The sequence below is a fragment of the Luteimonas sp. J29 genome, from assembly GCF_000472505.1.
Taxonomy (GTDB): Bacteria; Pseudomonadota; Gammaproteobacteria; order Xanthomonadales; family Xanthomonadaceae; genus Luteimonas.
This window is the reverse complement of sequence record NZ_AWZR01000002.1, coordinates 340,253-396,052: the sequence shown is the minus strand read 5'-3', so window position 1 is coordinate 396,052 and position 55,800 is coordinate 340,253. Positions and strand designations below refer to the sequence as shown.

The following is a 55,800-nucleotide window of genomic DNA, read 5'->3' as shown; positions in this document are numbered from 1 at the left end:
AGGCGCAGCGGGTGGAAGGTCTTCCGGATGCCTTGCGCGTCGATGCCCCCGTGGCGCCGACGACGCTGCCCGGATTCGCCGAAGGCGACGTCTCGGTGCAGGACGGAGCCGCGCAGTGCGTGGCCGACGCGCTCGCGCCGCCGCCCGGCGCGCGCGTGCTCGACGCCTGCGCCGCGCCCGGCGGCAAGTCGGCGCACCTGCTCGAGCGCGATCCCGCGCTGCGGCTGACCGCGATCGACGTCGATGCGCGTCGGCTGCGGCGCGTGGCCGAGACCCATGCCCGCCTCGGGGTCGGCGAGGGCGCGCGGCTGCTCGCGGCCGACGCCGCGGAGCCGAAGGCGTGGTGGGACGGCGAACCGTTCGACGCGGTCCTGGTCGATGCGCCCTGCTCGGCGACCGGCATCGTGCGCCGCCAGCCCGACGTGCTGCTGCACCGCCGCCCGTCCGACGTCGACGCGCTGGTCGCGCTGCAGTCGCGCCTGCTCGAGGCGTTGTGGCCGCTGCTCGCGCCGGGCGGGCGCCTGGTGTACGCCACCTGTTCGATCCTGCGCGTGGAGAACGAGGCCCAGGTCGCGGCGTTCCTGGCGCGCACCCCGGACGCGTCGGCGCAGGCGCTCGACACGACGTTCGGCCACGCCTCGGGCGCGGGCCGCCAGCGCCTGCCGGGCGAGGACGGCATGGACGGGTTCTTCTATGCCGCCCTGGTGAAGGCCGGCTGACCCCGCGCGGCGCGCGCGTCGGCGTGCAGGATAGACTCGCGCCCGTTCCCGTTCCCGTTCCCGTTCCCTGTCCCGGATTCCCGATGCCGCAGCCCGCCGACGCGCCCTGGTTGAGCGTCCTGGTGCCCGTCTACAACGTCGAGCGCTACGTCCGCGCCTGCCTGGACTCGGTGCTGGGGCAGGCCGACGCGGGCGTGGAACTGCTGGTCCTCGACGACGCCTCGCCCGATGCGGCGATGGCGGTGGTGGCGGACCTGCAGCGTGCGCAACCCGGCCGCATCCGCACCCTGGCGCATGCGCGCAACCGTGGCCTGTCCGCGGCCCGCAACAGCCTGGCGGAGGCCGCGCGCGGGCGCTACCTGTGGTTCCTCGATTCCGACGACGTGCTGCTGCCGGGCGCGATCGCGGGCCTGCGCGAGGTGGTCGAACGCGAGGCGCCCGACCTGGTGCTGTGCGACTTCCGCCTGCTGCGCGAGCACGGCACGCCCTACGGGCCGCTGCGCGGACGCGCGCGCCGGCCGGGCTTCGGCGGGCGCGCGGGCGACGGCGGCAGCGATCACGACGCGCTGCTCACCGGACTGCTGGAAGGCCGCCAGCTGCACGCCTGGTCGAAGATCGCCGTGCGCGAGGCCTGGCAGGCGGCAAGGTTTCCCGAAGGGCGCTACTTCGAGGACATGGCGGTGGTCGCGCCGCTGTGCGCGCGGGTCGCGCGCTGGCGGCACGTGCCGCGGCCGTGGGTGGGATACCGCCAGCGCGGCGACAGCATCATGGCGCGGATGACGCCGGACAAGTCGCGCGACCTGCTCGCATCGCTGCGCGAGCTGCATGCGGGGGTGCTGGCGAGCCCCGGCGGCGTGTCGGCGGACACGCGGCGCGCGCTGGAGTACTTCTGCATGCGGACCTTCGCCGCCCTGGCGCGCAAGGTGCCGCGCGACGACGACGCGCTGGCGCGCGAATGCGTGGCGGAGATCGCCCGGGTGTTCCCGGGCGGGCTGCGCGCGGTGCTGGCCGAATACCGCGCGCGCGGCTGGTGGCTGCGCGCCTGGCGCGCGGGCCGCACCCTCGGCCGGCGGGGCTGGCTGCGCTGAGCGGCGGCGGTCAGGCCAGGTAGCGCCCGGCGATGCTGTCGCGCCGCATCAGGCCGCGGGCGACGTAGGCTTCCAGCTTGTTGCGCTCGCCGCCACGCAGCTTGACCAGGCGCGGCGCGCGAAGCGGCGCCGGGCGCGCGAGCAGGCGGAGGAACAGGCCCGGGCGCCGCCAGTGCGAGGCATGGTGGAGGAAGTACGCGGAGTCTTCCGCGCGCCACAGCTGCAGGCGGTAGGGTCGCCCGGTGTCGAGCACGGCCTGGGCGCAGACGTGGATGATCAGGTAGGCCGGGCGCGAGATCTTCTGCAGCAGGCGTTCGTAGCGGCCCTCGCGGCGCAACGCCTCGAGGTAGGCGTCGTCGCCGGTGGCGAGCGCGCGATCGAGCTCCTCCGCCCAGGCGCGCACGAACGGCATCCCCGGCGGCGCGGCCATCGCCCAGCTGTCGATCACCGGCGTGCGTCCGGGCACGCAGAAGCCCTCGAGGTAGAAGCCCAGGTACTCGGCGCGGCTTTCGGCCTGCGCCTCGACGAGCCAGTCGAGCGATCCGGTCAGGATGGTGCTGGCGTCGAGCCACACGCCGCCGTGGCGGGCGATCAGGTGCAGCCGCAGCCAGTCCGAGCGCCGCGCCGGGGTCAGCTGGTCGAAGCCGGCCGGGAGCGATGCCGGGTCGACGTGGCGGGACAGCTCGCTGCCCAGGACCAGGTGGATCTCCCAGTCCGGGCACATCCGGCGCCAGTTGTCGAGGCACCGCCGGACCACCACCGGCACGTCGTCCGAGTGCCAGTACGACCAGAGCCGGCGCGGAATGCGCGCATCGTCGGCGACCGGCCCGCCCCCGGGGAGCAGGATCGTGCGCGGCGCCTCGGGCGCCGGCTCCACCGGCCGCGACAGCCAGGCCCACGGCACGACGATGGCCACGCACAGGGCAAGGACTGACAGGACCATCATCACGCGGCCGGCCGGGGGAGCAGGGAAACGATATTGTAGGCGGCCCCGTGTCACGGCCGTCTTGATGTCCCAGCCCCGCCCGCGCGTCCTCCATTTCGTCACCGGCGGCTTTTCCGGCGGCGCGACCCAGGTCGCGATCCAGCTGGTGAACGCCGGCGTGGCGGGCGGACGGGTCGAGCCGCTGCTGGTCCTGCGCCGCAAGCGTCGCGGGGATCCGGCGCGGATCGAGGAACTGCGCGCGGCCGGCACCCCGCTGGAGGTGGTGCCGGGCTGGTCGCACCCGGCCACGATCCACGCGCTGGCGCGGCTGTGCCGACAATTCCGGCCCGACGTGCTGGTCGCGCACGGGTTCAGCGAGCACCTGTGGGGCCGCTACGCCGGGCTGCTCGCCGGCGTCCCGCACCTGGTGCACGTGGAGCACAACACCCGCGAGCGCTACACGCGCTGGCGCCTGGCGCAGACGCGCTGGCTGGCGGCGCGCACCTCGCGCATCGTCGGCTGCTCGGAAGGCGTGCGCCAGGTGCTGCTCGGCATGGGGATGCCGCCCGACCGCACCATCGCCATCCCCAACGGAATCCGCCTCGATCCGTTCGCCGATGCCGATGCGCATCCGCTGCCCGGGCGCGTGCCCGGGATCGTCATGGTCGCGCGGTACTCGCGGCAGAAGGACCACGCCACCCTGCTCAAGGCGCTGGCCCTGCTCGGCGAACGCGGCTTGCGTCCGCCCTTGCTGCTGGCCGGCGGCGGCAAGGCGCTGCACCGGGCGCCGGTCGAGCGCCTGGCCGCCCGGCTCGGACTGGAGGGGCAGGTGCGGTTCCTCGGGGTGGCGCGCAACGTGCCCGAGCTGCTCAAGACCCATCGCATCGCGGTGCTCAGCACCCACTACGAAGGCATGCCGCTGGCCCTCATTGAAGGCATGGCCGCCGGCTGCGCGGTGGTCGGCAGCGCGGTGCCCGGCGTGCGCGAGGTGGTCCACGACGGCGAGGACGGCCTGCTGGTGCCGGAGGCCGATCCGGCCGCCTTGGCCGATGCGCTCGAGCGCCTGCTGCGCGACGACGCGCTCGCGTCGCGCCTCGGCCGGGCCGCGCGTGCGCTGGCGCTGCGCGAGTACGGCCGCGAACACATGAACGCGCGCTACGAGGCCTTGTTCCTCGAACTGGCCGCGCAGCCTTCGCCGCGCGGCTGAGGCCGCGCTACCAGCGCAACGGGCGCCGCGCCACTTCGCCGCGCAGGCGGTCGTAGAGTGCGCGTGCGTCCGTCTCTGCGATGTGGCGGATGCGCAGCGGCGGCGTGGCCGCGCCGGCGCCGGCCGTGTCCAGCCACAGCGAGGCCATGCCGAAGCGGCGGTCGAGCCACGACTGGCGCAGCTGCAGGGCCTGCAGCTTGTCGATCTCGGCGAAGCGCCAGTGCCGCGACCACCAGCCTTCGCGCACCGCGACCAGGCGCTCGCCCAGGTGCCAGCTGGCGAAGCGTGCGTGGCGCCGCGCCAGCACCCCGCCCCAGGCCAGCCACAGCAGCCCGGCCGCGCCCCACGGGCCGACGTTCCATGCCAGCGCCGCCACCAGTGCGATCGCCCAGGGCAGGTGGCCCAGCCACAGGCGCAGCCATGCGCGCCGGTGCAGCGGGTGCCAGTGCGACGGCGGCCAGCAGCGCGCGTCGAGCAGTTCCTGCAGCAGCGCGTCGCAGGCCTGCGGGGACGCGATGGGGGCCAGCTCGGGCGGCTCGTGCTGGCGGCCGCGACCGTCGCCGGTCACCTGCGAACCGGCGGTGTCGATCGCCAGCGAGCGGCGCGAGAACAGGCGGTGCAGCACGCCCTCGCGCAGGGTCCAGGCCTGGATCCTGCGGCGCGGCACGCTGCTGCGCACGCGCTGGAACAGGCCGCGCTCGACGGTCAGCCGGCGTCCGTGTGCCTGCAGCCGGAAGCCGTGGTAGCGCGCCAGCGCCAGCGCCACCGAGAACAGGCGCAGCAGGGCCAGCGCCAGCAGCACCAGGCTGGTCGCGGCCAGCACCGGCCCGGCGATCCCGCCCTGCCATGTGGAGACATAGCCCGATCCCTGCTGCCACATGCGCTCGAACACGTGCCGGAACATGTTCTCCGGAAGCACCTGCGACGCGAGCGCCATCGCCGCGCCCACCACCACCATGCCGCGGTTGGACACCAGCCCGAGGCGCACGATCTCGGACGTGGGCAGCGCCAGCAGGGTCTGCGCCGCGTCCTCGCCGCCATCGGCGGCGACCCGGGCCGCATCCGCACGACCGCGGTGGCGGATCAGCCGTTCGAGCGCCAGCGCGTCCTCCAGCCTGAGGACCCGCATCTGCGCTTCGGGCCGGGTGCCGCCGGCCGATTCGAGCTTGACCTCGGCCACGCCGAACACCCGGTGCATCACGCCCTGGATGACCTCGACGTTGTGGATGCGCGAGAACGGCACCTGGCGCAGGCTGCGCTCGAACAGGCCGCTGCGGATGAACAGGCTGTCGCCGTCGACCCGGTAGCGGTAGGTGAAGTACCGCCACACCGACGCCACCGCCAGCACCGCCACCGCGATCCCGGCCGCGGCCAGCTGCAGGCCTTCCTCGCGGCGCCCGCCGAGCACCACGAGCACGGCCAGCGGCACCAGGAACTGGCGCATCGACCCGAGCAGCACGAACAGCCACGACCACGGGTGCAGGCGCCGCTCGACGCCGGCCGCGGGCGGTTCAGGCGTCGTCGTCATCGACCTCGATCCAGCGCGCGAGCTGGTCGCGCAGCCATTCGGCGTCGCCGTCGTCCAGGCCGGTCGTGGCGACCGCGTTGTGGCGGGTGCCGGCGGTGTGGATGACCAGGGTGGCCAGGCCGAGCCGGCGCTCGATCGGGCCGCGCTGCAGGTCCAGGTGCTGCACCCGGCTGCGCGGCACGAAGGTTTCGCGCCGCCACAGCCGGCCGCGGCGCAGCGCATAGCCGTGCGCGTCCAGGCGCCAGCGGGTGCAGGCGTACCGGCGCAGCGCCAGCCACAGCCCCCAGCCCGGCAGCGCCACGAGCACCAGCACTCCCAGCACCAGGGCCCGGGTCGTGCCGCCGAGCCAGATCCCCAGCGGCACCAGCAACCCGATGGCGACCGCGCCGAGCGTCGCCAGGTTGCCAATCACGAACAGCCAGCGCGCGCGCGGCGGCAGCGGGCGCCAGCCCCCGTCGCCGGCGACCGACGGCGGGGCGGCAGGGTCGGGCAGGGCGTCACCGGCGGCGCTCATCCACGCTCCAGGTCGATGTAGGGATGCGGTCCGCTGCCCGGCGGCTGCGCCTTGAAGCGCTTGTAGGTCCACTGGTACTGGGCCGGGTCGCGGCGCGCGATGCGTTCGACCCCGGCGTTGAGCGCGGCCGTGGCCCGGGTCGGATCGGGATCGTCGATCCCGGGGTCGGCCGGCGCGATCCACAGCGCATGCTCGCCGCGATCGCCGATCCGTTCGCACCAGGCGAACAGGACCGTGGCGCCGCTGCGCGCGGCGAGGCGGCCAAGCAGGGTCATGGTCAGCACCGGGCGGCCGAAGAACGGCGCGAACTCGCCATCGCCGGCCTTGGGCTGCTGGTCGGGCAGGATCCCGACCACCCCGCCGGCCTGCAGCCGCTTGTACAGCTGGCGCACGCCCGCGCCCTCGGCGCGGACCTGGGTGACGCGGTCCGCATCGGCGTTGGCGCGCACCAGGCGCAGGAAGGCCTCGCCGACGGCGGACTCCGGCGGCTTGTACAGGATGGCGAGGGGGGTCTTGGCCGCGAGCCACTGGTTGAGCAGCTCCCAGTTGCCGAAGTGGGGCGCCGCCACGATCAGCCCCCGGCCGGCGCCCAGGGCGGCGTCGAACAGCTCTTCGCCGTGGACCTCGCGGATCGCCTCGAGGTTGCGCCGGTGGGGCCGGGTCCACAGGCGCAGGGTCGCGAGCGTCTGCAGCGCGGTCGAGCGCAGCAGGTCGCGATGCCAGAGCGCGCGCTGGGCCGGCATCAGCTCGGGATAGGCCAGCTCCAGGTTGCGCAGCGCGACCACGCTTTCCCGGGCGCCGGTGCGGCGCCACAGCCAGGCCAGGGCGCCGGCCATCGCCCGCAGCACCGGCCACGGCAGGTGGCCGATCACGGCGGCGAACAGGTACAGCAGGCGGGCGAGGAGGCCGGTCACGCGGTCCAGTGTAGCGGGCGGCGCAGGGGCGTCCGCCGTGCCCGCCGGACCCGCGCCGGCTGCACGCGGGGCGCCCGGGGCGGTAGGCTGTGCGGCCGTTTCCGTCCGCCCGCACCCGCATGCTCTGCCTGATCCAGCGCGTGTCCGAAGCCAGCGTCGGCATCGATGGCGAGGTCGTCGGCCGCATCGACGGCGGCCTGCTGGCCCTGGTCGGGGTGGAGCCCGGCGACGGACCGGCCCAGGTGGCGCGGATGGCCACCCGCCTGCTTGGCTACCGGGTCTTCGCCGACGACCAGGGGCGAATGAACCGCTCCCTGGCCGATACCGGCGGCGGCCTGCTGCTGGTCAGCCAGTTCACCCTGGCCGCGGACACCAGTTCGGGCATGCGCCCGGGCTTCAGCACCGCGGCGGCGCCGGACGCGGCCGAGCCGGTCTTCGCCGCGCTGGTCGCCGAGTGCCGGTCCCGCCACGCCGGCCCGGTCGCCACCGGCCGCTTCGGGGCCCACATGGTGGTCCGGCTCGCCAACGACGGCCCCGTGACCTTCCTGCTCCGGGCCTGATCCGGCCCCCGGGCGGCCGGCGACTGGAATCCCCGCCGGACGCCCCCATATGGTTCCCTGCCGGGCCGTGGGGGCCCGTGCCGGGTGCCCGCGGTCAGGATCCGTACCGCGGGCACTGGTATAATTACGGGTTCACTTTTCTCCCCGGTGCGCGCCTCATGGCGAACGAACGTCCAGCTCAGCAGTCCGACATCAAGCTCCTGATTTCCAAGGGGTTGGAGCAGGGCTACCTGACCTACGCCGAAGTCAACGACCACCTGCCCGACGACCTGGTCGATCCGGAGCAGATCGAAGACATCATCGGCATGATCAACGGGATGGGCATCGAGGTGCACGAGATCGCGCCCGATGTCGAATCGCTGCTGCTCACCGGCGACTCCACCGGCAACCGCGAGGTCGACGACACCGCGGCCGAGGAAGCGGCCGCGACCCTGACCGCGCTCGACGGCGAGGGCGGCCGCACCACCGACCCGGTGCGCATGTACATGCGCGAGATGGGCACGGTGGAACTGCTCACCCGCGAGGGCGAGATCGCGATCGCCAAGCGGATCGAGGAAGGCCTCAACCAGATGCTGTCCTCGCTGGCCAGCTTCCCGTGGTCGGTTCAGCTGCTGCTCGAGGAGTACGACCTGCACAAGGCCGGCAAGAAGCGCCTGGCCGAGGTGGTGGTCGGCTTCAACGACGTCGAGGAAGAGGCCGAGGAGATCCCGGCCGCGGACGACGATGTCGCCACGGCCGCCGTGTCCGACGACGAGGAGGAGGACGAGGACGACGCCGACGAGGCGGAGGACACCGGTCCGGCCGGGCCGGATCCGGCCGAGGTCGCGCGCCGCATGGAGGCGCTGGCCGCGCTGTACGCCAAGTTCCAGAAGGCCTACGCCAAGCACGGCCCCGAGGCCAAGCCGGTGCTCAAGCTGCGCGAGGAGATGGCCGCCATCTTCACCAGCTTCAAGCTGCCGCTGCCGCTGACCGACACCCTGGTCAGGAAGCTGCGCGACGTGGTCGGCGAGATCAAGGATCACGAGCGCCGCATCCTCGAGCTGGCGACCAGGGTCGCCAAGATGCCGCGCAAGGACTTCATCCGCTCCTGGGAAGGCAACCAGACCAACCTGGGCTGGGTCGACGACGTCCTCAAGCGCAAGCAGAAGTGGTCGAGCGGCCTGCGCGAGGTCAAGGACCAGATCATCGCCGAGCAGGAAGCCACGATCGCCGTCGAGAAGGCGATGATGGTCACGCTCGCCGACCTCAAGGAGATCAACCGCGCGATGGCCTACGGCGAGGCCAAGGCGCGCAAGGCCAAGAAGGAGATGGTCGAGGCCAACCTGCGCCTGGTGATCTCCATCGCCAAGAAGTACACCAACCGCGGCCTGCAGTTCCTCGACCTCATCCAGGAAGGCAACATCGGCCTGATGAAGGCGGTCGACAAGTTCGAGTACCGCCGCGGCTACAAGTTCTCGACCTATGCCACCTGGTGGATCCGCCAGGCGATCACCCGCTCGATCGCCGACCAGGCGCGCACCATCCGCATCCCGGTGCACATGATCGAGACGATCAACAAGCTCAACCGCATTTCCCGCCAGATGCTCCAGCAGTACGGCCGCGAGGCCACGCCGGAGGAGCTGGCCAAGGAAATGGACATGCCCGAGGACAAGATCCGCAAGGTCATGAAGATCGCCAAGGAGCCGATCTCCATGGAGACCCCGATCGGCGACGACGAGGACTCGCACCTGGGCGACTTCATCGAGGACACCAACGTGGAGTCCCCGATCGAGGCCACGACCAACATCAACCTGTCCGAGACCGTGCGCGAGGTGCTGGCCGGGCTGACGCCGCGCGAGGCCAAGGTGCTGCGCATGCGCTTCGGCATCGACATGAACACCGACCATACCCTCGAGGAAGTGGGCAAGCAGTTCGATGTCACCCGCGAGCGCATCCGCCAGATCGAGGCCAAGGCGCTGCGCAAGCTGCGCCACCCGAGCCGCTCCGAGCAGCTGCGCTCGTTCCTCGACATCGACTGACGGCCGCAGCCACCCGCGAAAGACCAGGACGCCCCGGTGCGATGCGCCGGGGCGTCGTGCTTTGCGAGGCCCGCGACGCATCCGGCGCCACGCGGCGGTGGGGCATCCGCGGCCAGCGACGCGACCGGCGCCACGCCGACCCGCATCCCGGACCGTGGCCGCACCGGCGGTTCAGCACGCGGTCGTGGCAATGGCGCCGTTTCCGGCCCGAAGCTGAACGCGACGGCGGCCGTTGCCGGGAAATTCGCGCGGCGCGAACACGGCTTCGCGCAGATTGGCCCCCGACGGCGCACAGGGCGCCGGGTACAGGAGATCCCATGAACATTGCCAAGACCCTTCTCGCGCTCTCGCTGGCTGCCGGCCTGGCGGCGTGCAGCAACACCGACCAGGCTGCCAACTCCGCCCAGGAGGCCGCCGACTCGGCCGCCGAGGCGCAGCAGGCCGCCGCCAACGCCGCCGCCACCGGCGACGTGGTGGCCGCCGAGGCCGCGCAGGCCGCCGCCGATGCCGCCGATGCCGCCGCCGACGCGAGCGCGCAGATCGCCGGCCAGGTGCAGGGCGCCGACGAGATGACCGGTCGCGAGGACCTGGCCGACGCCGCCGAGAAGGCCGCCGACGCCGCCGAGCAGGCGCAGGACGCCGCCGAGGAGGCGAACGCCGCGGCCGACGGCCGCAACAACACCGACGGCAACTAAGCGCCGTCCACCCGACGACCGGGCGGCTCGCCGCCCGATCGTGTCGCGCAGCCGTGGCCAGCATCTCGTCGATGGTCGCGGCTGCGCGATTCTTTTTTCCCGCTCGCGCTCCGCGGGTCGCTGGGGCTGGCCGTGGTGCCTTCCGGTGATGCCCCTGCCGCGCCGCTCGTGCGGCGCCCGCGTGGGCGCTGGCGTGCGTTCCCGCCTGCGCATTGGCCTCCGCTGTGGCGATAATGGGCCGCGCGGGGGCCTATAGCTCAACGGTCAGAGCAGGGGACTCATAATCCCTTGGTTCCAGGTTCGAATCCTGGTGGGCCCACCACCTGTCCTCCTCATTTCTCCCCGGTCCCGCGCGCCACGCGCGGCGCGATCGCGGAGGGCGCGCGTCCGGTATCCGCACGCAGGCATGCGCGGACGCAAGGCGGGATCGCGGCGGTAGAATCGGCCGGACCAGTGATCGAACGTCGTCGCCTGCGGGCAAGCCGCGTGCGGATCGCGCCGGTGGCCTTGAAGGCCGCAGTGGCGTCATGCACGCAGCGGCGCAGTCGCGTGCGTGCCGGCCGCGCTGGCCACTCACCGCGTCGTCTATCGTCGTGCACCCGCCCCCGGGCGGTCGCGGCGCCGCTGTCGGAGAAGCAATGGAACAGAGGAAGATCGGCCCGCTCGACGTGTCCGCGCTGGGCCTGGGGTGCATGAGCCTGAGCCACGCCTACGGCAAGCCGCCGCCGGCCGGGCAGGCCGAGGCGCTGCTGCTCGAGGCGCTGGACCTCGGCGTCACCCTGTTCGACACCGCGGCCCTGTACGGCTTCGGTGCCAACGAGGAACTGGTCGGGCGCGTGCTCGGGCCGCATCGCGACCGCATCGTGCTCGCCACCAAGGGCGGCATGACCGGCATCGACGGCAAGCGGGTCATCGACGGCCGCCCGGCGTCGCTCAAGCGCGACTGCGAGGCCAGCCTGCGGCGCCTGCGCACCGACGTGATCGACCTGTACTACCTGCACCGCTGGGACAGGCAGGTGCCGATCGAGGACAGCGTCGGCGCGCTGGCCGAACTCGTCGCCGAGGGCAAGGTGCGTCATATCGGGCTGTCGGAAGTCTCCGCGGGCACGCTGCGCAAGGCGCACGCCGTGCACCCGGTCGTGGCGGTGCAGACCGAGTACTCGCTGTGGACCCGCAATCCCGAGATCGGGGTGCTCGCGGCCTGCCGCGAGATCGGCGCCGCCCTGGTCGCGTTCAGCCCGATCGCGCGCGGCTTCCTGTCGGCGGGGCTGCGCGACGTGGACGCGCTGGAGCCGGGCGACATCCGCCGCGGCATGCCGCGCTTCCAGGGCGAGCACCTCGCCGCCAACCTCGCGCTGGTCGACGCACTCGCGCCGCTGGCCGAAGAGGCGGGCTGCACCCGGGCGCAGCTGGCGCTGGCCTGGCTGCTGGCGCAGGGCCGGGACATCGTGCCGATTCCCGGCACCACGCGCCCGGCGCACCTGCGTGAGAACGTGGCCGCGGCCGGCCTGCGCCTCGACCCGGGCCTGCTCGCGCGCGTCGGCGAACTGGTCAACCAGCGCACGGTGAGCGGTCCGCGCTATCCCGCTGCGACGCAGGCCGAGATCGACACCGAGGAATTCTGAGCGCCGGTGGGGGTCCGGCCACGCGCGCGCCCGACTCAGTAGCGCACCTGGCAATGCCCGCACCAGAAGGTGCGGCGCTGGCGGGTGCCCAGGTGCGCGAGCTCCAGGTGGCGGCCGCATTCGGGGCATTCGCGCCTGCGGTGGACCTGCCAGTGCCGGCGCAGGACGAACCGCCGCTTCCACTCCAGGAAATCGAAGCTGTAGGTGCGCGCCTGGGCCACCAGCTGGGCCAGCTTGCGTGGCGGCAGGTCGCCGACCCGGGTGCAGGGATGCACGCGGATCCGGAACAGCACTTCGTTCTTGATGATGTTGCCGACGCCGGCGAACACGTCCTGGTCGAGCAGGGCGTCGCAGACGAGGGCCTCGGGCGCCGACCTGAGCTTGCGGCGGGCGAGCGCCGGATCCCAGTCGGGCGACATCACGTCGCCCCGCCAGTCGTAGGCCGCGTCGAGCGGCCCTTCGATGAAGCGCACACCGAGCAGGCGTAGAAGTACAGCGACCCCTTGTCGAAGTGCAGCGCCAGGCGCGGCGGCCTGTCCTTCGGTTCGTCGATGCGGCAGGAGCCGAACATCATCAGGTGCACGCGCAGGCTGAAGCCGGAGAACGCGAGCAGGAAATGCTTGCCCCAGCTGCGCACGTCCAGCACCCGCCGGCCGACCATGCGCCGGATGTCCTGGCGGCTGTCGCCTTCGACCCGGCGCACGGTGCGGTGGCGGAAGCGCATCGCCTCCTCGTGCAGGAGCACGATCGACGGACCTTCAGGCACGTCGCGGTCCTCCCCGGCGCGCGCGGAGCAGCGCCTGCAGGCGCAGCGCGTCGGTGGCGGCATGGCCGTGCGCGGTGTTGTCGAACACCACCCAGGCCGGGGTGCCCCGGCCTGCGGCGACTGCGTGCGCGAGGCCCGCCAGCGCCTCGTCGTCGTAGCGGCTGTAGTACATGCGCGGCGCACCGTGCCAGCGCCAGTAGCTCCAGCCGGTATCGCCGCCGGGCATGGCCGCCGCCGGCAGGCGTGCCGGGTCCGCGGCGACCCGCGCCACGGCATGTCGCCGGAGCAGGGCATCGGCGCCCGTGTCGAACCAGCTGGCGTGGCGCGGCTCGCAGGCGAGCGCGACGTCGCTGCGCCGGCGCAGCATGCGCAGGAAGACCGAGGCGCTGCGCGCGTCGAACACGAGCGAGGGCGGCAGCTGCAGGAGCAGGCAACCGAGCTTCGCGCCCAGTCCATCGACCTCCGACAGGAACCGGTCGAGCGCCGGCCCGGCCCCGCGCAGGCCGAGCTCGTGCGAGATCACGCGCGGCAGCTTCACCGAGACGCGGAAGCGGGCCGGCACGGCGCCGGCCCAGCGCTGCCAGGTCTCGCGGCGGTGGGCGCGGTGGAAGGACGAGTTCACTTCGACCATGTCGAAGCCCGTGGCGTAGCGCGCCAGCATGCTGGCGCCGTCGCCGAACAGCGCGCGCTGGGGCGTGCCGATCGACCAGCCTGCGCAGCCGATGCGGGTGCGGGCCGGGCGGGTCATGCGGGCGATGCCGGCGCGGCTGGCCCGGGATCGCAAGGCGTGGGTGCCCGGGTGGCACGTGCGCCTGGGCAGGCGGGCAGGCTGGCCATGGGCGCGATCCGTGCGGACGGGAGCGGCAGGCTGGCGCAGGCGAGGTCAATGCGCCGTGAGCCGGTGCGCGTGGCCATTGAATCGGCTGGCCAACCCGTTCACGCTTTGCGGCAGGCGCGGGCCGCGGGTGGCCTGCGTGCGGCCCTGGCTCGCGCATGCGCTCCGGCGTCGTACCCCGTCGTGTCCGCCGTTGGTCCGTGCCGTGTTCCGCGGGCCGCCGGTCCGGCCCCACTGCGATCGTGACCATGACCACTGCGACCTTGCCACCGGACCTGGATGCCGAGCTGTCCGCGCTCCTCGGCGCAGAAGGCTGGCGCACCGACGCGGCCACGCGGCAGGCGCACGGCAGCGACGATTCGCGTCGCCATGCGATGCCGGCAGGGGTGGCGCTGCCGCGCGATCGCGACCAGGTGGCGGCGATCGTGCGCGCCTGCCGCCGGCACCGGGTGCCGCTGGTGGCGCGCGGCGCGGGCACCGGGACCGCGGCGGCCGCGGTCCCGTTCGGCGGCGGGATCGTGGTGTCGTTCGCGCGCATGAACCGGATCCTGCAGCTGCGGCCGGACGACCGCTGCGCCGTCGTCGAGCCGGGCGTGGTCAATGGCGACCTGCAGCAGGCGCTGCAGCCGCTGGGCCTGTTCTGGCCGCCGGATCCCTCGAGCTTCGAGACCTGCACCATCGGTGGCAACCTGGCCTGCAACGCCGGCGGCCCGCGCGCGGTGAAGTACGGCGCCACCCGCGACAACGTGCTCGGCCTGGTGGCGGTGACCGGGCGTGGCGAGCTGGTGCGCTGCGGCGGGCCAAGGACCAAGGACGCCACCGGCTACGACCTCACCCATCTGATCGTCGGCAGCGAGGGCACGCTGGCGCTCATTGTCGAGGCCACGCTGCGGCTGCAGCCGCGCCCGCGGGCAGTGGCGGGACTGCGCGCGCTGTACCGCGACGCCGCCTCCGCCACCGCCGCCATCGCGCGGCTGATGCGCCAGCCGCAGGTGCCGGCGATGCTCGAGTTCCTCGACCGGAGCGCGCTGGGCCTGCTGCGCGGCCACGGCGTGGCCTTGCCCGAAGCCGGGGCGATGCTGCTGGTCGAGGCCGACGGCGACGACGACGGACTGTCCGGGGTGCTGCAGGCATTGGCCGATGCCGCGTCCGGCGAAGGCCTGCTGGACCTGGACGTGGCGCCCGACGGCGCGGCGCGCGAACGGCTGTGGGCGGCGCGGCGCGCGCTCTCGCCGGCGCTGCGCGGGATCGCGCCGGGCAAGCTCAACGAGGACGTGGTGGTACCGGTCTCGCGCATCGCCGAGCTGGTCGAGGGCGTGGAAGCGCTGGCGGCCCGGCATGCGCTGCCGATCGTGGCCTTCGGCCATGCCGGCAACGGCAACCTGCATGTCAACGTCATGTTCCATCCCGATGACGCGGGCGAGGCGGCGCGCGCCCGGGTGGCGCTCGACGAGCTGTTCGCGCTGGTGCTGGCGCTGGAGGGCACGCTCTCGGGCGAGCATGGCATCGGCGTGGCCAAGCGCGACTGGATGGCCCGCGCCTTCGACGCCCCGACGCTCGCGGCGATGCGCGCGGTGAAGGCGGCGCTGGATCCCGACGGCATCCTCAACCCCGGCAAGGTGCTGCCGCCAGGGCACTCGGACCCCCTGTAGGAGCGGCTTCAGCCGCGACCCCGCCACCGGACCGCCCGCGCCGCCTTCCGCAAGGCCTGGAGGGAGCCGGTCGCGGCTGAAGCCGCTCCTACAAGGTGGGTGGGGGTCGTGGTGGGCGGGGGTTGATCGGATGCGGCGGCGCACCCACCCTCGGGATTCCTTCCGCCACGGCGCCCCGCGATGACGTCCAACCCGCTGCTCGATTTCTCCGGCCTGCCGCGCTTCGACGCGATCCGTCCCGAACACGTCGCGCCCGCGGTGGACGCGCTGCTGGAGCAGGCCGAAGCGGCGGTACACGCCGCCGAGACGGTCGATCCGCCGACCTGGGACCGCTTCGTCGTGCCGCTGGACGAGGCCACCAGCCGCCTGTCGCGGGCCTGGGGCCAGGTGGCGCACCTGGAGGCGGTGGCGAGCACGCCGGAGCTGCGCGAGGCCTACAACGCCGCGCTGCCGAAGGTCACCCGGTTCTGGACCGCGCTGGGGCAGAACCGCGCCCTGTTCGCCCAGTACCGACGCCTGGCCGACGCGCCGGAGTTCGCCGGCTACAGCCAGGCCCGCCGCAGGGCGGTGGAGAACGCGCTGCGCGATTTCCGCCTGGGCGGCGCGGAGCTGGAGGGCGCCGCGCGCGAGCGCTACGCGCAGCTCCGCGAGGAGCTCTCGGCGCTGTCGGCGAAGTTCTCGCAGAACGTGCTCGACGCCACCGACCGCTGGGCGCTGTACGTCGAGGACGAGGCGCGCCTGTCCGGCCTGCCCGCGGACGTCGTCGCCGCCTGCCGCGCCGCCGCCCGGCGCGAAGGGCGCGAGGGCTGGAAGCTCGGGCTGCAGATGCCGGTGTACCTGGCCGTGCAGCAGCTCGCCGACGACCGCGAGCTGCGCGCCACGCTCTACCGCGCCTTCGTCGTGCGCGCTTCCGGGCTCGGCGACGATCCGGCGCTCGACAACGGCCCGCTGATCGACCGCATCCTCGCCCTGCGCGCCGAGCTGGCCGCGCTGCTGGGGTTCCCCAGCTACGCCGCGTACTCGCTGGCGACCAAGATGGCCCAGACCCCGGAGCAGGTGCTGGACTTCCTGCGCGACCTCGCCGCACGGGCGCGGCCGCATGCACGGCGCGACCGGGCCGAACTCGAGGCCTTCGCCCGCGGGCAACTCGGGCTGGACACGCTACAGGCCTGGGACCTGGCCTACGCCAGCGAGAAGCTGCGCCAGGCGCGCTACAGCTTCTCGGCCCAGGAAGTGAAGCAGTACTTCACCGAGCCGGACGTGCTTGCCGGCCTGTTCGGCCTGGTCCACGACCTGTACGGGATCACGGTCGAGCCCGACGCGGGCCCGGTCTGGCACGAGGACGTGCGCCTGTACCGCCTGGTGGACGCGGACGGCGGACTGGTCGGCCAGCTCTACCTCGATCCCTACGCGCGCGAAGGCAAGCGCGGCGGCGCGTGGATGGACGACTGCCGCAACCGGCGCGACCGCGATGGCCGGGTGCAGACCCCGGTGGTGCACCTGGTGTGCAACTTCGGCAAGGGCGTGGACGGCAAGCCGGCCACGCTCACCCACGACGAGGTCACCACCCTGTTCCACGAGATGGGGCATGGCCTGCACCAGCTGCTGACACGGGTCGGCGAGCCGGGCGTGGCCGGCATCGACGGCGTGGAATGGGACGCGGTGGAGCTGCCCAGCCAGTTCATGGAGAACTTCTGCTGGGAATGGGAGCGGGTGCGGGCGATGAGCCGGCACGTCGACACCGGCGCGCCGCTGCCGCGCGCGCTGTTCGATCGCATGCTCGCGGCGAAGAACTTCCAGAGCGGCATGTTCACGGTGCGCCAGCTGGAGTTCGGCCTGTTCGACATGGCCCTGCACCACGGCTACGACCCGGCGCGCGAGACCGTGCAGCAGGTGCTCGACCGGGTGCGCGCGGAAGTGGCGGTCAACCTGCCGCCGGAGTGGAACCGGTTCCAGCACCAGTTCAGCCACATCTTCGCCGGTGGCTACGCGGCCGGGTACTACAGCTACAAGTGGGCCGAGGTGCTCAGCGCCGACGTTTATGCAGCGTTCGAGGAAGCGCCGGGACAGGAGCGCGAGGTGGGCCGGCGCTTCCTGGACGAGGTCCTCGCCCGCGGCGGCAGCCGTCCGGCCGCGGAGAACTTCCTCGCCTTCCGTGGCCGCGCCCCGAGCATCGACGCGCTCCTGCGCCATACCGGCATGGCGGAAGACCCGGGCCATGACGCCGTCTTGACATCCGGTTAAGCCGGAATCCCCCTAACTGGCGCCGGTTCCAGACCTCCCCCGAGGTGCCATTGCGACGCCGACACCTGATCGCGGCTGGCGCGTCGCTGCCATTGCTGTGCCCGCTGCCCGGCCTGGCGCCGTGGACGCGGGCGATGGCCGGCGATGCCGTGCCCTTCGACGCCTCCACCGTGCCCGCGCTGGCGCGGGAGCTTGCCGCGCGCCCCTTCCGGCCGCCGTCGCGCGAGCTCCCCGCGGCGCTGGACGCCATCGACTACGATGCCTTTCGCGACTACCGCTTCCGCTCCGAGCAGGCGCTCTGGCGCGAGGGCGGGCGCTTCCAGGCGCAGCTGTTCCATCGCGGCTTCATCTTCAAGGAGCGCATCGACCTGCATGAGGTCGAGGGCGGGCGGGCGCGTCCGCTGCCTTACCGCCGCGACCGGTTCGATTTCGGGCCGCAGCCGCCCCCGCCGGACGATCCCGCGCTCGGCCACGCCGGTTTCCGGCTGCACGCGCCGGTCAACCGCGAGGACCATTTCGACGAACTGTGCGTGTTCCTCGGCGCGAGCTACTTCCGCGCCGTCGCCCGCGGCCTGGCCTATGGCCTGTCGGCCCGCGGCCTGGCGCTGGGCAGCGGCGACCCGGGCCCCGAGGAGTTCCCCGTGTTCCGCGCCTTCTGGCTCGAGCGCCCGGCGCCCGACGCCGACACCGCGGTGGTCCACGCCCTGCTCGACAGTGCCAGCGTCGCCGGCGCCTACCGCTTCGCGATCCGCCCGGCCGGCGGGCAGACGCGGATGGACGTGGATGCGCGCCTGTACCCGCGCGTGGCGCTGCGCAATGCCGGCATCGCGCCGCTCACCAGCATGTTCGAGTTCGACCACGGCGACCGCGCCGGCGTCGACGACTTCCGTCCCGCGGTGCACGACTCCGACGGGTTGGCGCTGCTGACCGGCAGCGGCGAGCAGGTCTGGCGCCCGCTGCGCAACCCGCCGGAGATCTCGCACAGCGGTTTCCAGGACAATGACCCGCGCGGCTTCGGCCTGATGCAGCGCAAGCGCGACTTCGCCGACTTCCAGGATGCCGAGGCGCGGTACGAGCGACGCCCCAGTGCCTGGGTGGAGCCGCTGGACCGCTGGGGGCCGGGCGCAGTGCATCTGGTCGAGCTGCCGACCGGCAACGAGTTCGCCGACAACATCGTCGCCTTCTGGCGTCCGCGCGCGCCGCTGGCCGCGGGGCGGGAGCATCGCTACCGCTACCGCCTGCACTGGTGCGCCGACCATGCCTGGCGGCCCGAACTGGCGCGCGCGGTCGCCACGCGCAGCGGGCTGGGCGACGCCGAGAGCGAGCGCCCGCGCCAGTACGTGGTCGATTTCCAGGGGGGGCGCCTGGACGCGCTGGGCGCCGACGCCGCGCCGCGCGTCGAGGCCATCGCCTCGGCCGGCGAGCTGCGCAATCCGGTGGCCTACCGGCTCGAGGCCAACGGGCGCTGGCGCCTGTCCTTCGAACTGTGGCCGGGCGACGCCCGGGTGGTCGAGCTGCGCGCCCGGCTGCTCGACGCCGCCGGCGCGCCCCTGAGTGAAACCTGGCTGTCGAGGTGGCCGTCGTGAACAGGATCGTCGACATCACCATCGTCCGGCCGGTCGAGGAGGCCGACCATCCGCTGCTACCCTGGATGCCGCCCGAGGCGCCGCTGGAGATGCCCGTGCAGTCGCTGGACGCCGGCCGGCTGGCGCGCGGCCGCCCGTCCAGCTCGCCGGCGACGATCGGCCGCCGCCGCGCGCTGGTGTTCGGCACCACCGCGGGGCTGACCCTGGTCGCCGCCTACCAGCTGTGGTGGCTGCTGCGCGCGGGCGGGATCGCCCTGCTCGAGGCGATCGTGCTGGCGCTGTTCGTGCCGCTGTTCGCCTGGATCGCGTTCTCGTTCGCCACCGCGGTCGCCGGCTTCGTGCAGCTGCTGCGCAGGCGTCCTTCGTCGCTCGACATCCCGGTGGACGGCCCGCTGCCCGCGCTTTCCACCCGCACCGCGCTGCTGGTGCCGGTGTACAACGAGGATCCGCGGCGCACCTTCGCCGGCGTCCAGGCGGTGCTCGAGTCGGTGGTGGCCACCGGCCGCGGCGCGCACTTCGAGTGCTTCATCCTCAGCGACACCCGCGACCCGGACATCGCGGCGGCGGAGAAGGGCGCCTTCCTGGCCCTGCGCGCCCGGCTCGGCGACCGGATCGGCGTGTACTACCGGCGGCGCCAGGACAACCGCGAGCGCAAGGCCGGCAACATCGCCGACTGGGTGCGCCGCTACGGCGGCGCGTTCGCGCACATGCTGATCCTCGACGCCGACAGCCTGATGGAGGGCGCCACCCTGGTGCGGCTGGCCGCGGCGATGGAGCGCCACCCGGACCTGGCACTGGTCCAGACCCTGCCGCTGGTGGTCAACGGCAACACCGTGTTCGCGCGCATGCAGCAGTTCTCGGGCCGCGTCTACGGCCAGGTGATCGCGCACGGCGTGGCCTGGTGGCACGGCGCGGAGGGCAACTACTGGGGCCACAACGCGATCATCCGCACCCGCGCCTTCGCCGCCTGCGCCGGACTGCCGGTGCTGCAGGGGCGGGCCCCGTTCGGCGGCAGCGTGCTCAGCCACGACTTCGTCGAGGCCGCGCTGATGCGCCGTGGTGGCTGGGCGGTGCACATGGCGCCGGCGCTGGCGGGCAGCTACGAAGAGGGCCCGCCGTCGCTGACCGACATGCTGGTGCGCGACCGCCGCTGGTGCCAGGGCAACCTGCAGCACGCGCTGGTGGTGCCCGCGCGCGGGCTGCACTGGGTCAGCCGCAGCCACCTGCTGGTGGGCATCGGCCACTACCTCACCGCGCCGATGTGGGCGATGCTGATGCTCGTGGGCCTGGCGATCCCGCTGCAGGCCAGCGGGCCGTTCGCGCCCGCCGGCGCCGCCTACGCGCCGCTGGCCTACTGGCGCGAGGCCGATCCCAGCCGCTTCCTGTGGCTGTTCGCCCTGACCATGGTGCTGCTGTTCGCCCCCAAGTTGCTGGGCCTGCTGGCGACCCTGCTCGACCGCCGGCTGCGCCGCGCCTGCGGCGGCGGCTGGCGGCTGGCGGCCGGCGCGGTGCTCGAGACCGTGCTGGCGGCACTGATGGCGCCGGTGACGATGTACCTGCAGTCGCGCGGCGTGGCCGAGGTGCTGGCCGGCCGGGACTCGGGCTGGAACCCGCAGCGCCGCGACGACGGCAGCCTGCCGATGTCCGAGCTGCTCTCGCGCTATGGCGGCATGACCCTGTTCGGGCTCGGCGCGGCGATGGCCGCGTACCTGGTCTCGCCCGGGCTGGCGGCGTGGATGTCGCCGGTGATCGCCGGCCTGGTCCTCTCGATCCCGGTGGTGGCGCTGACCTCGTCCCCGGGCGCGGGGGCCTGGCTGCGGCGCAGGGGCATCTTCGCGACCCCCGAGGAGACCGCGCCGCCGGCGATCCTGCGGCGGGCGGCGGAGTTGCGGCGGGGGGAGTGAGGCGGGCGCGCGTTGCCGGCGTGTCCCGGAATCGATCCGCCGGCTCCACCGGCGCGATTGCTCCCCGGCCCTCCCGCAGGCGTGGGAGAGGCACTTGCGCCAAACCACCCCCAGACCCCAGGTCCCGCAACCTGCTCCCTCCCCCGCCTGCGGGGGAGGGCCGGGTGGGGGTCGCGCCAGCCGCGATGTCGTCACCCGCCCCAGGCCGCCAAAAAAAAAACGGGAAACCGCTGGTTTCCCGTTGAATCCGGCGTCCGCCGGAGGACTGGTGTTGTGGCCCGGGCAGACTAGCCCGTGACGGAAGCTGATGCAATACCTTAAATTCGACGACGTAACCTATTGATTCTTAATCTGCATCCAGCACAAGCGCCTCGCGCTTGCGCTGGCGGCGGGTGTCGCGCGGTTCGCGCCATGCGTTGTCGAACAGGGCCGGCTCCCACGAGCCGTAAGTGGGATTGGCCAGCATCCACCAGCGTTCACCGAACCAGGCCCGGTGCTCGTCCAGCTGGGCGGCGCGCGCCTGCGGCGAGTTGGTCGCCACCTCCACGAAGTCGCCCAGCTGGTCGCCGAACTGCATCAGCACGCGGTACTGGCGCCCGGCCAGCAGGCGCCGGCAGCGCTTCTCCGAGCCGCGTTGCTCGCAGCCCTCGACCCGGGTCCCGAGGCCCAGGAAGACCCCGTCGTCGTCGGCCGGGAACCCGGCCTCGCGCAGGTTCGCCAGCGTCGCCTCGCCCAGTCCCGCGACGCGGTTGGACAGGTAGACGATGGTGACGCCGCGGGCCTGCGCGGCGCGGGCGAACTCCAGCGCTCCCGGCACCGGCCGGGCCTTGCGCTCCTCGACCCACTGCGCCCAGGTGGCGTCGTCGTATTCGCCGCCGGTGGCCACCAGCCGCGCCTGGTACGGCGAGTTGTCCAGCACGGTCTCGTCGATGTCCACGATCACCGCCGGCGGCAGGCCGGCGGCCGGGCCGGCTTCGGCGCGTTCGGCGGGCGCCAGCGCATCCCAGTCGGGATCGGCGAGCGCCTGGTCGAGCCGGGCGGCGGCAGCGCGGTAGATCGACACCGCGTTGGCCTGGTACTCGGCCGAGCGCTGCACCCACAGCACCGCGTTGAGGTTGTCGTCCGCGGGCACGGTCGCGGCCGGCGCGTGGGCGGCGGTACGCGGCGGGGCAACGGCGCATCCGGCGAGGGTCAGGGCGGCCAGCAGGGCCGCGGATACGAGTGGCTTGCGCATGGGGCGTGCCTCCTGGCGGGGACGGGGGGGCGAGTGTAGCGGGGTGCCGGTGCCCGGCCGCGGGCGGACGGCTCAGTCCTCGAGCAGCGCGCGGATCGAGGCGAAGCCGGCGCTGGCCCGCTCGGCGCGGCGGGCGGCGTCGGCTTCGGGATCGGCGCCGTCGCGCTGCAGCTCGGCCGCGGGCAACTCGTCGAAGAAGCGGCTCGGGACCAGTCGCACCTTCGTGCCCCAGCGCTGCGCCTCGCGGCTGTAGGACAGCCACAGCTGCTCCTTGGCGCGGGTGATGCCGACGTAGAGCAGGCGGCGCTCCTCGTCGAGCCTGCCCTCGTCGAGGCTGGACTCGTGCGGCAGGGTCGAATCGTCCATGCCGACGATGAACACGTAGCGGAACTCCAGGCCCTTGGCCGCGTGCAGGCTCATCAGCCGCACCTGGTTGCCGGGGTCGCCCTTGTCGGCGTGCGAGAGCAGGGCCAGCTGCGCGGCCAGTTCGCCCGGCCCGGTGATGGTGGCACCCTCGAACCAGTCGGCGAGTTCGTCGAGGTTGCCGCGGCGCAGCCTGAACAGCTCCTCGCTGCGGCACTGCTCGCGCAGCGCGGCGACCAGTCCCGACTTCTCGTTGAGCCTGCGCACCAGTTCGGTCGGCGGCAGCCGCGCGGCGTCGGCGCGCAGGCCACGGACGATGTCGGTGAAGGCGCCCAGCGCGTTGGCCACGCGCGGCTGCAGCTGCTTGAGCAGCGACATCGACTCGGCCGCGCGCGCCAGCGGCAGGCCGGCGTGTTGCGCCATCTCCGCCAGCTTCGCCAGCGAGGTCGCGCCGATGCCGCGCGAAGGCGACTGCACCGCGCGCAGGAACGCCGCGTCGTCCTCGGGATTGGCGATCAGGCGCAGCCAGGCCAGCGCGTCCTTGACCTCGCCGCGGTCGAGGAACGCGGTGCCGCCGGACAGGTGGTAGGGGATGCGCAGCAGCTGCAGCGCCTTCTCCAGCGGCCGCGACTGGTGGTTGCCGCGGAACAGGATGCAGAACTCGCCCCATTCGACCTTTCGCGAGGTGGCGAGGAAGTGGATCTCGCCGGCCACGCGCTCGGCCTCGTGCGCGGCGTCGCGGCATTCCCAGACCCGGATCCGCTCGCCGTCGGGCTGCGCGCTCCACAGGGTCTTGGGATGCTCGTGCGGGTTGTGCGCGATCAGCGCGTTGGCCGCGCGCAGCACGCGGTTGGGACAGCGGTAGTTCTGCTCCAGCTTGACCACGATGAGGTCCGGGTAGTCGCGGGCGAGCTGGGCGAGGTTCTCCGGGTTGGCGCCGCGCCAGGCGTAGATGCTCTGGTCGTCGTCGCCCACGCAGGTGAAGTTGGCCCTCGGCCCGGCGATCGCCTTGAGCAGGCGGTACTGGGCGTCGTTGGTGTCCTGGCACTCGTCCACCAGCAGGTAGCCGATGCGCTCGCGCCACGCGGCCACCGCCTCTTCGCTGCCTTCCAGCAGCTGCACGGGGAGCCGGATCAGGTCGTCGAAGTCGACCGCGTTGAACGCCGCCAACCGCTGCTGGTAGCGCGCGTACAGCGCCGCGGCCTCGTGCTCGCGCGCGCTGCGCGCGGCTTCGGCCGCCTGCTCGGGAGACAGCCCGGCGTTCTTGACGCTGGACACCAGCGACTGCATCGCCTGCACCGCGTCGGGCTTGGCCCCGGGCATCAGGTCGCGCAGCTGCGCGAGCACGTCGTCGCTGTCGAAGATCGAGAAGCCGCGGCGCAGGCCGACGCGGGCGTGCTCGACCTGCAGGATCTTCAGGCCCAGCGCGTGGAAGGTGCACACGGTCAGGCCGTCGGCCGCGTCGCCCTTGATCCGCTTGGCCACGCGCTCGCGCATCTCCCGCGCCGACTTGTTGGTGAAGGTGATCGCCGCGATCCGCCTGGCCGGGTAGCGGCCGCTGCGGATCAGGTGCGCGATCTTCTCCACGATCACCCGGGTCTTGCCGCTGCCCGCGCCGGCGAGCACGAGCATGGGGCCTTCGACGTGGGCGACGGCGGCGGACTGCTGGGGGTTGAGGCCGTGCATCGGGGAACTGCGTGGAGCGGCCGTGCATTCTACCCGCCGGGCGGGGTCCGCCGGCCGCGGCCCGGTCCGGGGTCCGCCCGGCCCGCGGGCCGGCGCGCGCGGACTGTAGAATCCGCCGATGGCCAAGCTGTACTTCTACTACTCGGCGATGAACGCGGGGAAGACCACGACCCTGCTGCAGTCGGCGCACAACTACCGCGAGCGCGGGATGCGGACCCTGATCCTGGTCCCGAAGCTCGACCACCGCGCCGGCAGCGGTACCGTGGCCTCGCGCATCGGCCTCTCGGCCCACGGCGTGGCCTTCGACCGCGGGCAGGACCTGCAGGCGCTGGTCGCGGACGACATCGCCGGCAACGGCCCGCTGCACTGCGTGCTGATCGACGAGGCCCAGTTCCTGGCCCGCGACCAGGTCTGGCAGCTGGGCGAGGTGGTCGACGCGCTCGGCGTGCCGGTGCTGTGCTACGGCCTGCGCACGGACTTCCGCGGCGAACTGTTCGAGGGCAGCCAGTACCTGCTGGCCTGGGCCGACGAGCTGGTCGAGATCAAGACCATCTGCCACAGCGGCAGCAAGGCCACGATGACCGTGCGCGTGGACGAACACGGGCGTGGGGTCAACGAGGGGCCGCAGGTCGAAATCGGCGGCAACGAGCGCTACGTCTCGGTCAGCCGCGCCCAGTTCAAGCGCATCACCCGCGGCGAGGAGCGCGTCGAGCCGCTGCGACCGCCGGGCGGCTGACCGCGCGCCCGGCGCAGTCGGCGTGCAGGCCCGCGATCTCGCGCGCCAGCGCGCCGCCTTCCGGCTGCGCCTGCGCCACCAGGGTCGCCAGCGACTGGAAGCTGGCCACGGCCAGGTCGCGTTCCTCCGGCGCGCGGCAGCGCACGTCCGCGGCGTAGGCGCGCGCCAGCCAGGCGGCCTTGCGCAGCTCGACGTTGTCCGGGTCGAGTTCGGCGAGCGCGTCGAGCCGGGTCAGCGCGCCCGCGTCGCCGCGCAGCGCCTCGTACCGGGCGAGCGAGATTTCGGCGCGGCGGGTGTGCGAATGGCGCGCACCGTAGGCGCTGCGGGTCAGCGACTGCGCCTGGCGCAGCGCCCCCGGCGCGCCGTCGTGGCCGAGCGCCGCCTCGACCTCGCCGAGCAGCCGCAGCGTGTCGCCCACCAGCCCGTGGCGCGGTCCGAACGCCTCGCGCCGCAGCGCCAGCGACTCGCGCAGCAACGGCAGCGCCTCGGCGTGGCGACCGATGCTGTGCAGGAGCATGGCCTGGTTGAACAGGCCCGCCGCGAGCATCGGCCCGCCGCCGTCGCGCCAGATGTCGACCGCGGCCGCCATCTCGCGCAGGGCGGTGTCCATGTCGCCCAGCTCCCAGGCCACGATGGCGAGGCTGTTGCGGCTGCGGGCGACGTCGGTATGGCGCTCGCCCAGGCGCGCGCTCATCCAGGCCAGGGTGTCGCGGAACTCGGCGCCGGCCTCGGCGAAGCGGCCCAGGTCGACGTGCAGGGCCGCCAGCTGGCGGCGCGCGTCGATGGTGGCGTGGTGGCTGGCGCCGCGCAGCTCCTGCGCCAGCGCCAGCGCCTGGCGGCAGTCCCGCTCGGCCGCGTCGAGGTCGCCGGCCTCGCGTTCGAGCGAGCACAGGCTGCGCAGCAGGTCGATCGCCAGCGGATGGCGGGCGCCCTCGCTGCCGCGCAGCAGGGTCAGCGCCGAACGCGTGCCGTCGAGCGCGCGCGCGGTGTCGCCGGCCGACGCATGCAGCGCGGCGAGGTCGGCGAGGTTCTCGACGATGCCGGCGTTGTCGCCGAGCGGGTCGCGGCGCAGCGCGAGCGATCGCGTGTACAGCGCGCGCGCGTCCTCGAGCCGGCGTGCCGCCGCGTGGCAGCGGCCGAGCTGGGTGTAGAACGCCGACACCGGCAGCGGCAGGCGGCGCTCGTGGTCGCGGGCCAGGCCGGCGAGCGGCTGCATCCGGGCCACGCAACCGCTGATGTCGCCCTTCAGCCGCAGCACCCGTCCCAGGTCGGTGGCCGACTGCAGCCGCAGGCTGGCGGGTGCATCGTCCAGCGACTCGACCAGCCGGGCCTGGCGCATGAGGACCTCGAGCGCGTCGTTGTAGTCGCCCAGGCCCGCGCGCAGCCGCGCCACCACCCCGAGCAGTTCGGCCCGCGCCAGCGGCTGGCGCGCCAGTTCGCTCTCGATCCTGCGCTCGCCGTTCTCGATCAGCTGGCGCACGTCCACCGAGGCGTCCGAGGGCACGTCGCCGGCGGTCTCGAACAGCCCGACCACGAAGTTCTGCATCGCCTGCGCGCGGGCCGACTCCTGCAGCGCCTGGCGTGCCTGCCAGGCCACGATCGCCAGCGCGCTCACCAGCACCACCGCGATCGCCGCGGCGGTGGACAGCGCCCAGCGGTGCCGGCGCACGAACTTGCCGATCCGGTAGGGCAGGCTCTGTGGGCGCGCGTGCACCGGCTTGCCGTCGATCCAGCGCTGCAGGTCCAGGGCCAGCGCCTCGACCGAGGGGTATCGCTGCTCGGGCTTCTTCGACAGCGCCTTGAGCACGATGTTCTCGAGGTCGCCCGCCACCTCGCGCGCGCGGCGCCTGGCGCGGGTGTCGGGCGTGCCGTCTTCCGCGGCCGCGCGCTGCAGCACCTGGGAGGGCCGCTGCGGGTCGTGGTTGAGGATCGCGTCCTCCCACTGCGCGTCGGTCGGGCGCTTGAGCTGGTAGGGCTTGCGCCCGGCGAGCAGTTCGTACAGCACCACGCCCAGCGAATACACGTCGGTCATGGTGGTGACCGGTTCGCCGCGGATCTGCTCGGGCGCGGCGTAGTGCAGGGTGAAGGTGCGCAGGCCGGTACGGGTGTGCTCGGGGGCGTGGTCCGGGGTGTCGAGCAGCTTGGCGATGCCGAAGTCGAGCAGGCGCACGTCGTCCAGCGGCGTGACCAGGATGTTCGACGGCTTGAGGTCGCGGTGCACGATCAGGTTGGTATGGGCGTGGCTCACCGCCTCGCATACCTGCAGGAACAGCTGCACGCGGGTGGCCACGCCGGGGTCGCGCGCGCGGCACCAGTCGGTGATCGGCTCGCCCTCGACGTACTCGAGCGCGAGGTAGGGCTGGTTGTCGCTGCTGATGCCGGCATCGAGCAGGCGCGCGATGTGCGGGTGTTCGAGCCGCGCCAGGATCTGCCGCTCGCGGGTGAAGCGCAGCCGCAGGCCGGGGTCGGCCAGGCCCGGGCGCAGCAGCTTGAGCGCGACCCGGCGTTCGTACAGGCCGTCTGCGCGGCGCGCCAGCCAGACCTGGCCCATGCCGCCCTCGCCGAGCAGGCGTTCGAGCTCGTACGGTCCGACGTTCGCGCCCGGCTGCACGCCGACCGGTGGCGCGATCAGCGGCTCGGAGAGGAAGTCGTCGCCGGCGGCCTCGAGCGCGAGCAGCTCCTCGAGGTCGTCGGCCAGCTGCGGGTCGTCGTCGCGCAGCGAGGCCAGGCTGCTTGCGCGCGCGGCCTCGTCCAGCTCGAGCAGGGCGTCGAGCAGCGGCGAGAGGCGTTGCCAGCGATCCGGATCCATCGCGCTACGCCGCCGCGCGCGCGGCGGGCCCGGGGGCGCGCCCCGGCGGCGTCCACGTCAGGCTGGCGGCGTCCTCCCCCGTCACGCCGTCCTCCCGGTCACGATTCCTGCAGCGACGCCAGCAGGAACATCCTCGCCTTCTGCCAGTCGCGGCGGATGCTGCGGTCGGAGCGGCCGAGCACGGTCGCGATCTCGGCCTCGGACAGGCCGCCGAAATAGCGCAGTTCCACCACCTGGGCGAGCTTGGCATCGACCGCGGCCAGCCGGTTGAGGGCGACGTCCAGCGCCAGCATGTCCTCGTCCAGGCGCAGGCCGCCCTCGATGTCGTGCGGCAGGTCGGTGACCCGGTGCAGGTCGCCGCCGCGCTTCTGCGCCAGGCGCTGGCGGGCGTAGTCGATCACCACGCTGCGCATCGCCGAGGCCGCGTAGGCGAAGAAGTGGGCGCGGTCGTCGAACTGGATCTCCTTGCGCCCGATCAGCTTCAGGTAGGCCTCGTGCACCAGCGCGGTGGCGTCGAGGGTCTGGCCCATCTGGCCGGCGAGCTGGCGCCGGGCCATGGTGTGCAGTTCCTGGTAGAGGCGGGCGAGGACCTGGTCGAGCGCGCCGCGGTCGCCACCGCGGGCGGCGTCCAGCCAGAGGGTGATGTCAGCGGATTCGGCCATGCGTCCCTTGCCCGTGCGGTCAGCGCCGGGACTATACCGCGAAGGCCCGGGCGCCGCCCCGGAACTCAGCGCTGGCAGTGGCCGCACCACGCCGTGGTGCGCTGGCCGACCAGGGCCTGGCGCAGCGGGCGCCCGCAGCGCGGGCAGGGTTCGCCGCCGCGGCCGTAGGCGGAGAGCTCCTGTTCGAAGTAGCCCGGTGCCCCGTCCGGGGCGAGGAAGTCGCGCAGGGTGGTGCCGCCGCGGGCGATGGCATGGGCCAGGATGGCGCGGACCGCATCGGCCAGCGCGCGGTAGCGCTCGCGCGACACCCGGCCGGCCGGGCGCAGCGGCGAGATCCCGGCCCTGTGCAGGGCCTCGGCGGCGTAGATGTTGCCCACGCCGACCACGATCCGCTGGTCCATCAGGAAGGTCTTCACCGGCGCGCGCCGGCCGCGGCTGCGCGCGAACAGGTAGTCGCCGTCGAACGCGTCCGAGAGCGGCTCGGGGCCGAGGCCACGCAGCAGCGGGTGGACTTCGCCCGGCGCCTGCCACAGCAGGCAGCCGAAGCGGCGCGGGTCGTTGAAGCGCAGCACCCGGCGCGACCCGAGCAGCAGGTCGACGTGGTCGTGCTCGCGCACCGGGGTCGAGGACGGCAGCACGCGCAGGCTGCCGGACATGCCCAGGTGCAGCAGGGCGCTGCCGGCGGCGGTGTCGAGCAGCAGGTACTTGGCCCGCCGGCGCACGGCCAGGATCCGCTGGCCCGGCAGCAGGGCAGGGACCTCGGGCGGGATCGGCCAGCGCAGGTCCGGCCGGCGCAGGACCACGCCGCTCACGCGCCGTCCCTCCAGGTGCGGCGCGAGCCCGGCGCGGGTGGTCTCGACCTCGGGCAGTTCAGGCATCGCCGGCCGCCTCGAGGACGAAGCGGGGTTCCGGCCCCTCCTCCAGCCGCAGCGGGGCGCCGAACGCGCGGCCCAGCAGGTCCGGCACCAGGACCTCGTCGCGCGGTCCGTCGGCCAGCACCCGGCCCTGGTGGAGCAGGACCACGTGGCCGATCTCGGGGACCAGCTCCTCGGCGTGGTGGGTGACCAGGACCAGGGTCACGCCCTCGCCGGCCAGCCGCCGCAGGATCCGCAGCAGGCGGGCGCGCGCCACCACGTCCAGGCCGGCCGCCGGCTCGTCGAGCAGCAGCGCCATCGGCGCGTTCGCCAGCGCCCGCGCCAGCACGACCCGGCGCGCCTCGCCGGTCGAGAGGGTCGCGTACTCGCGGTCGGCCAGGTGGCCCGCATCGACCCGCTCCAGCGCGGCGCGGGCCTGTTCGACCCAGGCCGCGGGGGGCGGGTCGCCGTCCTGCGGCGCCAGGCGGGCCTCGAACGCTCCCAGGACCACGTCCAGCACGCCGAGCCCGGGCAGGTCCAGCAGGTCGTCGTGCATGGCGCCGGTCACGATCCCCAGGCGCGCACGCAGCGTGGCCACGTTCCAGCGCGACTGGCCCAGGATCCTCACCGCCGGGCGGCCGTCGACGTGCGCGAGCGGGTACAGCTGGCGCGTGATCAGCTGGATGAACGTCGACTTGCCGCAGCCGTTGGGCCCGAGGATGGCGGTGTGCCGGCCCTGGGGCAGGCGCAGGCTCACCCCGTCCAGGGCGGTGCGGCCGTCGCGCAGCACGCGGGCCTGGTCGAGTTCGATCAGCGCGGGCGCGCCGGAGTCTTCGCTCATTTCTGTGACATGGGGATGAATCGCGCCCCCCGGCGATGGCGCGGGGGCTGGCCTTGGCGCGGCCGGGGGCCCATGATGCCCGGGTTCCTGCCACTTCGACACCGTCATGCCCGCGTCATTCATCGAGTTCCTCGCCGGCGGCCTGCTGCAGTGGGGCTTCTGGCCCCTCGCGCTGTACCTCCTCGTCGCCACCCAGCTGACCATCTTCTCGGTCACGCTCTACCTCCATCGCAGCCAGGCGCACCGCGGGGTCGACTTCCATCCGGTGGTCAACCACTTCTTCCGCTTCTGGACCTGGCTGACCACCTCGATGATCACCCGCGAGTGGGTGGCCATCCACCGCAAGCACCACGCCAAGTGCGAGACCGAGGAAGACCCGCACAGCCCGATGCACAAGGGCATCGGCAAGGTGTTCTGGCAGGGCGTCGAGCTGTACCGCGAGGCGCGGCGCATGCGCGGCGACATCGAGCAGTACGGCAAGGGCACGCCCGACGACTGGATCGAGCGCCACCTCTACACCCCGTACGCGACCCTCGGCCCGACCCTGCTGCTGTTCGTCTCCTTCGCGCTGTTCGGCTTCGCCGGCGTGGCGATCTGGGCGATCCAGATGCTGTGGATCCCGTTCTGGGCCGCGGGCGTGGTCAACGGCCTCGGCCACTGGTGGGGCTACCGCAACTTCGAGACCACCGACACCGCGACCAACCTCACCCCGTGGGGCGTGTGGATCGGCGGCGAGGAGCTGCACAACAACCACCACGCCTTCCCGAGCTCGGCCAAGTTCGCCCTGCGCCGCTGGGAATTCGACATCGGCTGGGTGGTGATCCGGGCGCTGGAGAAGGCGAAGCTGGCCAAGGTGCTGCGCGTGGCCCCGGCGCTGGACGTGCGCCCGAACATCCAGGTGCCGGACACCGACACCCTGCGCGCGCTGCTGGCGCACCGCTTCCAGGCCATGACCGACTACCAGCGCAACGTGCTGATGCCGGCGCTGCGCGAGGAGGCCCAGGCGGCCGGCGCGAAGCTGCGCTCGCTGCTGCCCCGGCGCATGCGCAAGGGGCTGGTGGACGACGGCCGCTGGCTGAGCCCGGAGGCGCGCGAGCAGATGCAGCAGTGGATCGCGCAGCGGCCGCGGATCAGCACCCTGGTCGAGTACCGCCGCCGCCTGGCCGCGGTGCTCGAGGCCCGCACCAGCAACGCCGGCGAAGCGCTGCAGAACCTGCAGGCCTGGTGCCGCGAGGCCGAGGCCAGCGGCATCCGCGCGCTGCAGGAGTACTCGGCGCGGCTCAAGGGTTACACCCTGCAGACCGCGCGCGCCTGAGGCGGTGGCATCCGTGCCGCGACCGTCCCGGCAAGGTGCGCGTCGCGGTCCATGGCCGCGTCGCACGTGCGCGGCACTGGTCCTGGCGGGGCTCGCCGGGGCGGTGGCCGCGCAGGTCACCGCCACCTCCGACTACCTGGCGAAGATGGACACCGACGGCGACGGCCGCGTGTCGCTCGCCGAGTACCAGGCCTGGATGAGCTACGCCTTCGACGGCATGGACGTCGACGGCGACGGCGTGCTGTCGCCGTCCGAACAGCCCGGCGGGCGGGGCCGCCCGATCACGCGCGAACAGCACCTGGCCCGGCTCGCCGACCGCTTCCGCCGCCAGGACCTCGACGGCAACGGCTTCCTCGACGCCCGCGAGCTCTCGGCGCCGCCGCAATAGCCCGCGGCGCACCCGCGCCTCAGGTCCCCCCGTCCAGCCCCAGCCTGGCGCGCACCTCGCGCGCGACCCGCGCGGTTTCGCGCAACGGTTCGAACGTGCCCGCCGCGTCCCCGCCGGGCGCGCGGATGCGGCCGCGCGCGGCCAGCGCCTCGAGGAAGCGGCGCGGGCGCCCGTCGCAGCGCGCGACATCGAACACTTCCACCGCAGCGCGCGTCGCGCAGGCCTCCGAGACCATGTTCACCGAGTCGGGCGAGCAGACGATGCGGTCGGCCCAGGCCAGCAGGCCGGGGTAGGGGTTGGGTCCGTCGTCCGGGCCCCGCCAGACCAGGCCGGGGGTGCCCGACAGCGCGTCGCGCACGGCCTGCGCCATGTCGGCCGGCGTCCGGCGCGACACCGTGGCCAGCACGCTCCCGGAGCCGGCGGCGGCGCGCGCGGCCAGTTCGCCGCACAGCGCCCGCACGCGCGCGGCGTCGTAGCGGGCGTGGGCGGTCGGCCCGCCGAGCAGCAGCACCGTACGCGGCCCGGGCAGCTCCCCCAGGACGGGGAACTGTACGCGCGCGCGTTCGAGCCAGGCGTCGTCCACGGGATTGAGGCTGCCGAGCAGGGTGATGACGTTGGCGCCGCGCAGCCGGTCGTGCCCGGGAACCACCACCAGGTCCCAGTGGCGCGGGTCGACGCGGGGGTCGAGGACCTGCACGGTCCGGGCGCCGCGACGGCCCAGCAGGCGGGTCGCCAGCGCCGCCTGGCGGCCGCAGCCGATCGCGATCCGGGGCGGGCCTTCCAGGACGCGCGCGAAGCCGTCGCCGAAGGCCCGGGTCGCGGCGGGCAGGGCGCGCGGCGCCAGCCAGCGCCACGGCGCGCGCGGCACGAGCGTGCAGGCGACGAAGCCGGGATCGATCGCCGCGGCCAGCGCCTCGGCCTGGCGCGCATTGCCGGCGCGGCCGTCGCTGAGAGCCCACGCATGGGGCGAATCCGGTGATGCGCCGGCCGGTCGTTGCATCCAGGTCACTGATCCGTTGCGAAGATCGCGGCCGAAGGCCGTCGGCTGAACTCTACACTGGGGCCCATGTCCCGCCGTTCCGACTGGAGTCCCATGAGCCAACCGCTTCCCGACGCCGCACTCGACCAGCTGTTCCGCGCCGCGCGCACCCACAACGCGTTCTCGGGCGAGATCGACGACGCCACCCTGCGCAGGCTCTACGACCTGCTCAAGCTGGGGCCGACGGAGGCCAACTCCTGCCCGGCCCGGTTCGTGTTCGTGCGTTCGGCCGAGGCCAAGGCCAGGCTGGCCCCGGCGCTGTCCGAGGGCAACCGGGCCAAGACCCTGGCCGCGCCGGTGACGGTGATCGTCGGCCACGACCTGCGCTTCTACGACAAGCTGCCGGTGCTGTTCCCGCACACCGACGCGAAGAGCTGGTTCGAGGGTTCGCCGGACGAGCGCCTGCAGCGCGTGGCGCTGCGCGGCTCCAGCATGCAGGCGGCCTACCTGATCCTGGCCGCGCGCTCGCTGGGCCTGGATACCGGCCCGATGTCGGGCTTCGACAACGCCATGGTCGACGAGGCCTTCTTCAAGGGCACGTCGGTGCGCTCCAACATCCTGGTCAACCTCGGCCGCGGCGACCCGTCCGCGATCTTCCCGCGCTCCCCGCGGCTGCCGTTCGACGAGGCCGCCCGGATCGAGTGAGCCGGCGCCCGGCCACGGCCAGCCATCGCCCGCGGTGCAGTACGCTCGCTCCCGTGGTCCGGCGCACGCGACGCGCCCCCTTCATCAACGAACCCAGAGGCAGCACCCATGCGCAACCGTTCCCGTCTCCTGATCCCCGCCGCCCTGGTGGTGGCCCTGGCCGCCTGCCAGCAGGCGCAGCCGCCGGCGCCCGCCGCCGCCGAACCCGCGGCGGCGGAAGCCGCCGACCCGTCCGCGGCCGCGCCCGCAGCGGTGCAGGGCGTCTCCGGCACCTACGAGATCGACCCGACCCACACCACCGTGGTCGCCCAGTGGAACCACTTCGGCTTCTCCAACCCGGTGGCCAACTTCGGCGGCGCCGAGGGCCGCATCGTCTACGACGCCGACAACGTCGCGGCCTCCTCGGTCGAGGTCACGTTGCCGCTGTCGGGCCTCAACGCCTTCGTCGACAAGTTCGACGAGCACCTGCGCAGCGCCGACTTCTTCGACGCCGAACGCTTCCCGGTCGCGACCTTCCGCAGCACCGCGGTGGAAGACGCCGGTCCCGGCAAGCTCAAGGTCACCGGCGACCTCACCATCAAGGACAACACCCGCCCGGTGGTGCTGGACGTGACCATCAACCGCTTCGGCGAGCACCCCATGCTCAAGCGCCCGGCGGCCGGCTTCGACGCCACCACCACGCTGCTGCGCAGCGACTTCGGCGTCGGTGCGTATGCCCCGAACGTGAGCGACGAGGTCCAGCTGCGGATCACCACCGAGGCGGTGGCGGCCGCCGACGAGGCGGCCCCCGCGGAGTGATCCGGCTTCCGGCCGCCGCCCGGCCCGGCGCCGGGCGGCGGCCTGCGGCTTCCGCGCTAGAATGTCGCCGCTCCCGACCTTGCGCGACGCCATGACCGCCACCCAGACCCAGCCCCTGCCAGCCAACGCCCAGCGCGAGTACCAGGTGCGCCGCGCGGACCTGCCGCTGAGCTGTCCGCTGCCGTCGATGGCGCTGTGGAACTCGCACCCGCGCGTGTACCTGCCGATCGAGTCCGAAGGCGGCAGCGCCGATTGCCCCTACTGCGGCGCGCACTTCGTCCTGGTCGACTGAAGCCGCGGCGGCAGCGCCCGTGCCGCGCCCGCTGACCGTCGTCCAGCTGCTGCCGGCCCTGGAGTCCGGCGGGGTCGAACGCTCGACCCTCGAGATCGCCGACGCCCTGGTCCGCGCCGGCCACCGCGCGATCGTCGTGTCGGCCGGCGGACGGCTCGTGCCGCGGCTGCGCCACCTCGGCGCCGAACACGTCGAGCTCGACATCGGTCGCAAGTCGCCGCTGGTCCTGCGCCACGTCCCGGCGCTGCGGCGCCTGTTCGCGCGCGAGCGCGCCGACATCGTGCACGCGCGCTCGCGGCTGCCGGCGTGGATCGGGTGGCGCGCGCTGCGCGGGATGCCGGACGGTTCGCGCCCGCGCTTCGTCACCACCGTGCACGGGCTCAACTCGCCCTCGCGCTACAGCGCGATCATGGCCCGCGGCGAGCGCGTGGTGTGCGTGTCGCGCACCGTGCGCGACTACGTGCTGCGCCACTATCCCGACACCGACGCCGGCCGCGTCCGGGTGATCCCGCGCGGCGTGGACCCGGCGCAGTTCCCGCGCGCGCCGTACCCGGATCCGGACGCACGGGCGCGCCTGGCGGCGCTGCATCCCGCGCTCGGCGGCCACGGGCCGCTGCTGCTGCTGCCGGGGCGCGGTACCCGGCTCAAGGGCCACGCCGACGCGATCGACCTGCTCGCCGCGCTGCGCGCCGAGGGCCGGGACGCGCGCCTGTGGATGCCGGGCGTGCTCCAGGCCGGGCGCGAAGGCTATGCCGGCGAGCTGCGCGCAAGGGCGCGCTCGGCCGGGGTCGAGGCCGCGCTGGAACTCGGGCCGGCCACCGACGCGATCGCCGCCGCGTATGCCGGCAGCGACCTGGTCCTGCAGCTGTCGCGCAAGCCCGAGGCGTTCGGCCGCACCGTGGTCGAGGCGCTGTCGGTGGGGCGCGCGGTCCTCGGCTGGGACCACGGCGGGGTTGGCGAGCTGCTGCGCGAACTGCAGCCCTCGGGTGCGGTGCCGCCATTCGACACGGCCCAGCTGGTGCAGTCCGCGCGGGCGCTGCTCGCGCAGCCGCCACCGCTTCCCGATACCATGGGCTACACCCTGCGGTCGATGCAGGACGCCACCCTCCGTGTCTATGACGAACTCCGCGACGACCGCGACCACGCCGCCCGCTGAAGCCCGCACCGGGTGGCGCTGGGCGCCGCACTGGGTGCTCGCGTTCGTCGCGCTGTGGCCCGCGCCCGGCTACGCCGAGGCGGTGATGGTGCTCGGCGCGCTGGCCGCGATCGTGCACCTGGTCGTGGGCCGGTTCCGCGGCGGCACGCGCCTGCTCACCGTCCAGGCCTGGGCGCTGACCAGCGTGCTGTTCTGCGCCTACTGGCTCCCGCAGCTGGTGTCGGCGGTGGATGCGGTCGACCATGGCCGCGCGCTGCGCGAATCGCTGGTGGACCTGCGCTATCTCCCGTTCCTGTGGCTGGCCGCCTCGGCGGTGGCGAGGCCGGCCGGGCGGCGGACCACGTTCGGCGGCCTGGCGGCGATCGTGGCGGTATGGACGATAGACGCGCTGGTGCAGGTGGTGTCCGGCACCAGTCCGCTGTTCTGGAGCATCGATTCGCTCAAGCAGCTGATCAGCGGCCGGCCGATGTGCAACGCCGAGCAGCTCGCCCTGGCCGACCGCCTCGGCGGCGTGCTGGGCCCGTGCAACCTCAAGCTCGGCGTGGTGCTGGCGAGCCTGTCGCCGTTCCTGCTCTACGTCGCCGGCCGCCGCCTGGGCGTCGGCGGCTGGATCGCGGCCGCGCTGCTGGTCGGGGTGGTGGTGCTGTTCGCCGGCTCGCGCGCATCGTGGATCACCTTCGCCCTGGTGCTCCTGTTCAGCGGCTGGAGTCTGCTGGGCTGGAAGAAGCTGCTGGGCGTGTTCGCCGCCGGGGCAGTCGCGCTGCTGGTCCTGTCGTACTTCTCGCCGCAGGTGCAGCAGCGCGTGGTGCGCACCGCCCAGGCCTGGACCGCCGAGGGCGGCGCGGGCGTGGATACCGCGCTGTCGGGTCGCGCGCGCATCTGGGGCGCGGCGCTGTGCATGGCGCGCGAGCATCCGGTCAACGGCGTGGGGGCGCGCGGCTTCCGCGCCGCGTTCCCGGCCTGCGATCCTGAGCCGGGCAAGCCGGCGGCCTGGGGCGACGGGCCCGCGTTCCATGCCCACCAGATCGTGCTGGAGATCCTCAGCGAGACCGGCGGCATCGGCCTGCTGCTGTGGCTGGCCGGCGCGGCCCTGGCGTGGCGCGCGTGGCGCTACGCCGATGCGCCATCGCGCGACCGGGCGCGTCCGGCGATGCTCGCGCTCGCGGTGACGGTGTTCCCGTTCAATACCCACCTGGCGTTCTATTCGACCTTCTGGGGCGGGGTGACGCTGCTGCTCGCCGCGCTCTACGCCGGCGGCCTGCTGGCGGGGCGGCAGCCGGCGGCGGCGCCGGCGCGGTAGGAGAGGCGTGCGGCCAGGGGAGCGTCGACGCCGCGGGGAGGGCGGTCGCGGCTGAAGCCGCTCCTACGCGGCGGGGGCGTCGTAGGGCGAGGTACCGTCGGGCTGGCGCTTGAAGCGGCGATGGATCCACAGGTACTGCTCCGGCGCGGCGCGGGCCATGGTTTCGATGCCCGCGATCACGCGCGCGGTGTCGGCGGCCGGATCCTTCGACGGAAAGTCCTGCAGCGCCGGCCACAGCGTGAGCGTGTAGCCGCCATCCGCGCGGCGCCGGTGCTGGTACAGCACCACGGCGGCGCCCGAAAGCCGCGCCAGCGAATGGGTCGAGGTCAGGCTGTGCGCCGGCTGGCCGAAGAAGGGCACGTACACCGCGTCGCCGCGGCTCGGGTCCTGGTCGGGCGCGTACCACAGCAGGCCGCCCTGCTTGAGATGGCGCACCGCGCCGCGCACGTCCTGCTTGGGGAACATCGCGGCGGCATAGCGCGCGCGGCCGCGCCGCACGGCCCATTCCATCGCCGGCGAGGCGTGCGGGCGGTACATGCCGGCCAGCGGCACGTGGTCGCACATCAGTCGGCCGCAGACCTCCAGCGTGGTGAAGTGCCCGGAGACCACGATCACCCCGCGCCCGCCGGCGCGCGCGGCTTCGATGTGCTCCAGGCCCTCGACCACCAGCCCGCGGCGCAGCGGTTCGATCGGTCCCCACCAGGCGCGCGCGAACTCGAACAGGCCGATGCCCAGCGCGGTGAAGTGTTCGCGCAGCAGCGCCTCGCGCGCGGTGGCATCGAGTTCCGGGAAGCACAGCGCGAGGTTGCGCGCGGCGACCTCGCGGCGATCGCGCAAGGCCACGCGCAGCAGCGTGCCGATGCCGCGGCCGATGGCGCGCTGCCAGGTCCAGGGCAGGTGCGCCGCGAGCACCATCAGGCCGATCCCCAGCCAGGCCGGCCAGTGGCGCGGCGACAGGGGCGGCGGGGGCAGCTTGGGATCGGTGGCCATCCGCGGATTGTAGTCGGCGCCCGTGTCCGGCCCGTGGCCGGTCGCGCGGGTGCCGCCGGCGCGCGTGGCCGGGCGGACGCGGGACGCGGCCGGCACGGCGTTGCCGGTATCCTGTGTCCATGTCGAGTGCCGCCGATACGACCGAACGCCTGCTGCGCGGCCTGTACTCGACGGCGCTGTACCTGCTGGTGCCGGCCACCGTGTACCACCTGATCTGGCGCGGCTTCCGCCAGGAGGCGTACCTGGAGCGCTGGAGCGAGCGCTACGCGCGCTACGCCGACCCAGCCGCGCCGACCCCGGTCTGGGTGCACGCGGTGTCGGTGGGCGAGGTCAACGCGGTGGCGCCGCTGGTCGATGCGCTGATCAGGGCCTACCCCGATCTGCGCCTGCTGGTCACCACCATCACCCCGACCGGTTCGGCGCGGGTGCGCGCGCTGTGGGGCGATCGCGTCGACCACGTCTACCTGCCCTACGACCTGTCGGGCGCGGTGCGTCGCTTCCTCGCCCACTTCTCGCCGAAGGTCGCGCTGGTGGTGGAGACCGAACTGTGGCCGAACCTGCTGCTGTGCTGCCGCGACGCCGGCATCCCGGCCTATCTGGTCAACGCGCGCCTGTCGGAGAAGTCGCTCAGGGGCTACCGGCTGCTGCGGCCGCTGTTGTCGCGGGTGCTGGCCACGCTGCGGCGGGTGGCGGCGCAGTCGGAGGCCGACGCGCGCCGCTTCCAGTCGCTCGGCGCGCCCGCGGCCACGGTCACCGTCACCGGCAACCTCAAGTACGACATCGCGATCGACACCGCGGCGGTGGAGCGGACCGCCGCGGAATTCCGGGAACGCGCCGGCGGGCGTCCGGCCTGGATCGCCGCCAGCACCCATCCCGAGGAAGAGGCGGCCGTGCTTGCCATCCACCGGCGCCTGCGCGAGCGCTGGCCCGATGCGCTGCTGCTGTGGGCGCCGCGCCACCCCGAGCGCTTCCGCGGCGTCGCCCAGCAGGCAATCGACGCCGGCTGGCGGGTGGCCACGCGCAGGCTGACCCGCCTGCCCGACGCGGAGGACGCGGTGTTCGTGATCGATACCCTGGGCGAGCTGCAGCGGTTCTACGCCTGCGCCGACGTGGCCTTCGTCGGCGGCAGCCTGCAGGATGTCGGCGGCCACAACCTGCTGGAGCCGGCCGCGGTCGGGGTCCCGGTGGTGACCGGTCCGCACCTGCACAACTTCACCGACATCGCCGACCGCATGCAGTCGGCCGGCGCGCTGGAAGTCGGCGCCGACGCCGACGCGGTGGGCGCGGCGATCGAAGGCCTGCTGGAAGACGAAGGCCGGCGCGCGGCGATGCGCGACGCCGGCCTGGCGCTGGTGCGTGACGGCCGCGGCGCGGTCCGGCGCACGCTCGCGGTACTGGCCGCGGACCTGCCGCGGCCGGCGGCGGACTGAGCCGCCGCGCTACTGCCGGACTTCGGCCGGCGCGGTCACGTCCTGGGTCAGCAGGCGGTTCACATCCTGTACCGTGCTGGCGTCGAGCGTGCCCGCGGCCTGCTCGAGCAGCAGCCGGTTGCGCAGGTAGTTGTAGCGGGCCTCGGCATAGGCCTGGCGCGCGCTGAACAGGTTCTGCTGGTTGATCAGCACGTCGATGACGGTGCGGGTGCCGACCTCCAGGCCGACCTGCGAGGCGTCGTACGCGCTCTGCGCCGACACCAGCGCCAGGCGCCGCGCCTCGACCTCGCTGATACCCGCCACCAGCGCCTGGTAGGCGTAGCGGGTGTTGCGCTCGATCGCGCGCCGGCTCTGCTCCAGGCGGTCCTGGGCGATGTCGCGGCCGGCGATCGCCTGGCGCACGCGCGACTGGATCGCGCCGCCGGAGAAGATCGGCACGTTGAGGGTCAGGTTGATGGCGTGGCCTTCGCTCGTGGTCGCCACCTCGCCGCCACGCGGCGAATACCAGCTGGCGCCGTTGCTGTAGGTCACGCCCAGGCCGAGGCTGGGCAGGTGTGCGGCGCGGGCGCCCTGGACGCCGTGCTCGGCGCCCTGCAGGTCGTACTGCGCGGCCAGCAGGCTGGGGTTGGATTCGAGCGCGCGCTGCACCCAGGCCTCGGCGTCCCCGCCCGGCGGCAGTTCCGGCTTGAAGTCCTCGGGCAGCGCACGCAGCGCGTAGATCGGCGTGCCGGTGATCTCGGCCAGCGCCTGGTAGGCGTCCTGCAGCGCGTTGCGGGCGAGGATGGTGCGGGCGCGCGCGGCGTCGTACTGGGCGCGCGCCTCATGCACGTCGGTGATCGGCGCCAGGCCGACCTCCAGCCGCTTGTCGGCGTAGTCGAACTGCTTCTGGAACGCGGCCTCGGCGGCCTCGGCGGCGTTCAGCGTCTCGAGCGCCACCAGCACGTCGAAGTACGCGTTGGCGGTGCGCGAGATCAAGTCGTCGGACGCGGCTTCCAGGTCGTAGTCCGCGGCCCTGGCGTAGTCGCGCTCGGCGCGCAGCCTCGAGATCGCGCTGAGGTCGACCAGGGTCTGGCTGAGGGTCGCGGAGTAGTTGCGGCTGCGGTCGGTGCCGGTGGTGCCGGCGCCATGGTCGCGCCGCAGGCTGGCGCTGCCGGAGATGCTGGGCAGCAGGTCCGCACGCGCCTGCACCGCGCCCTCGCGGGTGTTGAGGCGCTGGGATTCGGCGATCGACAGCTGCGGGTCGTTGGTCCGCGCCAGCTCGTAGGTCTGCATCAGGTCTTCGGCGAACGCCGGCGCAGACGCCAGGGCGAGGGCGAGGGATAGAACCAGGGGGCGGCGGAGCATCGGGGATCCTTGGCGTGTGGGGGCTGAGCGTGTCAGAACTTGAACTCGGGCGGCGGGGCGGCGCCGACGAGGTAGGGCAGCTCGGTTTCGAACAACGATTCGATCCTGTGGTCGTTGACGTCGTTGTGAACGAGCACCGCTTCCATCGCCGGCACGCGGCCGCGAACGATGAACATGCGACCACCGGGACGCAGCCATGCGCCGAAACGTGACGGGATGGTGTCGACGGCGCCGGTGACGCAGATCGCGTCGAAGGTCTGCCGCGGCTCCCAGTCGAAGACGTCGCCGACCACCACGTCCACGTTGGCCAGGCCCTGCGCCTGCAGGCGGCCGTGCGCGGCCTCGGCCAGGTCGGCGTGGCGCTCGATGCTGGTGACTTCGCGCGCCAGTTCGGCCAGGCACGCGGTCAGGAAGCCGCTGCCGGTGCCGACCTCGAGCACCGACTCGGTGCCTTCCAGCGCCAGCGCCTGCAGCGCGCGCGCTTCGAGCACCGGCTTGAGCATCGTCTCGCCGTGGCCCAGCGGCAGCTCCAGGTCGGCGTAGGCCAGGGCCCGGTGGCGATCGGCCACGAACGCCTCGCGCGGCATCCGGGCGAGCACCTCGAGCACCCGGGGGTCGAGGACCTCCCAGGGACGGATCTGCTGCTCGACCATGAGCTCGCGGGCCTTGGCGTAATCGAACGTCATCGTGCGGTCCGGTGGGAATTGGCAGGGAAAGCGATTCTACTGGCCGGATCAGGCAATTTGTGGCCATGATCGCCACCGGCGGCGCGGCGGCTGAGTGCCGGAAGTCACCGCGACCAGTGGCGCAGCGGGCTTCACCGCCCGTCGCCGGCCGGGCGCGTGGCGTAGGCGCGCAGGAACATGTCGACGGCGGCACCGACGTGGGCCTCGACCGCGTCCGGGTCCGGGCGCTCGCACAGGCCGAAGGCCATCCGCGTGTGCAGGTCGCCCTTGACCAGGGCGAAGAACTGGCGCGCCGCGCGCTGCACGTCGGGCAGGTCGAGCTCGCCGCGCCCCGCGCAGGCCTCCAGGAACGCGGCGAACGCGCGCTGGGTGCGCTCGGGGCCGGCCTGCCAGAACATCCGGCACAGCCGCTCGCCGCTGCCCGGACTCATCAGCAGGCGGTGGATGGACAGGGCCTCGTCGCTGGTGATCAGGGCGAAGAACGCGCGCGCGATCCCGGCCAGCTGCACGCGCAGCGGCGCCTCGGGATCCGGTTCGAACAGGTCGTCGGGCATCAGCGAACCGCAGACCACGCGCACCGTCTCGGCGAACAGCGTCTCCTTGTCGCCGAAATGGCTGTAGACCGTGAGTTTCGACACGCCCGCGGCGGCGGCGATCTGGTCCATGCTCGCCCCCTCGAACCCGTGGCGGCTGAACATCCGGGTCGCGGCGTCGAGGATCGCGGCCCGCTTGGCCAGGTCCTTCGGGCGCCCCGGACCGGCGACGGCGCGCGTCCCGGCCGGCTTGGACGGCTTGGCTGACATGGGATCAATAGTAGACTACGCGGTTCGCTATTTATACTATACGAACCAGTTCACTAATTGCCGGGTGAATGCCATGGATGCTGCATTCCGCCGATCCAGGACGTTGCATGCCGTTGCCCTGCTTGGCCTCCTGGCAGCCTGCGGCGGCCGCCAGCAGGAGGCGCCGCCGCCCAGGCCGGTGCTCGTGGAGCGCGCCGGCGCGGCGGCCGACGCGGCCGTCGCCACCTATCCCGGGGAGATCCGGGCGCGCGAGGAAAGCCCGCTGGCGTTCCGCATCGGCGGCAACCTGGTGCGGCGCCACGTCGACGCCGGCGAGGCCGTGAAGCGGGGCCAGCTGCTGGCCGAGCTCGACCCCGGCGACCAGCGCCTCGCCGTGGAGGCGGCCCAGGCGCAGCTGTCGGCGGCCACTGCCGAGCTCGAGCGCGTGCGCGCCGACCGCGAGCGTTACGCCGCGCTGGTCCGCGACCAGCTGGTGAGCCAGTCGGCGATGGATGCGCAGGAGGCGGCGTGGAAGGCTGCCGAGGAGCGCGTGCGCGCGGCCCGCGCCGAACTCGAGGTCGCCCGCAACCAGGCCGGCTATTCGCGGCTGCTGGCGCCGCGCGACGGCGTCATCGCCAGCCGCCAGGCCGAAGCCGGCCAGGTGCTTGCCGCGGGCCAGACCGTGTTCACGCTGGCCGCCGACACCGGGCGCGAAGTGGCGATCGCGTTGCCCGAGTCGCGCGTGCGCGACGTCGCGATCGGCCAGCAGGCCGAGGTCGAATTGTGGAGCGAGCCGGGCCGCAGGCTGCGCGGCACCGTGCGCGAGATCGCCGCCGCCGCCGATCCGCAGGCGCGCACCTACGCCGCGCGCGTGGCGCTGCGGCCGGAGGATGCGGAAGCGGTGCAGCTCGGCCAGAGCGCGCGCGTCCATCTCGGCAATGGCCAGGGCGGCGCGCTGAGCGTGCCGCTGTCGGCACTGCAGCCGGGCGCGGACGGCGGCCACGCGGTGTGGGTGGTCGATCCGTCGGGGCCGGTCGCGCGCCTCAAGCCGATCCGGGCCGGCACCCCGGGCGAGACGCGGGTGCCGGTGCTCGATGGCCTCGATGCCGACGACTGGGTGGTGGTGGCCGGTGGACACCTGCTGCGCGAAGGCCAGGAGGTCGCGCCGGTCGACCGCGGCAACCGCCCGGTGTCCGTGGCCCGTTCGGCGGGGCGCTGAACCATGCGCTTCAACCTGTCGGAGTGGGCGCTGCGCAACCGCAGCCTGGTGCTGTACGCGATGATCGTGGTCGCGATCGGCGGCACGCTGTCGTACCTGAAGCTGGGGCGCTCGGAGGACCCGCCGTTCACCTTCAAGGCGATGGTGATCCGCACGCTGTGGCCGGGCGCCACCGCCGAGGAGGTCTCGCGCCAGGTCACCGAGCGGATCGAGAAGAAGCTGATGGAGACCGGCGAGTACGAGTTCATCCGCTCGTACTCGCGCCCCGGCGAGTCGCAGGTGATCTTCATGGCCCGCGACTCGATGCGCTCGCGCGACGTGCCGGAGCTCTGGTACCAGGTGCGCAAGAAGATCGGCGACATCCGGGCGACCCTGCCCGAGGGCGTGGTCGGCCCGTTCTTCAACGACGAGTTCGGCGACACGTTCGGGAACATCTATGCGCTCACCGGCGAGGGTTTCGACTACGCCGTGCTCAAGGACTACGCCGACCGCCTGCAGCTCGAGCTGCAGCGCATCGACAACGTGGGCAAGGTCGAGCTGATCGGCCTGCAGGACGAGCGGATCTGGATCGAGGTCAGCAACACCCGGCTGGCCACGCTGGGGATCCCGGTCGAGGCGGTGCAGCAGGCGCTGGCGGAGCAGAACGCGGTTGTGCCGGCGGGCTTCTTCGAGACCCCGACCGACCGCGTCCAGCTGCGCGTGGACGGCGCGTTCACCTCGGTCGAGGACATCCGCGCGTTCCCGATCCGCGCCGGCGACCGCACCATCCGCCTCGGCGACATCGCCACGGTGACCCGCGGCTTCTCCGACCCGCCGGCGCCGCGGATGCGCTACATGGGCAAGGACGCGATCGGCCTGGGCGTGTCGATGCGCGAGGGCGGCGACATCCTGCGCCTGGGCGAGACCCTCGACGCGGCGTTCGCACGCCTGCAGCAGACCCTGCCCGCGGGCATGGAGCTGCACAAGGTCACCGACCAGCCGGCCGCGGTGCGCGAATCGGTGGGCGAATTCGTGCGGGTGCTGGCCGAGGCGGTGGCGATCGTGCTGCTGGTGAGCTTCTTCTCGCTCGGATTCCGCACCGGCCTGGTGGTGGCGGTGTCGATCCCGCTGGTGCTGGCGATGACCTTCACGGTCATGGAGTGGTTCGGCGTCGGCCTGCACAAGATCTCGCTCGGCGCGCTGGTGCTGGCGCTGGGCCTGCTGGTCGACGACGCGATCATCGCGGTCGAGATGATGGCGATCAAGATGGAGCAGGGCTTCGACCGCTTCCGCGCGGCCGGGTTCGCCTGGACCAACACCGCCTTCCCGATGCTGACCGGCACCCTGGTGACCGCGGCCGGCTTCCTGCCGATCGCGACCGCGGCCTCGGGCGTGGGCGAATACACGCGCTCGCTGTTCGAGGTGGTGACGATCGCGCTGGTGGTGTCGTGGATCGCCGCGGTGCTGTTCATCCCGTATCTGGGCGAGCGGATGCTGCCCGACCTGTATCCGCCCGCGCACAAGCCGCCGCTGCGGCAGCGGCTGGCCGGCCTGCTGCGGCGCCGGGGCGCGGCGCGCGTGCCGGCGTCACGCGCCGGGGACGAGCGCCCGGAGCGGCCGGCACCGGTCCCCGGCACCGACGGCGCGCAGCCGGCGCACGATCCCTACCAGAGTGCCTTCTACCGGAGATTCCGGCGCCTGCTGGACTGGACCCTGCGCCACCGCTGGCTGGTGATCGCCGCGACCGTCGCCGCGTTCGTGCTGTCGCTGGCGCTGTTCCGCTTCGTGCCGCAACAGTTCTTCCCGGACTCGACCCGCCTCGAGCTGATGGTGGACATGGAGCTGGCGGAAGGCAGCTCGCTGCGCGCGACCGAGGCCCAGGCGCGGCGCCTGGAAGTGATGCTGGACGGCCACGAGGGCGTGGACAACTACGTCGCCTACGTCGGCACCGGTTCGCCGCGCTTCTACCTGCCCCTCGACCAGCAGCTGCCGCAGGCCAACTTCGCCCAGTTCGTGGTCCGTGCCCGCGACCTCCAGGCGCGCGAAGCGGTGCGCCGCTGGCTGCTCGACGAGGTCGTGCCGCAGTTCCCCGAGCTCCAGCTGCGCGTGACGCGGCTCGAGAACGGCCCGCCGGTGGGCTACCCGGTGCAGTTCCGGGTCTCGGGCGAGCACATCGAGCGCGTCCGCGACCTCGCCAGCCAGGTCGCGGACCGCCTGCGCGGGAACCCGAACCTGGCCAACATCCACCTCGACTGGAGCGAGCAGAGCAAGGTGGTGCGCCTGCGCATCGACCAGGACCGCGCCCGCGCGCTGGGTATCAGCTCGCAGCAGGTGGCGCAGTTCCTGACCGGCCAGCTGAGCGGGCTGCAGGTGAGTACCTACCGCGAGGACAACGAGCTGATCGGGGTGCTGCTGCGCGGCACCGGCGATGAACGTTCGCAGCTGGACCTGCTCGGCAGCCTGGCGATCCCGGGCGGCGCCGGCGGACCGGTGCCGCTGTCGCAGCTGGCCACGCTCGAATACGGCTACGAGGACGGGATCATCTGGCACCGCGACCGGCTGCCGACCATCACCGTGCGCGCCGACGTGCGCACCGAGCTGACGCCGCCGACGGTGGTGGCGCAGGTGCTGCCGACGCTGGAGGACATCCGCGCATCGCTGCCGCCCGGATACCTGCTCGAGACCGGCGGCACGGTGGAGGACTCGGCGCGCGGGCAGAACTCGATCAAGGCCGGGATGCCGCTGTTCCTGCTGGTCGTGGTGACCCTGCTGATGCTGCAGCTGCGCAGCCTGTCGCGCTCGGTGATGGTGCTGCTGACCGCGCCGCTGGGGCTGATCGGAGTGACCCTGTTCCTGCTCGCCTTCCGGGTGCCGTTCGGTTTCGTGGCGATGCTGGGCACGATCGCGCTGGCGGGCATGATCATGCGCAATGCGGTGATCCTGGTCGACCAGATCGAACAGGACATCGCCGCCGGGCACGCGCGCTGGGATGCGGTGATCGACGCGACCGTGCGCCGTTTCCGCCCGATCGTGCTGACCGCGCTGGCGGCGATCCTGGCGATGATTCCGCTCTCGCGCAGCGCCTTCTTCGGTCCGATGGCGGTGGCGATCATGGGTGGCCTGACCGTGGCGACGGTGCTGACCCTGCTGTTCCTCCCGGCGCTGTACGCGGCCTGGTTCCGCGTGAGGCACGACGAGGCGCCGCCGGCAATCGCGCAGTAGCTCCACTCGCCCCTCGCATGCGTCCTCCACGGCGTGCGGAGGAGGCGTGGAGGCACGCGCGCCGCAGCGAGATGACCGGAGGCCGCCCAGGCGGAAGGTGTCCGTGACCCTGCGGCATGGGCATTCCCGGGTGCGCTGCGCTTACCCGGGCTGCGGGAACTACGGGGCCCGGGCGAGCTCCCTCCCCCGCGTGCGGGGGAGGGTCGGGGTGGGGCAGATGCGCGGCCGGGGCAGGATCGAAGGCCGCGTCCGGGGCCTACGGCACATCGGTGAGCGTGCGCGCCAGGCGGAAGCGCGGTCCCGGGTGCGCCGTGCCGGCCCGTCACTCTGGTCAGGGCCTGCCGGCCTTTGCCGCATCCAGCAGCGCCATGAACGCGCGCGCGGCATTCGACAGCGTGCGGCCGCCGTGGGTGACATAGCCCAGCCGCCGCCGCAGGCGCACGCCGGGCACGCGCAGCACCACGGTCGAGGCGTCGAGCATGGTGTGCGGCAGCACGCTCCAGGCCAGGCCGACGCCGGCCAGCATCTTCAGCGTTTCCATCGCATTGGTGGTCATGTGCAGGCGGACCGCCAGTCCTTCCGCGGCGAAGCGCTCGGCCACGATGCGGTGGGTAAACGTGCTCGGATCGGGCAGCACCGCCGGATGCGCGGCCAGGTCGCGCAGGCTGGCGCGCCCGCGCGCGGCCAGCGGATGGTCGGGTGCGACCACGAACTCCAGCGGGTCGTCCCAGACCGGCACCGCATGCAGCGGCGGCGCGGCCGGGCCGAGGGTGGTGATGGCCAGTTCCAGCCGCCCGTGCAGCACCTCGGACCAGGCCTGTTCCGAATCGAGGAAGCGGATGTCGACCGCGGCCTGCGGATGGCTGCGGATGAACGTGCGCAACAGCGGCGGCAGGCGGTGCAGGCCGATGTGGTGGCTGGTGGCGAGGTTGAGCCGGCCGCCCACCGCGAGGTCGAGGTTGCCCAGGGCGCGGCGGGTGTCCTCCATCTCGGCGAGGATCCGGCGTGCGCGCGGCAGCAGCGCCCGTCCCGCCTCGGTCAGCGCCACCTCCCGGCCGATGCGGTCGAACAGGCGCCGCCCGAGGTGCTGTTCGAGCGCGGCGATGCGCTTGCTCACCGCGGGCTGGGTCAGGCGCAGCCGCTCGCCGGCGGCCGAGAAGCCCCCGCTCTCGGCGACCGCGACGAACGCCTCCAGGCTGGCCAGTTCCATCCAGTCGCACCGGTTATGCAATGGATGAAAAATATGAATTTGAGTTATTGGAGGCAAGTGCCTAGGATCGGCCGCCTGGCAACCGGCAAGCCGCGGAGCGGGTGATGGCAGGCAAGACGCTGTACGACAAGCTGTGGGAGATGCACGAGGTCAAGCGCCGCGACGACGGCTCCTCGCTCATCTACATCGACCGCCACATCCTCCACGAGGTCACTTCTCCCCAGGCGTTCGAAGGCCTGCGCCTGGCCGGCCGCAGGCCGTGGCGCGTGGACGCCAACATCGCCACCCCGGACCACAACGTGCCGACCACGCGGCAGGAGCGTTCCGGTGGGCTGATGGCGATCGCCGACCCGGTCTCGCGGCTGCAGGTGCAGACCCTGGACGAGAACTGCGAGGACTTCGGCATCCTGGAGTTCCGCATGGACGACGTGCGCCAGGGCATCGTGCACGTGGTCGGCCCGGAGCAGGGCGCGACCCTGCCGGGCATGACCGTGGTCTGCGGCGACTCGCACACTTCCACCCACGGGGCATTCGGCGCACTGGCGCACGGCATCGGCACTTCCGAGGTCGAACACGTGCTGGCCACCCAGTGCCTGGTGGCCAAGAAGATGAAGAACATGCAGGTCCGGGTCGAAGGAACACTCGGCCCGGGCGTGACCGCCAAGGACATCGTGCTGGCGGTGATCGGCGGGATCGGGACCGCCGGCGGCAACGGCCATGCGCTGGAGTTCGCCGGCAGCGCGATCCGCGATCTGTCGATGGAAGGCCGCATGACCCTGTGCAACATGGCCATCGAGGCCGGCGCACGGGTGGGCATGGTGGCCGTGGACGAGAAGACGATCGAGTACGTGAAGGGTCGCCCGTTCGCGCCGAAGGGCGCGCAGTGGGATGCGGCGGTGGCGCTGTGGCGCACCCTGGTCTCGGATCCCGACGCGCATTTCGACACCGTGGTCGAGCTGCGCGCCGAGGACATCAAGCCGCAGGTCAGCTGGGGCACCTCGCCGGAGATGGTGGTCGCGGTGGACGCCGCGGTGCCGGATCCGGCGCGCGAAGCCGACCCGGTGAAGAAGGATTCGATCGAGCGCGCCCTGAAGTACATGGGCCTGCGGCCCAACCAGCCGATCACCTCGATCCGGCTGGACCGCGTGTTCATCGGTTCGTGCACCAACTCGCGCATCGAGGACCTGCGCGCGGCCGCCGCGGTGGCGCGCGGGCGCAAGGTCGCGCCGACCGTCAAGCAGGCGCTGGTCGTGCCGGGTTCGGGCCTGGTCAAGGCGCAGGCCGAGGCCGAGGGCCTGGACAAGGTGTTCATCGAGGCCGGCTTCGAGTGGCGCGAGCCGGGCTGCTCGATGTGCCTGGCGATGAACCCCGACAGGCTGGGCGCCGGCGAGCACTGCGCCTCCACCTCCAACCGCAATTTCGAAGGCCGCCAGGGCGCCGGTGGCCGCACCCACCTGGTGAGTCCGGCGATGGCCGCCGCCGCCGCGGTGGCCGGCCACTTCGTCGACGTGCGCGAACTGCTGAGCGCCTGAGGAGACCGCCGAGATGAAAGCCTTCACCGCCCACACCGGCCTGGTCGCCCCGCTGGACCGGGCCAACGTCGACACCGACCAGATCATCCCCAAGCAGTTCCTCAAGTCGATCAAGCGCACCGGCTTCGGCCCGAACCTGTTCGACGAGTGGCGCTACCTGGACGTGGGCGAACCGGGACAGGACTGCAGCACGCGGCCGCTCAATCCCGATTTCGTGCTCAACCTCCCGCGCTACCAGGGCGCCAGCGTACTGCTGGCGCGCGAGAACTTCGGCTGCGGCTCCTCGCGCGAGCACGCGCCGTGGGCGCTGGTCGAGTACGGGTTCCGCGCAATCATCGCGCCCAGCTTCGCCGACATCTTCTACAACAACAGCTTCAAGAACGGTCTGCTGCCGATCGTGCTGTCCGACGTCGAGGTCGACGAGCTGTTCCGCCAGTGCGAGGCCACCGGGGGCTACACCCTCACCGTGGACCTGGCGGCGCAGACGGTCACCCGCCCGGACGGCGTGCAGCACCGCTTCGAGGTGGACGCGTTCCGCAAACACTGCCTGCTCAACGGCCTGGACGACATCGGCCTGACCCTGCAGGAGAAGGACGCGATCCTGGCCTTCGAGGCGCGCCACCGCGCCGCCCAGCCCTGGCTGTTCGCGCCGGCCTGAGCCGGCCACGCTGGCCCGCCCGCACGGCGGTCCACGCCCCGTGGCGGACTCCGGCCCGTCCTGGGGGCTGAACGGCTGCGCGTCTGCCTTGCGATACCTGCCTAGGCAGTTATATACTGCGCAGCAATGGCGCCCCGCAACGACCCCCGCGAAAGCCTCGGCTACCTCGTGACCGACCTCGCCCGGCTGTTCGGCCGGGTCTTCGACCGTCGCGCGGCCCACCTCGACCTGACCCGCGTGCAGTGGCGCGCGCTCAAGCGCCTGTCCTGCTCCGAGGGCGCCACCCAGGTGGAACTGGCCGACCAGCTCGACGTGGAGCCGATCGCCCTGGGGCGGGTCATCGACCGCCTGCAGAAGGCCGGTTTCGTGGAGCGTCGCGCCGACCCGTCCGACCGCCGGGTCTGGCGCCTGTACCTGCTGCCTCCCTCGCAGCAGGTGACCGACGAAGTCGAGCGCCTCGCCGCGACGCTGCGCCGCGAGTCGACCGCCGGCATTACCGCCGCCGAACTGGCCACCACCCTGTCGGTGCTCCAGCGCGTGCGCGGCAACCTCATCGAGCTCGACCGCGAAGACCGCGGCGAGCCCCCCAGCAAGGGCTGACCCCATGACCAGCAAGTTCGAACCGGCCGTCGACCCGGCGCCCGTCCCCGTCCGCAAGCGTCGCGTTCCGCTCTGGCTCTGGATCGCCGGCCCGCTCGCCGTGCTCGGTTTCTTCGGCTGGGAATGGGTCGTGTCGAGCCGGCAGGTGGCCACCGACAACGCCTACGTCAAGGCCGAGCGCATCCTCGTCGCGCCCCAGGTGGCCGGACGGGTGGTCGAGGTCGCCGTGGGCCAGAACCAGGCGGTGAGAAAGGGCGACCTGCTGTTCCGGATCGATCCGCAGCCGCTCGAGATCGCGCTCGCCCAGAACGAGGCGCAGCTCGCGCGCATGGCCAACAGCGCCACGGCGAGCCGGGCCAGGGTGAGCGGCGCGGGCGCCTCGATCCAGGCCTCGCGCGAGACCCTGGCCTGGGCCGAACGCGACCTCGCCCGCATGCAGGAGCTCGCCGCCCAGCAGCTGGTCTCGCGCAAGATGCTCGACGACGCGCGCCACGCGGTGGCCGAGGCGCGGACCAGCCTGGCCGACGCGATCGCGGCGCAGGCCGAAGCCGAGGCGACGCTCAGCGGCGACGTCCACACCGCGACCGAAGATCTCCCCGAATACCGCGCCGCGCTGGCGATGGTGGCCCAGGCGCGCCTCGACCTGGAGCACGCCGAGGTGCGCGCACCGGTGGATGGCGTGGTCGGCACCCACGACCTGCAGGTGGGCGAGTTCCTCGCCGTGGGCCAGACCGCCATGCCGCTGGTGGCGACCAGCACGGTGTGGATCGAGGCCAATTTCAAGGAAACCGAACTCACCCGCATGCAGGTCGGCCAGCCCGCCGTGGTGGAACTCGACAGCTACCCGGGGGTGAAGTGGCGCGCGCACGTGGCCTCGATCGCGCCGGCCTCGGGCGCCGAATTCAGCGTGCTTCCGGCACAGAACGCGACCGGCAACTGGGTCAAGATCGTCCAGCGCATCCCGGTGCGGCTGGAGATCGACGGCGCGGACCGCCCCGATCCGCCGCTCATGCGCGCCGGCATGAGCGCTGAGGTCACGGTCGAACTGCGCGATCCGGCCGACGGGGCCGTCGAATCGCCCGCCGGCACCGCCGCGGGCATGCACTGAGCGTCCGCACGGCGATGACCCGGATGCGCACGGAGGCCGGCAGGCGCGTGTTGCTGGTCGGCTCGGTGATGCTGGCCACGCTGATGCAGGCGCTGGACACCACCATCGCCAACGTCGCCCTGCCCGACATGCAGGGCGCGCTGTCGGCCACCCAGGACCAGGTGTCGTGGGTGTTGACAAGCTACATCGTGGCTGCCGCCATCCTCACCCCGGTCACCGGCTGGCTGGCCGGGCGCCTGGGCAGGCGGCGCTTGCTGATCATCGCCGTCGGCGGCTTCACCGTGGCCTCGCTGCTGTGCGGCATCGCCACCGGCATCGGCGAGATGGTGCTGTTCCGGATCCTGCAGGGCGTGTTCGGCGCCTCGCTGGTGCCGATCTCGCAGTCGCTGCTGCTCGACGCGTTCCCGAAGGAGAAGCACGGCGCGGCGATGGCGCTGTGGGGCATGGGCATCATGGTCGGCCCGATCCTCGGCCCGCCGCTGGGCGGCTGGCTGACCGAGTACTACAGCTGGCACTGGGTGTTCCTGATCAACCTGCCGGTCGGGATCCTCGCGCTCGTGGGGATCATGGCCAGCGTGCGCAAGGACCTGCCGATGCAGCGACCGCTGGACGGCACCGGCCTGGCGCTGCTGGCGCTGGGCATCGGCGCACTGCAGCTGTTCCTCGACCGCGGCGAGAGCCAGGACTGGTTCGGCAGCGTCGAGATCCAGGTCGAAGCCGCCGTGGCGTTCCTGGGCCTGTACCTCTACGGCTTGTGGTGGTTCAACCGCCGCGACCGCGCGCTGCTCGACCTGGGCCTCCTGGCCAACCGCAACTTCGCCGTCGGCTGCGTGCTGATCTTCGTGGTCGGCATCGTGCTGTTCGCGACGCTGGCGCTGCTGCCGCCGTACCTGAGCGCGCTGATGCACTATCCGGTGCTGACCATCGGCCTGGTGCTCGCGCCGCGCGGGCTGGGCACGATGTTCGCGATGATGCTGGTCGGGCGCATGCTGGGCCGGGTGGACGCGCGCATCCCGATCCTGGCCGGCATGGGGCTCATGGTGTACTCGTTGCACGGCATGGCCGGCTTCGGCACCGAGGCCTCGATGGAGGCGATCGTGTGGCTCGGCATCCTCCAGGGCATGGGCCTGGGCCTGGTGTTCGTGCCGATCTCCACGATCGCGTACTCGACCCTCGCGCCCTCGCAGCGTACCGAGGCGGCGGGACTGTTCAGCCTGGTCCGGAACATCGGGTCCTCGGTCGGCATCTCGATCGTGGTCACGCTGCTGTCGCGGGCCACCCAGGTGAACCATGCCGAGATCGGCGCGCGGATCCCCGCCTTCGGCGCGGAGCGGACCCTGCTGCCGGCGACGTGGGATCCGGCGACGGCGACCGGGGCGCGCCTGCTCGACCTCGAGCTCGCGCGCCAGTCGCTCGCCATCGGCTACGCCAACGACTTCTGGCTGATGATGGTGCTCACCGCGGGCGCGATGCCGCTCGTCCTGCTGCTCGGTGGCGGGCGCCACGCCCGGGGCGCGGCCACCGGCGACGTCGCCGCGGCGCACTGAGGCCCGCCGCGGGCGCGACCGTCAGTACACGCCCTGCGCCAGCATCGCGTCGGCCACCTTCACGAAGCCGCTGATGTTGGCGCCGTCGACGTAGTTGACCGTGCCGTCCTTGCGCCGGCCGTGGCGCACGCAGTTGCCGTGGATGTCCTTCATGATCGCGTGCAGGCGCTCGTCGACCTCGGCGTGGTGCCAGGACAGGCGCAGCGCGTTCTGGCTCATCTCCAGTCCCGAGGTGGCCACGCCGCCGGCGTTGGACGCCTTGCCCGGCGCGTACAGCGTCCCGGATTCCAGGAACACGTCCACCGCCTCGAGCGTCGAAGGCATGTTCGCGCCCTCGGCCACGCAGACCACGCCGTTCTTCACCAGGGCGCGCGCGTCCTCGCCGTCCAGTTCGTTCTGGGTGGCGCAGGGCAGGGCGATCTCGGCCGGGATGTGCCACGGGCGCCTGCCGGGCAGGTACTCGAAGCGCGGGTCCTCGCCCAGCTCGGCGAGGCGTCCGCGACGCACGTTCTTCAGTTCCATCACCGCTTCGATCGCTTCCATGTCGAAGCCGTCGCGGGCGTAGAGCGTGCCGCCGGAGTCGCTGAAGGTCAGCACCTTGCCGCCCAGGTCGGTGGCCTTGATCGCCGCGTACTGGGCGACGTTGCCCGAGCCGGACACCAGTACGCGCGCGCCGTGCGTTTCGCGGTGGGCGTGGTGCAGCATCTGCTCGACGAAGTACACCGTGCCGTAGCCCGTGGCCTCCGGGCGCATCAGGCTGCCGCCGTAGGCCAGGCCCTTGCCGGTGAACACGCAGCCGGCCTGGTTGGACAGCTTCTTCATCATCCCGGCCATGTAGCCGACCTCGCGCGCGCCGACGCCGATGTCGCCGGCGGGCACGTCGGTGTCCGGGCCGAGGTGGCGGTACAGCTCGAGCATCAGCGCCTGGCAGAAGCGCATCACCTCGCCGTCGCTCTTGCCCTTGGGATCGAAGTCGGCGCCGCCCTTGCCGCCGCCCATGGGCAGGGTGGTGAGCGCGTTCTTGAAGGTCTGCTCGAAGGCGAGGAACTTCAGGATCGACAGGTTCACCGTCGGGTGGAAGCGCATGCCGCCCTTGTACGGGCCGATCGCCGAACTGTGCTGCACGCGCCAGGCGCGGTTGACCTGGACCTGGCCGTGGTCGTCGACCCACGAGACGCGGAACTGGAGCACGCGCTCGGGCTCGACCAGGCGTTCCAGCAGCCCGTCGCGGGCGTACTCCGGATGGCGTTCGAGGAACGGCCACAGGCTGGCGGTGACTTCCTTCACAGCCTGCAGGAACTCCGGCTGGCCCGGATCGCGCCGCTCCACGCGGGCGAGGAACTCTTGCCTCGAAGGTGGCATGGTCATGTCCTGGGTTGGCTTGGCGCCGGCGCGTGCGCGCCGGACGCCCGGGTCAGGCGAGGCGCTCGACCACCGCGGCGGCGGCGCGCGCGGTGTCGACGGCAGCGCCGCGCGCGGCGAGGTCGGCGGTGAACACGCCGTCGTCCAGCGCCGACGACACAGCGGCCTCCACCGCCGCCGCATCGGCCTCGAGGCCCAGCGAGTGGCGCAGCAGCATCGCGGCGCTGAGGATCGTGGCGTAGGGGTTGGCGATGCCCTTGCCGGCGATGTCGGGCGCGGAGCCGTGGATCGGCTCGTAGATGCCGACCTTGCCCGCGCCGAGCGAGGCCGATGCCAGCAGGCCCAGCGAGCCTGCGAGCATCGACGCCTCGTCGGTGAGGATGTCGCCGAACATGTTCTCGGTCACGATCACGTCGTAGGCGCGCGGCTTCGACAGCAGGTGCATGGCCATCGAATCCACCAGCTGGTGCTCGAGGGTCACGTCCGGGAATTCCTCGTGCACCACGCGCGTGGCGACGTCGCGCCACAGGCGCGAGGTCTCGAGCACGTTCGCCTTGTCGACCGAGGTCAGGTGGCCGCGGCGCTGGCGCGCCAGGCCCGCGGCCACGCGCACCACGCGCTCGATCTCGTCGACGGTGTAGCGGCACAGGTCGCTGGCGTCGGTCGTGCTGCGGGTCTTGTCGCCGAAATAGATGCCGCCGGTGAGTTCGCGCACGACCACGATGTCCACGCCCTCGAGCAGTTCGGACTTGATCGGCGAGGCGCCCAGCGCAGCCGGGTGCGGGCGCACCGGGCGCAGGTTGGCGAACAGGCCCAGGGCCTTGCGGATCGCCAGCAGGCCCTGTTCCGGGCGCACCTTGGCGTTCGGGTCGGACCACTTCGGGCCGCCGACGGCGCCCAGCAGCACCGCATCGGCGTTGCGCGCGGCCTCGAGCGTCGCCGCGGGCAGCGGCTCGCCGTGGCGGTCAATGGCGATGCCACCGATGTCGTGCTCGGCGAAACGGAACTCGTGGCCGAAGCGCGCGGCCACGGCTTCGAGGACCGGAACGGTGGCGGAGACGATCTCGGGACCGATGCCGTCCCCGGGCAGTACGACGATGTCAGCTTGCATGGAGTCGAAAGTCTTGCGTGGAAGGAATGCGGGGCCGGCGGCCGGCGCGCGCGTGCCGGCGGACGCGCGGGGCGCATCCGTCGGTCGCGCGGGGCATGTCGCTCAGGCGGTGGCGCGGGCGT

47 protein-coding genes, 1 tRNA gene and 1 pseudogene (2 of these 49 only partly in view) are annotated in these 55,800 nt (G+C 73.0%); 28 read left to right on the top strand and 21 right to left on the bottom strand.

The window, feature by feature from the left end; all coding sequences use genetic code 11:
* Together rsmB and LUTJ29_RS16120 are read left to right on the top strand one after the other, a co-directional pair.
* Nucleotides 1–719, top strand: the 3' portion of a protein-coding gene (gene rsmB / locus LUTJ29_RS0104640) for a 16S rRNA (cytosine(967)-C(5))-methyltransferase RsmB (protein ID WP_027071526.1). 592 nt of this gene lie to the left of the window's left edge; only the last 719 of its 1,311 coding nucleotides appear in the window; its start codon lies beyond the left edge, outside the window; the stop codon is at nt 717–719.
* An 83-nt stretch (nt 720–802) separates the two neighbouring features.
* A complete protein-coding gene (locus LUTJ29_RS16120) occupies nt 803–1,807 on the top strand; it encodes a glycosyltransferase family 2 protein (protein WP_051322690.1) in 1,005 nt (334 codons plus the stop codon).
* Nucleotides 1,808–1,817: 10 nt separating this feature from the next.
* Here LUTJ29_RS16120 and LUTJ29_RS16115 read toward each other — a convergent pair whose 3' ends face one another.
* Nucleotides 1,818–2,753 carry a capsular polysaccharide synthesis protein gene (locus tag LUTJ29_RS16115; RefSeq protein WP_051322689.1) on the bottom strand — a complete coding sequence of 312 codons (936 nt, stop codon included), beginning with the start codon at nt 2,751–2,753 and terminating at the stop codon, nt 1,818–1,820.
* Nucleotides 2,754–2,817: 64 nt separating this feature from the next.
* Here LUTJ29_RS16115 and LUTJ29_RS0104625 point away from each other — a divergent pair, with 64 nt between their 5' ends.
* Nucleotides 2,818–3,939, top strand: a complete 1,122-nt coding sequence (locus tag LUTJ29_RS0104625; RefSeq protein WP_043740375.1) for a glycosyltransferase — start codon at nt 2,818–2,820, stop codon at nt 3,937–3,939.
* 7 nt (nt 3,940–3,946) lie between these two features.
* Here LUTJ29_RS0104625 and LUTJ29_RS0104620 read toward each other — a convergent pair whose 3' ends face one another.
* Genes LUTJ29_RS0104620 through LUTJ29_RS0104610 form a run of 3 tightly spaced genes read right to left on the bottom strand, consistent with a single transcriptional unit; the run spans nt 3,947 to nt 6,895 of the window.
* Nucleotides 3,947–5,467: a PH domain-containing protein gene (locus LUTJ29_RS0104620; RefSeq protein WP_027071524.1), complete on the bottom strand. Its 1,521-nt coding sequence runs from the start codon at nt 5,465–5,467 to the stop codon at nt 3,947–3,949.
* A complete protein-coding gene (locus LUTJ29_RS0104615; RefSeq protein ID WP_084524644.1) occupies nt 5,451–5,981 on the bottom strand; it encodes a PH domain-containing protein in 531 nt (176 codons plus the stop codon). The genes LUTJ29_RS0104620 and LUTJ29_RS0104615 overlap by 17 nt, the downstream gene beginning before the upstream one ends.
* Complete coding sequence (locus LUTJ29_RS0104610) at nt 5,978–6,895, bottom strand: lauroyl acyltransferase (RefSeq protein WP_043740373.1); 918 nt, start codon at nt 6,893–6,895, stop codon at nt 5,978–5,980. The genes LUTJ29_RS0104615 and LUTJ29_RS0104610 overlap by 4 nt, the downstream gene beginning before the upstream one ends.
* 119 nt (nt 6,896–7,014) lie before the next feature.
* Between LUTJ29_RS0104610 and dtd the strand changes: the two genes are divergently transcribed.
* The 5 genes from dtd (at nt 7,015) to LUTJ29_RS0104585 (ending at nt 11,793) form a co-directional block, all read left to right on the top strand.
* The gene (dtd, locus tag LUTJ29_RS0104605; protein WP_027071521.1) at nt 7,015–7,455 is read left to right on the top strand and encodes a D-aminoacyl-tRNA deacylase; all 441 of its coding nucleotides are present in this window, start codon (nt 7,015–7,017) and stop codon (nt 7,453–7,455) included.
* Between the two features lie 158 nt (nt 7,456–7,613).
* Nucleotides 7,614–9,473: an RNA polymerase sigma factor RpoD gene (rpoD, locus tag LUTJ29_RS0104600; protein WP_027071520.1), complete on the top strand. Its 1,860-nt coding sequence runs from the start codon at nt 7,614–7,616 to the stop codon at nt 9,471–9,473.
* Between the two features lie 317 nt (nt 9,474–9,790).
* Entirely contained in the window at nt 9,791–10,168 is a 378-nt protein-coding gene (locus LUTJ29_RS0104595; protein WP_027071519.1) for a hypothetical protein, read from the top strand.
* A 246-nt stretch (nt 10,169–10,414) separates the two neighbouring features.
* Nucleotides 10,415–10,490, top strand: a tRNA-Ile gene (locus tag LUTJ29_RS0104590).
* A 316-nt stretch (nt 10,491–10,806) separates the two neighbouring features.
* Nucleotides 10,807–11,793: an aldo/keto reductase gene (locus tag LUTJ29_RS0104585; protein WP_027071518.1), complete on the top strand. Its 987-nt coding sequence runs from the start codon at nt 10,807–10,809 to the stop codon at nt 11,791–11,793.
* A 35-nt stretch (nt 11,794–11,828) separates the two neighbouring features.
* Here the strand turns inward: LUTJ29_RS0104585 and LUTJ29_RS16110 are convergent.
* Both LUTJ29_RS16110 and LUTJ29_RS0104575 read right to left on the bottom strand, forming a co-directional pair.
* Nucleotides 11,829–12,559: pseudogene (locus tag LUTJ29_RS16110) on the bottom strand (DNA-formamidopyrimidine glycosylase family protein).
* Entirely contained in the window at nt 12,552–13,307 is a 756-nt protein-coding gene (locus LUTJ29_RS0104575; protein ID WP_043740372.1) for a DUF72 domain-containing protein, read from the bottom strand. The pseudogene LUTJ29_RS16110 and the gene LUTJ29_RS0104575 overlap by 8 nt, the downstream one beginning before the upstream one ends.
* Nucleotides 13,308–13,642: 335 nt before the next feature.
* Here LUTJ29_RS0104575 and LUTJ29_RS0104570 point away from each other — a divergent pair, with 335 nt between their 5' ends.
* The 4 genes from LUTJ29_RS0104570 to mdoH all read left to right on the top strand — a co-directional run bounded on the left by LUTJ29_RS0104570 (nt 13,643) and on the right by mdoH (nt 20,780).
* Complete coding sequence (locus tag LUTJ29_RS0104570) at nt 13,643–15,046, top strand: FAD-linked oxidase C-terminal domain-containing protein (RefSeq protein ID WP_051322688.1); 1,404 nt, start codon at nt 13,643–13,645, stop codon at nt 15,044–15,046.
* A 180-nt stretch (nt 15,047–15,226) separates the two neighbouring features.
* Nucleotides 15,227–17,290 (top strand): M3 family metallopeptidase, encoded by a 2,064-nt coding sequence (locus LUTJ29_RS16105; protein ID WP_051322687.1) that lies wholly within the window; start codon nt 15,227–15,229, stop codon nt 17,288–17,290.
* Between the two features lie 50 nt (nt 17,291–17,340).
* The gene (locus tag LUTJ29_RS0104560; RefSeq protein WP_027071515.1) at nt 17,341–18,876 is read left to right on the top strand and encodes a glucan biosynthesis protein G; all 1,536 of its coding nucleotides are present in this window, start codon (nt 17,341–17,343) and stop codon (nt 18,874–18,876) included.
* A 65-nt stretch (nt 18,877–18,941) separates the two neighbouring features.
* Nucleotides 18,942–20,780, top strand: coding sequence for a glucans biosynthesis glucosyltransferase MdoH (gene mdoH / locus LUTJ29_RS0104555; protein ID WP_084524676.1), 1,839 nt, complete (start codon nt 18,942–18,944; stop codon nt 20,778–20,780).
* A 346-nt stretch (nt 20,781–21,126) separates the two neighbouring features.
* Here mdoH and LUTJ29_RS0104550 read toward each other — a convergent pair whose 3' ends face one another.
* A complete protein-coding gene (locus tag LUTJ29_RS0104550) occupies nt 21,127–22,014 on the bottom strand; it encodes an HAD family acid phosphatase (RefSeq protein WP_027071513.1) in 888 nt (295 codons plus the stop codon).
* 72 nt (nt 22,015–22,086) lie between these two features.
* Nucleotides 22,087–24,063: a UvrD-helicase domain-containing protein gene (locus LUTJ29_RS0104545; protein WP_027071512.1), complete on the bottom strand. Its 1,977-nt coding sequence runs from the start codon at nt 24,061–24,063 to the stop codon at nt 22,087–22,089.
* A gap of 118 nt (nt 24,064–24,181) precedes the next feature.
* Between LUTJ29_RS0104545 and LUTJ29_RS0104540 the strand changes: the two genes are divergently transcribed.
* A complete protein-coding gene (locus tag LUTJ29_RS0104540; protein ID WP_027071511.1) occupies nt 24,182–24,799 on the top strand; it encodes a thymidine kinase in 618 nt (205 codons plus the stop codon).
* Here LUTJ29_RS0104540 and LUTJ29_RS17995 read toward each other — a convergent pair.
* The 4 genes from LUTJ29_RS17995 to LUTJ29_RS16095 all read right to left on the bottom strand — a co-directional run bounded on the left by LUTJ29_RS17995 (nt 24,750) and on the right by LUTJ29_RS16095 (nt 29,965).
* Nucleotides 24,750–27,608 carry a serine/threonine-protein kinase gene (locus LUTJ29_RS17995; RefSeq protein ID WP_051322686.1) on the bottom strand — a complete coding sequence of 953 codons (2,859 nt, stop codon included), beginning with the start codon at nt 27,606–27,608 and terminating at the stop codon, nt 24,750–24,752. The genes LUTJ29_RS0104540 and LUTJ29_RS17995 overlap by 50 nt on opposite strands.
* Nucleotides 27,609–27,706: 98 nt before the next feature.
* A complete protein-coding gene (locus LUTJ29_RS0104530) occupies nt 27,707–28,270 on the bottom strand; it encodes an ECF-type sigma factor (RefSeq protein WP_027071510.1) in 564 nt (187 codons plus the stop codon).
* Nucleotides 28,271–28,335: 65 nt separating this feature from the next.
* The gene (gene mutM, locus LUTJ29_RS0104525; protein ID WP_027071509.1) at nt 28,336–29,148 is read right to left on the bottom strand and encodes a bifunctional DNA-formamidopyrimidine glycosylase/DNA-(apurinic or apyrimidinic site) lyase; all 813 of its coding nucleotides are present in this window, start codon (nt 29,146–29,148) and stop codon (nt 28,336–28,338) included.
* Complete coding sequence (locus LUTJ29_RS16095) at nt 29,141–29,965, bottom strand: ATP-binding cassette domain-containing protein (RefSeq protein ID WP_051322685.1); 825 nt, start codon at nt 29,963–29,965, stop codon at nt 29,141–29,143. Before LUTJ29_RS16095 ends, mutM begins: the two co-directional genes overlap by 8 nt.
* Before the next feature lie 106 nt (nt 29,966–30,071).
* Here LUTJ29_RS16095 and LUTJ29_RS0104515 point away from each other — a divergent pair, with 106 nt between their 5' ends.
* Both LUTJ29_RS0104515 and LUTJ29_RS18325 read left to right on the top strand, forming a co-directional pair.
* On the top strand, nt 30,072–31,280 hold the full coding sequence (locus LUTJ29_RS0104515) for a fatty acid desaturase (protein WP_027071508.1): 1,209 nt from the start codon (nt 30,072–30,074) through the stop codon (nt 31,278–31,280).
* A gap of 76 nt (nt 31,281–31,356) precedes the next feature.
* Nucleotides 31,357–31,668, top strand: coding sequence for a hypothetical protein (locus tag LUTJ29_RS18325; RefSeq protein WP_027071507.1), 312 nt, complete (start codon nt 31,357–31,359; stop codon nt 31,666–31,668).
* A 19-nt stretch (nt 31,669–31,687) separates the two neighbouring features.
* On the opposite strand, the gene LUTJ29_RS0104505 is transcribed toward LUTJ29_RS18325, so the two are convergent.
* A complete protein-coding gene (locus LUTJ29_RS0104505) occupies nt 31,688–32,668 on the bottom strand; it encodes a mitochondrial fission ELM1 family protein (protein WP_027071506.1) in 981 nt (326 codons plus the stop codon).
* 93 nt (nt 32,669–32,761) lie between these two features.
* Between LUTJ29_RS0104505 and LUTJ29_RS0104500 the strand changes: the two genes are divergently transcribed.
* From LUTJ29_RS0104500 to LUTJ29_RS16085, 5 genes are all read left to right on the top strand, one after another.
* Nucleotides 32,762–33,352: a malonic semialdehyde reductase gene (locus LUTJ29_RS0104500; protein WP_027071505.1), complete on the top strand. Its 591-nt coding sequence runs from the start codon at nt 32,762–32,764 to the stop codon at nt 33,350–33,352.
* A gap of 108 nt (nt 33,353–33,460) precedes the next feature.
* Nucleotides 33,461–34,150, top strand: coding sequence for a YceI family protein (locus LUTJ29_RS16090; RefSeq protein ID WP_084524642.1), 690 nt, complete (start codon nt 33,461–33,463; stop codon nt 34,148–34,150).
* Between the two features lie 91 nt (nt 34,151–34,241).
* On the top strand, nt 34,242–34,442 hold the full coding sequence (locus LUTJ29_RS0104490; RefSeq protein ID WP_027071504.1) for a zinc-finger domain-containing protein: 201 nt from the start codon (nt 34,242–34,244) through the stop codon (nt 34,440–34,442).
* A 19-nt stretch (nt 34,443–34,461) separates the two neighbouring features.
* Nucleotides 34,462–35,598: a glycosyltransferase gene (locus LUTJ29_RS0104485; protein WP_027071503.1), complete on the top strand. Its 1,137-nt coding sequence runs from the start codon at nt 34,462–34,464 to the stop codon at nt 35,596–35,598.
* Complete coding sequence (locus tag LUTJ29_RS16085) at nt 35,558–36,898, top strand: O-antigen ligase (RefSeq protein ID WP_043740368.1); 1,341 nt, start codon at nt 35,558–35,560, stop codon at nt 36,896–36,898. The genes LUTJ29_RS0104485 and LUTJ29_RS16085 overlap by 41 nt, the downstream gene beginning before the upstream one ends.
* A gap of 63 nt (nt 36,899–36,961) precedes the next feature.
* Here LUTJ29_RS16085 and lpxL read toward each other — a convergent pair whose 3' ends face one another.
* The gene (gene lpxL, locus LUTJ29_RS0104475; protein WP_051322716.1) at nt 36,962–37,888 is read right to left on the bottom strand and encodes an LpxL/LpxP family Kdo(2)-lipid IV(A) lauroyl/palmitoleoyl acyltransferase; all 927 of its coding nucleotides are present in this window, start codon (nt 37,886–37,888) and stop codon (nt 36,962–36,964) included.
* Between the two features lie 119 nt (nt 37,889–38,007).
* Between lpxL and waaA the strand changes: the two genes are divergently transcribed.
* Nucleotides 38,008–39,318 carry a lipid IV(A) 3-deoxy-D-manno-octulosonic acid transferase gene (gene waaA / locus LUTJ29_RS0104470; protein ID WP_027071501.1) on the top strand — a complete coding sequence of 437 codons (1,311 nt, stop codon included), beginning with the start codon at nt 38,008–38,010 and terminating at the stop codon, nt 39,316–39,318.
* Nucleotides 39,319–39,327: 9 nt separating this feature from the next.
* On the opposite strand, the gene LUTJ29_RS0104465 is transcribed toward waaA, so the two are convergent.
* From LUTJ29_RS0104465 to LUTJ29_RS0104455, 3 genes are all read right to left on the bottom strand, one after another.
* Nucleotides 39,328–40,662, bottom strand: coding sequence for a TolC family outer membrane protein (locus LUTJ29_RS0104465; protein ID WP_027071500.1), 1,335 nt, complete (start codon nt 40,660–40,662; stop codon nt 39,328–39,330).
* A gap of 32 nt (nt 40,663–40,694) precedes the next feature.
* On the bottom strand, nt 40,695–41,348 hold the full coding sequence (locus LUTJ29_RS0104460) for a protein-L-isoaspartate O-methyltransferase (RefSeq protein ID WP_027071499.1): 654 nt from the start codon (nt 41,346–41,348) through the stop codon (nt 40,695–40,697).
* 131 nt (nt 41,349–41,479) lie between these two features.
* Nucleotides 41,480–42,151 (bottom strand): TetR/AcrR family transcriptional regulator, encoded by a 672-nt coding sequence (locus tag LUTJ29_RS0104455; RefSeq protein WP_027071498.1) that lies wholly within the window; start codon nt 42,149–42,151, stop codon nt 41,480–41,482.
* 103 nt (nt 42,152–42,254) lie between these two features.
* Here LUTJ29_RS0104455 and LUTJ29_RS0104450 point away from each other — a divergent pair, with 103 nt between their 5' ends.
* Together LUTJ29_RS0104450 and LUTJ29_RS0104445 are read left to right on the top strand one after the other, a co-directional pair.
* Complete coding sequence (locus LUTJ29_RS0104450) at nt 42,255–43,349, top strand: efflux RND transporter periplasmic adaptor subunit (RefSeq protein ID WP_027071497.1); 1,095 nt, start codon at nt 42,255–42,257, stop codon at nt 43,347–43,349.
* Nucleotides 43,350–43,352: 3 nt separating this feature from the next.
* Nucleotides 43,353–46,550 carry an efflux RND transporter permease subunit gene (locus LUTJ29_RS0104445; RefSeq protein ID WP_027071496.1) on the top strand — a complete coding sequence of 1,066 codons (3,198 nt, stop codon included), beginning with the start codon at nt 43,353–43,355 and terminating at the stop codon, nt 46,548–46,550.
* Between the two features lie 331 nt (nt 46,551–46,881).
* Here the strand turns inward: LUTJ29_RS0104445 and LUTJ29_RS0104440 are convergent, their stop codons facing one another.
* On the bottom strand, nt 46,882–47,760 hold the full coding sequence (locus LUTJ29_RS0104440) for a LysR family transcriptional regulator (RefSeq protein ID WP_027071495.1): 879 nt from the start codon (nt 47,758–47,760) through the stop codon (nt 46,882–46,884).
* A 104-nt stretch (nt 47,761–47,864) separates the two neighbouring features.
* Here LUTJ29_RS0104440 and leuC point away from each other — a divergent pair, with 104 nt between their 5' ends.
* The 5 genes from leuC to LUTJ29_RS0104415 all read left to right on the top strand — a co-directional run bounded on the left by leuC (nt 47,865) and on the right by LUTJ29_RS0104415 (nt 53,205).
* Nucleotides 47,865–49,292 carry a 3-isopropylmalate dehydratase large subunit gene (gene leuC, locus LUTJ29_RS0104435; protein WP_027071494.1) on the top strand — a complete coding sequence of 476 codons (1,428 nt, stop codon included), beginning with the start codon at nt 47,865–47,867 and terminating at the stop codon, nt 49,290–49,292.
* A gap of 13 nt (nt 49,293–49,305) precedes the next feature.
* The gene (leuD, locus tag LUTJ29_RS0104430) at nt 49,306–49,950 is read left to right on the top strand and encodes a 3-isopropylmalate dehydratase small subunit (protein ID WP_027071493.1); all 645 of its coding nucleotides are present in this window, start codon (nt 49,306–49,308) and stop codon (nt 49,948–49,950) included.
* A 126-nt stretch (nt 49,951–50,076) separates the two neighbouring features.
* Complete coding sequence (locus tag LUTJ29_RS0104425; RefSeq protein ID WP_027071492.1) at nt 50,077–50,550, top strand: MarR family transcriptional regulator; 474 nt, start codon at nt 50,077–50,079, stop codon at nt 50,548–50,550.
* Nucleotides 50,551–50,554: 4 nt separating this feature from the next.
* Entirely contained in the window at nt 50,555–51,658 is a 1,104-nt protein-coding gene (locus LUTJ29_RS16080; RefSeq protein WP_051322683.1) for an HlyD family secretion protein, read from the top strand.
* A gap of 23 nt (nt 51,659–51,681) precedes the next feature.
* On the top strand, nt 51,682–53,205 hold the full coding sequence (locus tag LUTJ29_RS0104415; protein WP_084524672.1) for a DHA2 family efflux MFS transporter permease subunit: 1,524 nt from the start codon (nt 51,682–51,684) through the stop codon (nt 53,203–53,205).
* Nucleotides 53,206–53,226: 21 nt separating this feature from the next.
* On the opposite strand, the gene gdhA is transcribed toward LUTJ29_RS0104415, so the two are convergent.
* The 3 genes from gdhA to LUTJ29_RS0104400 all read right to left on the bottom strand — a co-directional run.
* The gene (gene gdhA, locus LUTJ29_RS0104410) at nt 53,227–54,567 is read right to left on the bottom strand and encodes an NADP-specific glutamate dehydrogenase (RefSeq protein WP_027071490.1); all 1,341 of its coding nucleotides are present in this window, start codon (nt 54,565–54,567) and stop codon (nt 53,227–53,229) included.
* Nucleotides 54,568–54,619: 52 nt separating this feature from the next.
* Nucleotides 54,620–55,678 carry a 3-isopropylmalate dehydrogenase gene (leuB, locus tag LUTJ29_RS0104405; protein WP_027071489.1) on the bottom strand — a complete coding sequence of 353 codons (1,059 nt, stop codon included), beginning with the start codon at nt 55,676–55,678 and terminating at the stop codon, nt 54,620–54,622.
* Between the two features lie 102 nt (nt 55,679–55,780).
* On the bottom strand, nt 55,781–55,800 hold the final stretch of the coding sequence (locus LUTJ29_RS0104400; RefSeq protein WP_027071488.1) for a 2-isopropylmalate synthase. 1,531 nt of this gene lie beyond the right edge of the window; only the last 20 of its 1,551 coding nucleotides appear in the window; its start codon lies off the right edge, out of view — the gene reads right to left on this strand; the stop codon is at nt 55,781–55,783.

Coding starts and splice junctions, on each gene's coding strand:
- LUTJ29_RS16120 (WP_051322690.1), top strand. CDS start 803: ATGCCGCAGCCCGCCGACGCGCCCTGGTTGAGCGTCCTGGTGCCCGTC.
- LUTJ29_RS16115 (WP_051322689.1), bottom strand. CDS start 2,753: ATGATGGTCCTGTCAGTCCTTGCCCTGTGCGTGGCCATCGTCGTGCCG.
- LUTJ29_RS0104625 (WP_043740375.1), top strand. CDS start 2,818: ATGTCCCAGCCCCGCCCGCGCGTCCTCCATTTCGTCACCGGCGGCTTT.
- LUTJ29_RS0104620 (WP_027071524.1), bottom strand. CDS start 5,467: ATGACGACGACGCCTGAACCGCCCGCGGCCGGCGTCGAGCGGCGCCTG.
- LUTJ29_RS0104615 (WP_084524644.1), bottom strand. CDS start 5,981: ATGAGCGCCGCCGGTGACGCCCTGCCCGACCCTGCCGCCCCGCCGTCG.
- dtd (WP_027071521.1), top strand. CDS start 7,015: ATGCTCTGCCTGATCCAGCGCGTGTCCGAAGCCAGCGTCGGCATCGAT.
- rpoD (WP_027071520.1), top strand. CDS start 7,614: ATGGCGAACGAACGTCCAGCTCAGCAGTCCGACATCAAGCTCCTGATT.
- LUTJ29_RS0104595 (WP_027071519.1), top strand. CDS start 9,791: ATGAACATTGCCAAGACCCTTCTCGCGCTCTCGCTGGCTGCCGGCCTG.
- LUTJ29_RS0104585 (WP_027071518.1), top strand. CDS start 10,807: ATGGAACAGAGGAAGATCGGCCCGCTCGACGTGTCCGCGCTGGGCCTG.
- LUTJ29_RS0104575 (WP_043740372.1), bottom strand. CDS start 13,307: ATGACCCGCCCGGCCCGCACCCGCATCGGCTGCGCAGGCTGGTCGATC.
- LUTJ29_RS0104570 (WP_051322688.1), top strand. CDS start 13,643: ATGACCACTGCGACCTTGCCACCGGACCTGGATGCCGAGCTGTCCGCG.
- LUTJ29_RS16105 (WP_051322687.1), top strand. CDS start 15,227: ATGACGTCCAACCCGCTGCTCGATTTCTCCGGCCTGCCGCGCTTCGAC.
- mdoH (WP_084524676.1), top strand. CDS start 18,942: ATGCCGCCCGAGGCGCCGCTGGAGATGCCCGTGCAGTCGCTGGACGCC.
- LUTJ29_RS0104550 (WP_027071513.1), bottom strand. CDS start 22,014: ATGCGCAAGCCACTCGTATCCGCGGCCCTGCTGGCCGCCCTGACCCTC.
- LUTJ29_RS0104545 (WP_027071512.1), bottom strand. CDS start 24,063: ATGCACGGCCTCAACCCCCAGCAGTCCGCCGCCGTCGCCCACGTCGAA.
- LUTJ29_RS0104540 (WP_027071511.1), top strand. CDS start 24,182: ATGGCCAAGCTGTACTTCTACTACTCGGCGATGAACGCGGGGAAGACC.
- LUTJ29_RS17995 (WP_051322686.1), bottom strand. CDS start 27,608: ATGGATCCGGATCGCTGGCAACGCCTCTCGCCGCTGCTCGACGCCCTG.
- LUTJ29_RS0104530 (WP_027071510.1), bottom strand. CDS start 28,270: ATGGCCGAATCCGCTGACATCACCCTCTGGCTGGACGCCGCCCGCGGT.
- mutM (WP_027071509.1), bottom strand. CDS start 29,148: ATGCCTGAACTGCCCGAGGTCGAGACCACCCGCGCCGGGCTCGCGCCG.
- LUTJ29_RS16095 (WP_051322685.1), bottom strand. CDS start 29,965: ATGAGCGAAGACTCCGGCGCGCCCGCGCTGATCGAACTCGACCAGGCC.
- LUTJ29_RS0104515 (WP_027071508.1), top strand. CDS start 30,072: ATGCCCGCGTCATTCATCGAGTTCCTCGCCGGCGGCCTGCTGCAGTGG.
- LUTJ29_RS0104505 (WP_027071506.1), bottom strand. CDS start 32,668: ATGCAACGACCGGCCGGCGCATCACCGGATTCGCCCCATGCGTGGGCT.
- LUTJ29_RS0104500 (WP_027071505.1), top strand. CDS start 32,762: ATGAGCCAACCGCTTCCCGACGCCGCACTCGACCAGCTGTTCCGCGCC.
- LUTJ29_RS16090 (WP_084524642.1), top strand. CDS start 33,461: ATGCGCAACCGTTCCCGTCTCCTGATCCCCGCCGCCCTGGTGGTGGCC.
- LUTJ29_RS0104490 (WP_027071504.1), top strand. CDS start 34,242: ATGACCGCCACCCAGACCCAGCCCCTGCCAGCCAACGCCCAGCGCGAG.
- LUTJ29_RS16085 (WP_043740368.1), top strand. CDS start 35,558: ATGACGAACTCCGCGACGACCGCGACCACGCCGCCCGCTGAAGCCCGC.
- lpxL (WP_051322716.1), bottom strand. CDS start 37,888: ATGGCCACCGATCCCAAGCTGCCCCCGCCGCCCCTGTCGCCGCGCCAC.
- waaA (WP_027071501.1), top strand. CDS start 38,008: ATGTCGAGTGCCGCCGATACGACCGAACGCCTGCTGCGCGGCCTGTAC.
- LUTJ29_RS0104465 (WP_027071500.1), bottom strand. CDS start 40,662: ATGCTCCGCCGCCCCCTGGTTCTATCCCTCGCCCTCGCCCTGGCGTCT.
- LUTJ29_RS0104460 (WP_027071499.1), bottom strand. CDS start 41,348: ATGACGTTCGATTACGCCAAGGCCCGCGAGCTCATGGTCGAGCAGCAG.
- LUTJ29_RS0104455 (WP_027071498.1), bottom strand. CDS start 42,151: ATGTCAGCCAAGCCGTCCAAGCCGGCCGGGACGCGCGCCGTCGCCGGT.
- LUTJ29_RS0104445 (WP_027071496.1), top strand. CDS start 43,353: ATGCGCTTCAACCTGTCGGAGTGGGCGCTGCGCAACCGCAGCCTGGTG.
- LUTJ29_RS0104440 (WP_027071495.1), bottom strand. CDS start 47,760: ATGGAACTGGCCAGCCTGGAGGCGTTCGTCGCGGTCGCCGAGAGCGGG.
- leuC (WP_027071494.1), top strand. CDS start 47,865: ATGGCAGGCAAGACGCTGTACGACAAGCTGTGGGAGATGCACGAGGTC.
- leuD (WP_027071493.1), top strand. CDS start 49,306: ATGAAAGCCTTCACCGCCCACACCGGCCTGGTCGCCCCGCTGGACCGG.
- LUTJ29_RS0104425 (WP_027071492.1), top strand. CDS start 50,077: ATGGCGCCCCGCAACGACCCCCGCGAAAGCCTCGGCTACCTCGTGACC.
- LUTJ29_RS16080 (WP_051322683.1), top strand. CDS start 50,555: ATGACCAGCAAGTTCGAACCGGCCGTCGACCCGGCGCCCGTCCCCGTC.
- LUTJ29_RS0104415 (WP_084524672.1), top strand. CDS start 51,682: ATGCGCACGGAGGCCGGCAGGCGCGTGTTGCTGGTCGGCTCGGTGATG.
- gdhA (WP_027071490.1), bottom strand. CDS start 54,567: ATGCCACCTTCGAGGCAAGAGTTCCTCGCCCGCGTGGAGCGGCGCGAT.
- leuB (WP_027071489.1), bottom strand. CDS start 55,678: ATGCAAGCTGACATCGTCGTACTGCCCGGGGACGGCATCGGTCCCGAG.